The organism is Defluviimonas salinarum (assembly GCF_026013545.1).
GTDB classification, from domain to species: domain Bacteria; phylum Pseudomonadota; class Alphaproteobacteria; order Rhodobacterales; family Rhodobacteraceae; genus Albidovulum; species Albidovulum salinarum.
Genome location: NZ_JAPDOG010000031.1, coordinates 1 through 40,684 on the forward strand (window position 1 = coordinate 1; position 40,684 = coordinate 40,684).

Consider the following 40,684-nt stretch of genomic DNA (forward strand, 5'->3'; position numbering starts at 1 on the left):
GCGCGCACGCCGTAGGAGACGACGTTGAACCACTTGCCCGACATGTTGACCGGCGAGCCGTGGGTGAGGTGGCCGCCCGAGTTGAGGTCGAGCCCCATGAAGGTGTCTCCGGGCTTCAGGAGCGCCAGGAACACCGCCTGGTTCATCTGGCTTCCCGAGTTCGGCTGGACGTTGGCGTAGTTGCAGTTGAAGAGCGCCTTGGCGCGCTCGATCGCCAGCGTCTCGGCGACGTCGACATACTGGCAGCCGCCGTAGTAGCGCTTGCCCGGATAGCCCTCGGCATACTTGTTGGTCAGCACCGAGCCCTGCGCTTCGAGCACGGCGAGCGAGACGATGTTCTCCGAGGCGATCAGCTCGATCTCGTCGCGCTGACGGCCAAGCTCGTCGCGGATCGAGCCGAAAAGCTCGGGATCGCGGGAGGAAAGCGGTTCAGTGAAAAATCCGGTGTCGCGGATTGCGGTGTCCATAAGCGTCTCCTGAGGCCAGCGGGATGGCGGGGTTGTAGCGGAGGAAGTGGGAGGTCGGAAGCGCGGAATCCGACCTGTTTTGATACGCAGGCGAAACGAATTCCACTATAGGAAACTTTTCGCCCGCCGCGTCAGACCACGGTGAACTGGCCCATCATGCCGGCATCCTCGTGTTCGAGGATGTGGCAGTGGTACATGTAGGGAAGCTCGGGATCGGCGTAGTCCTGGAACGACATCCCGAGCGCGACGGTTTCCTCCGGCCGGATCAGCACGGTGTCCTTCAGCCCCGCCTCATGCGCCGCCGGCGGCTGGCCGTTGCGGGAGAGGATTCGGAACTGGACGTCGTGAATATGGATCGGATGCAGCATCGGCGTCCGGTTCGTCCAGGTCCAGGTCTCGGTTGCGCCGAGCGGCACGGAAAAGTCGATGCGCCCGTGGTCGTAGCGCCGCCCGTTGATGGTGAAATCGCCCATCATGCCCATGCCCGTCATCGCCAGCTCGAAGTCGCGCGCCGCACCGGTCGCCTTGGGCGGCGCCGGAAGCTCGGCGAGACGGTCGGGCAGGGGGGGCGCCGCGCGGGCCCTGCGCGGCCGGATCTCCAACACGTCATGCGTACCGGTGATGCCCATCATCGTAACTTCGGCGCCGAAGGTTTCGGCGCGAAGCATCACCGCCGCGCCGTCGGAGAGGTCGACAAGGTATTCGCCGCGCTCGCCGGGGCTGAGGATCGCGCCGCGCATGGCGACCGGCGCGGCGAGAAGCCCGCCATCCGAGGCGATCTGGTGGAAGGTCAGCTCGTCGGAGAAGCTGAGACCGTAGAAGCTGCCATTGGCGCCGTTGAGGATTCGGAGCCGGATCAGCGGCGCGTCGAGTTCGAGCACCGGGCCGACCTGGCCGTTCACCAGCATCACGTCACCCTGCATCCCGGCCATGCGGTCGTGCATGTTGAGTTCGTAGGGCATCTGGCCGTCGGCATCGAAGCGACGGTCCTGAAGGATCAGGGTGAAGTCGTCCTCGCCGTGGCTGCGAGGCAGGGGCAGCGCGTCCTCCTCGTCATCGGCGACCCGGATCACGCCTGCCATGCCGGCCCAGACATGCGCACCGGTCCTTTCATGCTGATGGCCGTGGAACCAGAAGGTTCCGGCCTTCTGGGCAAGGTTGAACTCCGGCTGCCAGACCGCGCCCGGCGCGATCGACTGATGCGGTCCGCCATCGGCGGCGGCGGGCAGGTGCAGCCCGTGCCAGTGCAGCGTCATCGGCTCGGCAAGGCCGTTGGCCACGTCCATGCGCAGCGTCTCGCCGGCGCGGGCCGCAAGGATCGGGCCGAGGAATGGGGCGTTGATGCCGATGGTGCGGGTCTCCACCCCGGCACGGAACTCGTGCGCGCCGGGCGCGACCGAGAGGTCGAAGACGCGCTTTCCGTCCAGCGCCTGGCCCTCGCTCAGGGGCGGCTGCACGAAGGGACGTCCCTCGGCGGCCCAGGCGGCGCGCGCGCGGATCAGGGACGGGGCGGCGAGGGCGGTCAGGCCGGCCAGCACGCTGCGACGGGAAAGCGGGGGACGGATCGGCATCGGGGCGACTTTCCTAAGGCGGCGCGGCGTGGCGCCGCCGGATGGGGTTGTCTTCGTGGTCCTGTCGGTGGATCAATGCACGAGGAACGCAAGCGGGGCCAGTGGTGTCGGAGCGGACGAAGATCACATTTCTGGCAAGCGAGGCCGAGGTCGCGCAGGCCGCGCTCGCCCGGCTCGCGGCGGCCTATGGGTCGACCCCGATCGAGAAGGCCGAGGTGATCGTCGCGCTCGGCGGCGACGGTTTCATGCTGCAGACGCTGCACGCGACCCAGGCGATGGACGTGCCGGTCTACGGCATGAATTGCGGCACGATCGGCTTTCTCATGAACGAATACGACGAGGAAGGGCTCACTGCCCGGCTCGCCGAGGCCGAGGAAGAGGTCATCAACCCCTTGGTCATGCGCGCCGTCGGCGTCGACGGCACCTTGCACGAGGCGCTTGCGATCAACGAGGTCTCGCTCTTGCGCGCCGGTCCACAGGCAGCGAAGCTCCGGATCACCATCGACGGCAAGGTCAGGATGGAGGAGCTGGTCTGCGACGGCGCGCTCGTCTGCACCCCGGCCGGATCGACCGCCTACAACTACTCCGCCCACGGGCCGATCCTGCCCATTGGCGCCGAGGTGCTGGCGCTGACCGCGATGGCCGCGTTCCGGCCCCGGCGCTGGCGTGGCGCGCTCCTGCCCAAGACCGCGAAGGTGCGTTTCGACGTGCTCGACGCCGCCAAGCGCCCGGTCATGGCCGATGCCGATGGCCGCTCGGCGCCTAACGTGGTCTCGGTCGAGGTCCGTTCGGAGCCGGCGATCCGCCACCGCATCCTCTTCGATCCCGGCCACGGGCTCGAGGAGCGGCTGACCCGCGAGCAGTTCGTCTGATCCGCTAGTCCGCGGCCTTCCAGGCCTCGATCTTGCGGTAGAGCGTCGAGGGCGAGACGTCGAGCACCCGCGCGGCTTTCGGAATCGAGCCGCCGTGGCGCGAGATCGTCTCCTCGATCACCATTCGCTCGACCTCGGCAAGGGTCCGCCCGATCAGCCCTTCGAGCGTGACATGCGGGCGCGGTGTCTCTGGCGTCTCGTCCTCGCGGTGTTCAAGCTCGTGATGCAGCTCGATCGGCAGCATCGCCCGGGTCACGGCCGGCCCGTCGTTCAGCACCACCGCGTGGCGCAAGACGTTCAGAAGCTGGCGGACATTGCCCGGCCAGTCGAGGCGCTGAAAGAGCGTGGCCACCTCGGGGTCGATGCCGTTGAACTTGCGGCCTTCCTCCTGCGCGAACCGGGTCAGCCCGGCCTCGGCGATCGCGACGACATCGGCGCCGCGCTCGCGAAGCGGCGGCATGTGGATCGGCACGACATGGAGCCGGTAGTACAGGTCCTCGCGGAACCGGCCGCGGCGAACCTCCTGCAGCGGATTGCGGTTGGTCGCGCAGATGATCCGGACATTGACCTTGCGCGCACGGGCGGCGCCGACCGGCTGGATCGTCGAGGTCTGAAGAAACCGCAGCAGCTTGGTCTGCAGGTTGAGGTCAAGCTCGCAGATCTCGTCGAGAAAGAGCGTGCCGCCATCGGCCGCCGCGGCCGCGCCCTGCTTGTCGGCGATTGCGCCGGTGAAGGAGCCCTTCACATGGCCGAAAACCTCCGATTCCAGGAGCTCCGGCGGGATCGCTCCGCAGTTCAGGGGGACGAAGGGACCGTGGGCGCGGTTCGAATGGTCATGCACCGCCTGCGCGCAGAGCTCCTTGCCGGTGCCGCTCTCGCCGGTGATGAAGACCGTGGCCATCGATCGCGCGACCGAGCGGATCTTGGCATAGACGCGCTGCATCGGCTCGGAGGTTCCGGTAAACTCGCCCGGCGGCGCGGTGACGGACCCGGAGGGCTTGGCGGCCGGTCCCGGCCCGGCATCGGCGAGGGCGTTTCCGATCGCGCTCAGGAACCTCTGCTCGTCGAAGGGCTTGACGAGGAAGTCATGCGCGCCCGCCCGCATCGCCGCGACCGCCTTGTTGATGGAGCCGTGCGCGGTGATCACGATGATCCGCGTGTCGGGCTTGATCGCGAGCAATTCGCTCAGGAGATCGAGGCCGTCCCGGTCGGGCAGCATCAGGTCGAGCAACACCACGGGCGGTTGCAGCGTCCGAAACAGCGCCAGGCCCGAGGCGGCGTCGTCGGCGCAGCGGACCGCGTGTCCGGCCGTCTTCAACACCGATTCGTAGACCAGTTGCAGCGACGGCGTGTCTTCGACAAGCAGCAGCGGCCGGCGTGTCATGCAGTGTCGCCCATTCGTGTCCGCTCCTGCGAGACGAAACGGATGAGCCAGTCGAGCTGGGTAAGCGCGTCGTGGCCGAGTGTCGACAGGTCGATCGCTTCGCGCCGATGCGCGGTCGTGTTCAGTACCTGCGCGAGGGCCTGAAGCCGTGCGGCGCCGACGGCGCCCGCGAGCGCGATCAGCACATGCGTCTCGGCCCGGATCGCGGCGCGGTCGCCATCGGCGAGGGCCGCCACGAGTCCGCGCTCGGTCTTGCGCAGATCGGCGTTCAACCGTTCCATCAGCTCGCACGACGCCGCCGGGCCGGCGATGTCGATGAGCCGGTCGAAGCATTCGCGGTCGAACTCGGCGGTCTCCTCTGTCGCGAGGAACTGCTCCTGCGGTTCCGCGGTGCGGCCGAGCACCTGGGCGATCGTCTGGCCGAACGTATCGATCCCGGCAAGCGGCTTGGCGAGGATCGCGTCAGCGCCCGCGGCATAGATCGCGTCGCGGTTGGCACGCAGCACATAGGCGGTGACCGCGATGATCGGCATGTCCGAATGGATGCGGCCATTGGCACGCAGGGTCCGCATCACCTCGATCCCGCCGAGCCGGGGCATTTCGATGTCGATCAGCGCGAGATCGAAATCCTCGCGCTCGAGCCAGTGCAGCGCCTCGACGCCGTCGTGGGCGATCTCGAACTCGGCGCCCATCTTCGACAGCATGTGGGCGATGATCGTCTGGTTGGTGGGGTTGTCTTCTGCGACCAGTACCTTGGTGCGGCTCAGATCGGGCAGTTCCGCCATCGCTTCCGTTGCGGCAATGGTCCAAGTGTCGGGCGGCAGTTCCAGCGTGACGAGCGCCCCCCCGTCGGGACGGTTCTCGACGGCGATCCTGCCCCCGAGCCGGCCGGTCATGTGCTTGGAGATGTGCATGCCGAGCCCGTGGCCCGGCTTCGCGGTCCCGTCGGGCCGGCCCTCGTACTCGAACAGCCGGGTCAGCGCCGCATCGGAGAAGCCCGGCCCCTGATCCGCAACCGACAGAAGCAGCGCACCGGACGGCGCCATCCGCACGTCAAGGCTGACGGTGCCGTCGTCGGTGTACTTCATCGCGTTCGACAGAAGGTTCGACAGCACCCGCTCGAGCGCGATCCGGTCGAGCGTCAGCACATGCGGCACATCCTCGGCGCGGGTGACACGGAACTCGAGCCCCTTCTCGCTGGCGCGGCCGGACCAGCGCATCTCGATATCGTAGAGAAAGCGGGCGATCTGCAGGTTGGCGGGGTGGGTGGCGGCGAAATCGTCCTCGCCGAGCACCATCGCCAAACCTTCCTCGAGCAGGCGGGCGAGGGTCTCGCTTGAGGCGCGCACCCGCTCAAGTTGCAGGCGCGTCGCGTCGGTCAGGCTGTCGTGATCGACCAGGCGCAGGCCGCCGATAATGTCAGATACGGCCGCGCGCAAGTCGTGCCCCAAAAGGGTCATACGGCCGGGATCGCTCGCCTCATTAGTTGACGTAACGGAAACCGGATCGCTGTCGTGCATCGCGCGGCCTCGCCCGCCCCTGGATTGGCGGAAAATGGATTGATACAAGTAACGGTTGCATGTTGGAATGTTTGTACGCGATGAAAACTCGTGCGCCAACCTGTCTGAAACGTCAGGTAAACGGCCGCGTCCGGAAGGTCCGGACGCGGCAGGTTTTCCAAGCCTCAGCCTCGGTCTGCCGGATAGCCGAGCCCGCCGAGCGCCACGGTGATCTCGTCGAGGATCGCCGGATCGTCGATGGTCGCGGGCATCTTGTAGTCCTCGCCATCGGCGATCTTGACCATCGTGCCACGCAGGATCTTGCCCGAGCGGGTCTTCGGCAGCCGGTCGACGACGGTGGCGAGCTTGAAGGCCGCGACCGGGCCGATCTGGTCACGCACGAGCTTCACGCATTCCTTGACGACATCGGCATGGTCGCGCTTGGAACCCTTGTTGAGGCAGAGGAAGCCCACCGGCATCTGGCCCTTGAGCTGGTCGGCGACCCCGATCACCGCGCATTCGGCGACATCGGGATGGGAGGCCAGCACCTCCTCCATCGCGCCGGTCGAGAGCCGGTGGCCCGCGACGTTGATGACGTCATCGGTGCGCGCCATGATGTAGAGATAGCCGTCCTCGTCGACATAACCGGCGTCGCCGGTCTCGTAATAGCCCGGGAAGTGGTTGAGGTATGACTTGCGGAACCGCTCCTCGGCGTTCCACAGCGTCGGCAGCGTGCCCGGCGGCAGCGGCAGCTTGACCGCGATCGCGCCGAGCGTGCCCGGCTTCACCGGGTGGCCGCCCTCGTCGAGCACCTGCACGTCGTAGCCCGGCATCGCCACCGAGGGGGAGCCGATCTTGACCGGCAGTTCCTCGATGCCGATCGGATTGGCGGCGATGGCCCAGCCGGTCTCGGTCTGCCACCAGTGGTCGATGACCGGCACCTTGAGATGGGTCTGCGCCCAGGTGATGGTGTCGGGATCGGCGCGCTCGCCGGCGAGGAACAGCGCCTGCATCGACGAGATGTCGTACTTCTTGATGAACTCGCCCTCGCGGTCGTCGCGCTTGATGGCGCGGAGCGCGGTTGGCGCGGTGAAGAAGCTCTTGACCTTGTGGTCCTCGATGACGCGCCAGAAGGTGCCGGCATCGGGGGTGCCCACCGGCTTGCCCTCGAAGACGATGGTCGTCGCGCCGGCGATCAGCGGCGCGTAGCAGATGTAGCTGTGGCCCACGACCCAGCCCACGTCCGAGGCCGCCCAGAACACGTCGCCCGCCTCGACGTTGTAGATGTTCTTCATCGTCCAGTTGAGCGCGACGAGATGGCCCGCGGTGGCGCGGACGACGCCCTTCGGCGCGCCGGTCGTGCCGGAGGTGTAGAGGATATAGGCCGGATGGTTGCCCTCGACCGCTACGCAGTCGGCCGGCTCGACCCCCGCCTGGGCCTCGTGCCAGTCGAAGTCGCGGCCGGGGACCAGCTTTGCGGTCTCCTGCTCACGCTGGAAGATCAGCGTGAAGTCGGGCTTGTGCTTGGCTTGCTCGATCGCGGCGTCGACGAGGGGCTTGTAATGCACGACGCGGCCCGGCTCCAACCCGCAGGAGGCGGCGATGATCGCCTTCGGCTTGGCGTCGTCGATGCGCACCGCGAGCTCGTGCGCGGCGAAGCCGCCGAACACGACCGAATGGATCGCACCGAGACGGGCACACGCGAGCATGGCCTCGAGCGCCTCGGGCACCATCGGCATGTAGATGATCACGCGATCGCCCTTTGCCACGCCCTTGGCCTTCAGCGCGCCGGCGAGGCCCGCCACGCGGTCCTTCAGCTCGGCGTAGGTGATCTCGCGCGCCGAATGGGTGATCGGGCTGTCATGGATGATCGCCACCTGGTTGCCGCGTCCGGCCGCGACATGGCGGTCGACCGCGTTCCAGCAGGTGTTGACCTCGGCATCCGTGAACCATTCGTAGAGCGGTGCCTTTTCGGCGAAGAGCGCTTTCGATGGGGCTTTGACCCAGTCGATCGCCCCGGCCGCCTGCATCCAGAAGCCTTCCGGGTCCGCCTTCCAGCCAGAATAGATCTCGGAATATCCCATTGTCGTGCCTCCTCCAAAGCCTGAGGCAAGTTATGCGGGGCTGTCCGCGCCACGCAATGGTGTTACCGGTCACAAGCGGGGCGGGACGCAAAAAATTTGCAGAAAGTTGATGGTGCGGTCCGCAAATTTTTGCAAACCTTCCTGAATTACGCGTCTTGGAGCTAATTAGATCGGGGTTTGCAAATTTCTTCGGCGGGCCGCTGAAAACTCGGCCGCACCGATTCTTTTCTGTCCCGGCGGGTCAGCTGTAGTAGGCGACCGGGGTTCCCGCGATGGCCGAGACGTTCAGGAGCCCGCGCGCGGTGATCGAGGGCGTGACGATGTGCGCCTTGTTGCCCATGCCCATCAGGATCGGCCCCACCTCGAGCCCGTTCGCGCGCATCTTGAGCATGTTGCGCGCGGTGTTGGCGGCGTCCGTATAGGCGAAGACGAGGATGTTGGCCGGGCCCTCGATCCGGCTGCCGGGGAAGATCCGTTCGCGCAACTCGGGGTCGAGCGCCGCATCGGCTGACATCTCGCCCTCATAGGCGAAATCGACGCCCTTCGCGTCGAGGATCTCCATCGCCGCGCGCATCCGCCGGCCCGAGTCGGTGTCGAGATTGCCGAAGTTGGAATGCGAGCAGAGCGCGACCTTCGGCGTGACGCCGAAGCGGCGGGCATGGCGCGCCGCGCCGCAGATCGTGGTGGCGATCTCCTGCGGGGTCGGCACCGCGTTGACATGGGTGTCGGCGATGAAGAGCGGCCCGTCCTCCTGGATCATCAGGCTCAGTGCGCCGTGCGGCGTGAGCCCGTCGCGCCCCAGGACCTGGCGGATGTAGTTCAGGTGCCATAGATACTGGCCGAAGGTGCCGCAGATCATGCTGTCGGCATCGCCCCGGTGGACCGCGATCGCCGCGATCGCGGTGGTGTTGGTGCGCATGATCGCGCGGGCGAGATCCGGCGTGACTCCCTGGCGTGCCATCAGATCGTGGTAGCTGGCCCAGTAGTCGCGGTAACGCGGATCGTTTTCCGGGTTGACCAGTTCGAAATCACTACCGGGCCGGATCGGCAGGCCGGCGCGTTCGCAGCGCCGCTCGATAACCTCCGGTCGCCCGATCAGGATCGGCCGGTCGGTCATCTCCTCCAGCATCGCGTTGGCGGCGCGCAGGACGCGCTCGTCCTCGCCCTCGGCGAAGACGATGCGGCGGCTCGCGGAGCGGGCGGCCTCGAACACCGGGCGCATGATCAGCGCGGATTTGAAGACCGACCCTTGGAGCTTTTGCTTGTAGGCCTCGAGATCGTCGATCGGGCGGGTGGCGACGCCGGTCTCCATCGCCGCCGCCGCCACGGCCGAGGCGACCGTGCCGATGAGCCGCGGATCGAAGGGTTTCGGGATCAGGTAATCCGCCCCGAAGGTCAGCTTCTCGCCGCGATAGGCGGCTGCGGCCTCGGCGCTCGTCGTCGCGCGGGCAAGTGCTGCGATGCCATCGATGCAGGCCAGCTGCATCGCGTCGTTGATCTCGGTCGCGCCGACGTCGAGCGCGCCGCGGAAGATGAACGGGAAGCAGAGGACGTTGTTGACCTGGTTGGGGAAGTCCGAGCGCCCGGTGGCGATGATCGCATCCGGTGCGACCGAGCGGACCTCGTCGGGCAGGATCTCGGGCGTCGGGTTGGCAAGCGCGAAGACGATCGGCCGCGCGGCCATTTTCCCGACCATCTCCGGCTTCAGCACGCCCGGCCCGGAGAGGCCGAGGAAGAGATCCGCCCCCTCGATCACCTCGTCGAGCGTCGCGGGCGTCTTGCCCTGCGCATAGGCGGCCTTCTGCGGCGTCATCTGCGCCTCGCGCCCCTCGTAGACGAGCCCTTCAAGATCGCAAAGCCAGACGTTCTCGCGGCGGACGCCGAGCTTCAGCAGCATGTCGAGGCAGGCGATCCCGGCCGCGCCGCCGCCGGTGGAGACCACCTTGATCTTGTCGAACGCCTTGCCCGCGACGTGGAGGGCGTTCGTTGCTGCCGCGCCGACGACGATCGCGGTGCCGTGCTGGTCGTCGTGGAACACCGGGATATTCATCCGCTCGCGGCAGATCTTCTCGACGATGAAGCAGTCGGGCGCCTTGATGTCCTCAAGGTTGATCGCGCCGAAGGTCGGCTCCAGCGCGCAGACGATCTCGGCGAGCTTGACCGGGTCGGGCTCGTTCAGTTCGATGTCGAAACAGTCGATCGAGGCGAATTTCTTGAAGAGGACCGCCTTGCCCTCCATCACCGGCTTCGAGGCCATCGCGCCAATGTTGCCGAGGCCGAGGACGGCGGTGCCGTTCGTCACCACCGCGACGAGGTTGCCGCGTGCGGTGTAGCGCGAGGCGGTAGCGGGATCGGCCTTGATTTCGAGGCAGGCCTCGGCGACGCCGGGCGAGTAGGCGCGGGAAAGGTCGCGGCCGTTGGCCATCGGCTTCGTTGCCCGGATCTCGAGCTTTCCGGGCTTGGGGAATTCGTGGTATTCGAGCGCGGCCTGCCGCGCGTTTTCCTGCCGGGCGTCGTCCATGCCTCATCCTCCCCGTGAAAACTCGTTTAGCATTAAACTATATTGCGGCGTCGCGAAAGTCCCTTTGCACAGCCGAGGCGCCGGTTTGCTGATCGTCATATCACGCCCGGAGCTCCGGGCACGCGGAAATTCGCAAGGCGCCAGGTTTCGCCGTCGAAACGGCCGAGCGACCTTGCATCGGCGCGGCTGCGGACGCAGTCTCGGAGCGGTAACAAGGAGGGTGTGATGTCGCTCACGGATGCTGCGCGCGCGGTCAGGGAAAACGCCTATGCGCCCTATTCCCATTTCAAGGTCGGCGCGGCGGTACGCGGCCGCTCCGGCCGGGTCTATGCCGGCTGCAACGTCGAGAACGTGGCCTCCCCCGAAGGTACCTGCGCCGAGGCAGGTGCGATCGCGGCGATGGTCGCGGCCGGCGAGACCGAGTTGACCGAGGTCGCCGTCGTTGCCGACAGCCCTTTGCCGATCTCGCCCTGCGGCGGTTGCCGCCAGAAGCTGGCCGAGTTCGGCCGCCACGACGTCGCCGTGACGCTCTCGACGCTGGACGGCAAGATCATGGAGACCACGATCGGCGACCTCCTGCCCGGCCGCTTCGGGGTCGAGCACATGGGCCGCGGCTGAGATGGATGCACGCTCGATCATCGCGGGCGTCCGGAATCGACGGGGGCTGGAGGACGAAGCCGCGACCTGGTTCGCGGACGGGCTCGCCTCGGGCGAGGTGACCGACGCGCAGGCCGGCGCCTTCGCGATGGCGGTGCTCCTGAACGGGCTTGGCGCGGACGGCCGGGTCGCGCTCACGCGGGCGATGCGCGACAGCGGACGGGTGCTCGAGTGGAAGCTGCCGGGGCCGGTGGTCGACAAGCATTCGACCGGCGGGATTGGTGACTGCACCTCGCTCCTCATCGCCCCGGCGCTCGCGGCCTGCGGCGCCTGCGTGCCGATGATCTCAGGGCGCGGCCTCGGCCACACGGGCGGTACGCTCGACAAGCTTGAGGCGATCCCCGGCTACCGCTGTGACGTCTCGGTGGAAGAACTGCACCGGCTCGTGGCCGAGATCGGTTGCGCCATCGTCAGCGCCTCCGCCGATATCGCGCCGGCCGACCGGAGGCTCTATGCGATCCGCGACGTGACCGGCACGGTGGAGTCGATCGACCTGATCACCGCCTCGATCCTCTCGAAGAAGCTCGCCGCCGGGCTCGAGGCGCTGATCCTCGACGTCAAGGTCGGCTCCGGTGCCTTCATGAAGACGCTGCCGGAGGCAGAGGCGTTGGCGCAGTCGCTGGTCTCGACCGCGAACGGCGCGGGCTGCATGACGGTGGCGCTGATCACCGACATGGACCAGCCGCTAGCGGCCTCGGCCGGCAACGCACTTGAGGTGATCGAGGTGATGGAGACGCTGACCGGGGTCGAGGTCAACCAGGCCCTGTGGGACGTGACCGTGGCGCTTGGCGGCGAGGCGCTGGCGCTTGCCGGGCTCGCAGACAACGCGGGCGAGGGGGCGGACCAGATCGAGGAGGCGCTGGAATCGGGCCGCGCGGCCGAGACCTTCGGGCGCATGGTCGCGGCGCTCGGCGGGCCGTCGGATTTCGTCGAGCGCTATCCCGACCGGTTGCCGGCCGCGCCGGTGGTCGTGGATTTCGTGACCCCGCGCGACGGGTTCGTCGCCCATATCGACGGCGAGATGCTCGGCCAGGCGGTGGTTCATCTCGGCGGCGGGCGGCTCCGGGACGGCGACCGGATCAACCCCTCGGTCGGCTTGTCGCAGATCATGGGGGTCGGCGAGCCGGTCGAGAAGGGCGAGGCGCTGGTCCGGATCCACGCCGCCACGCCTGCCGCCGCCGAGGCGGCGGTGGCGTCGGTGAGAGCGGCGATCCGGATCGAGGACGACGAGCCGGACGAGCCGGTGCTGATCCACAAGAGGATCGGCTGATGGCGCGCGCGTTCCTGATCGTGATGGACAGCGTCGGCGCTGGCGGCGCGCCGGATGCCGGCGCCTTCTTCAACGGCGACCGTCCCGATACAGGTGCCAATACGCTCGGCCATATCGCCGAAGCCTGCGCGGCGGGCAAAGCGGAGGAGGGGCGGTCCGGCCCCCTGCGGATGCCCCATCTCGAAGCGCTCGGGCTCGGCGCGGCGGTGCGGCTTGCGTCCGGCGCGGCGATGAAGGGGTTCGATGCCGAGCCTGAGGGCCTCTGGGGCGCGGCGACCGAGGTTTCGAAGGGCAAGGACACACCCTCGGGTCACTGGGAACTGGCCGGCGTGCCGGTGCCCTGGGACTGGCACTATTTCCCCGACTCCGAGCCCGCCTTTCCGGCTGACCTGATGGAAAAGGTCGCGCGGCTTGCCGGGATCGGGGGGACGCTTGGCAATTGCCATGCCTCGGGGATTCCGATCATCGAGGCCCATTGCGAGGAGCATCTGCGGACCGGCTGGCCGATCTGCTATACCTCGGCCGACAGCGTGTTCCAGATCGCCGCGCATGAGGAGGCGTTCGGGCTCGACCGGCTTTTGAAGCTCTGCGAGGAGCTTGCGCCGACGCTGCATGCGATGAAGGTCGGCCGCGTCATCGCGCGGCCCTTCACCGGCGAATGCGGCAACTTCCGCCGCACCGCGAACCGCCACGACTATGCGATCGCGCCGCCGTCGCCGACGCTCTGCGACTGGGTGCAGGAAGCCGGCGGCAAGGTCCATGCGATCGGAAAGATCGGCGACATCTTCTCGCGCCGGGGCATTGACGATGTGAAGAAGGGTCCGGACGCTGTACTTTTCGAACATTTACTCGCTACTACCGATACATCTGAGCCCGGCTCCTTGACCTTTGCGAACTTTGTCGAGTTCGACACGCTTTTTGGCCACCAGCGCGACGTGTCGGGCTATGCGCGCGCGCTCGAATGGTTCGACGGGCAGGTCGGCCTGTTCCTCGCGAAGCTCCGGCCCGGCGATCTCGCCGTCTTCACCGCCGATCACGGCAACGATCCGACCTGGAGCGGCACCGATCACACCCGCGAACGGGTGCCGGTCGTCGCGTATGGAGCGGGGGCTCGCGGCTTAGGCCATGTCGGCTTCACCGATGTCGGGGCCTCGATCGCGGCCCATCTCGGGGTGCCGTCGCAGGGGCCGGGAAGGAGCTTCCTGTGAGACCGTTTGGCTTTGAACGTCCCGTCGTCCCGGCGTGCAGCGCGCGTACAGCCGCCGTACAGACGTCTTACCGAAACGGGGCGCGCGTATGAGTGGCCTGCTGCCCAAGGTCGAACTGCACCTGCATCTCGAAGGCGCCGCCCCGCCCGGCTTTATCCGCGGCCTCGCCGCCGAGAAGAAGGTCGATATCGCGCGCATCTTCGACGAACGCGGCAACTATGCCTATGACGACTTCTGGCACTTCCTGAAGGTCTACGAGGCGGCAACCGAGCCCCTGAAGACGCCGGAGGATTACCACCGGCTGACGCTCGCGGTGCTCGAGGAAAGCGCGGCGGCGGGCGTGATCTATTCGGAAACCTTCCTCAGCCCCGACTTCTGCGGCGGCCGCGATCTCTCGGCCTGGCGGGAATTCCTCCACGCGATCCGCGAAGCTGCGGACCTCGCGGAACGGCGTGACGGGATCGTGCTCAGGGGCATCGTCACGCCGATCCGGCATCTCGGCCCGGAGAAGGCCAAGGAGGTGGCTCTCTGCGCCGCCGAGACGGCGGGCGACTGGGTTGTCGGCTTCGGGCTAGCCGGTGACGAAAAATCAGGCAAACCCAAGGACTTCTCTTGGGCTTTTGATGCGGCGCGCGAAGCCGGTTTGCGGCTTACCGCCCATGCCGGCGAATGGGGCGGGCCGGAGAGCGTCCGAGACGCGCTGCGTGACTTGCGGGTGGAGCGGATCGGCCACGGCGTCCGCGCCATCGAGGATCTGGCGCTCGTCGACGAGCTGGCCGAGCGGGGCATCGTGCTCGAGGTCTGCCCGGGGTCGAACATCGCGCTCGGTCTCTATCAGGACTGGCGGTCCCATCCGATCCACGAGTTGCGCGAGCGGGGCGTCAAGGTGACGGTCTCGACCGATGACCCGCCCTTTTTCCACACCACGATGGCGCGCGAATACGACCGTCTGGCCACGGCTTTCGACTGGGACGAGGGCGTCTTCGACGAGATCGCGAAAACCTCGGCCAAGGCCGCGTTCTGCGATGAGAAAACGCGCGAAAACATACTGAAGAAACTGGAGAAAGCGCATGCTTGAGCATCTGACCGTCGTCACCCATCCGCTCGTCCAGCACAAGCTGACGATCATGCGCGAAAAGGAGACCTCGACCAATTCCTTCCGCCGGCTCCTGCGCGAGATCAGCCAGCTCCTGGCCTACGAGATCACCCGCGAGATGGAGATGGGGACGAAGCGGATCGAGACGCCGCTCTGCGCGATGGACGCGCCGGTGATCACCGGCAAGAAGCTCGCGCTGATCTCGATCCTCAGGGCCGGGAACGGACTTCTCGACGGGGTGCTTGAGCTCATCCCGGCAGCGCGGGTGGGGTTCGTCGGGCTTTACCGCGACGAGAAGACGCTGCAGCCGGTGCAGTATTACTACAAGGTGCCGGCCGAGCTGGAGGACCGGCTGGTGATCGTGCTCGACCCGATGCTCGCGACCGGCAATTCCTCGGCGGCGGCGGTGGATCTGTTGAAGAAATCGGGGGCGAACAATATCCGTTTCATGTGTCTTCTGGCGGCACCCGAGGGCATCGCCCGGATGAAGGAGGCGCATCCGGATGTGCCGATCGTGACGGCGGCGGTGGATGAGCGGCTGAACGAACACGGCTATATCGTGCCCGGGCTAGGGGATGCGGGAGACCGCATGTTCGGCACCAGATAGGGCTTTCTCCTTTACGTTTCCGGTGGCCTTTGGCATCCTGCCGGGACCAAGAACCGAGGCGGGCAATGCAGGTAAAAAGGCAGGTCTTGGCGACCGCTCTTGTGACGTTCTTCACGGCGGGCGGCGCCATTGCGCAATCGGGCACGGAGCCGTACGCTCCGTCGGAGGAGCCGCCGGCGGGCTTTGAAGGGCACCGCTACGTCGACACGGCGGGCTGCGTCTTCCTGCGGGAAGACGCCGGCGGGACGGTGGCATGGAAGCCCCGGCTCGCGCGCGACCGCACGCCGATCTGCGGCGATGAGCCGACCTTTCCCGATGGTCCCCCGGCGGAGCTGCTGACGGCGAAAACGCCTGAGGCCGTGGCGCCCGAGATCGAGGCGCCGGAGGCCGAGACGCCCGAGCCGCAGGTTGCCGAGCCGCAGGTTGCCGAGCCGGCTGAGGCCCCGCCGCCCGCTGTGGCGGAGCCGGTCGAGCCGGAACCGGCCGCCGTCGCCGAGCCGGAACCGGCCGCTGTCGCAGAGCCGGAGGTCCGGGTTGGGGAGGTCGCATCGCTCTCGCGCGCGGAGGCGGCGGGCGGACGCTACATTCAGGTGGGCGCCTTCGTCGGAATGCCGCGGGTCGATCGCGCGGCGGCCAAGCTTTTCGAGCTCGGCTTTGGTGCGGCCGTGGTCGAGGAGCGCGCGAGGGGACGGAAGATAAATACCGTGCTTGCCGGGCCGTTCGATGACCCCGGCGCGCTGGCCGCTGCGCTGCAAGCGGTGCGCAGGGCGGGTTTCAGCGACGCCTTCCCGCGCCCCTAGTTGGCGCAGATTCCCTGAAGCGCGACCCAGTCGCTGTCCGACAGGATCGGGCCGGGCGGGGCGATCTTGCGGAACGGATCGGCCTCGATGAGGCCGAGCACGCTCTCGCCGCTCGGGTCGAGCATGTAGGCATAGGGCGTGGCGGGCAGGCCCGCCGCCGCGAAGCGCTTCAGGAGCCCCTGGTCCGTGACCGGCGCGGGCACGCGGGCCAGCAGGCGTTCGCCGTAGCCCGCGAGCGCGCCCGCGGGCAGGTCGCCCGTGGTGAGCAGCGCCAGCGTCGCCCGCAGCCCGGCGTGGTCAAGAAGGTCGATCATCGGGTCGTCGGCGAGGAGGCGCTGGCTTTCCGCGAGAATCGCGCCGGCGGCGGGTTCGGGTGTGTCCTGCGCCTCGATCAGCGGCCGGGCTATGAGAATCAGGCCGCCGGGCAGGTGCGCCGCGCGGCCGAGCGCGTCGGGCACGACGATCACGTCGCCCGAGGCGCCGACGAGGTGGTTGCGCAGCCGCTGGAGCGCGGCGCGCCCCTCGGGCGCGGCGCAGGCCGGGCCGGTGAGCCGCGTGAGGTCGGCGAGAGCCGCGCGGCCGATCTCCTGGCGCTTGGAAAAGGGGAGCGCCTCGGCGGTGTGGCGAATCAGCGCCTGCGGCATCCAGGCGAGGCCGAGCGCGAGGACCGCGACGAGGAGCGCGCCAAGGAGGATGCCGCGAAGTCTTCCGGGATGCGGGCGGCGCGCCGCGATCAGGCGGTGGACCTTGGAGATCGCGGCGATCATCGCCTCGTCATCGATCTCGAGCTCTTCTCCGGCGTCGGGGCCGGGGCTGTAGATCGCGGGGCGGCGGCCTGGATTGCGGCGGTGGGTGGCGGGCAGCGACCAGTGGGTGAGCGCGCGGGCGCTGCGGGTCTCGGAGATCACCAGCGTCGCGTCGCCGAAGGACACGATGACCTCGCGCCTTTGCCCGTCGGCGGCGTCGCGCCACAGGCCGGTGCATTCCAGCCGCTGATATTCCTTGAGCGCCGTCATGGGCGGGGCGGGCCTGCTCGCTGCCTCGTTCGGGGCGAGGATAACCGATCGGCGGGGGGCGAACAATTGGGGAGCGGGCGCGCGGGTGTTCGGCGGCGGGGGGCTGTCTGCCCCCCCCGCGCCCCCCGAGGATATTTCGGGCAAGATGAAGTGTGGTGCGCGGTCAGAGGTCTTTCGCGCGGGCGCGGAGTTCGAACTTCTGGACCTTGCCGGTCGAGGTCTTGGGCAGGTCGCAGAAGACGATCTTCTTCGGGGTCTTGAAGCCGGCGAGCCGGGTGCGGACGAAGGCGATGAGGTCGGCCTCGGTCGCCTCGCGCCCCTCCTTCAGCTCGACGAAGGCGCAAGGCACCTCGCCCCATTTGTCGTCCGGTTTCGCCACCACGGCGCAGAGCGACACCGCGGGATGGTGCATCAGCGCGCCCTCGACCTCGACCGAGGAGACATTCTCGCCGCCCGAGATGATGATGTCCTTGGCGCGGTCGGTGATCTTGATATAGCCGTCCTCGTGCTGGAAGGCGATGTCGCCGGAGCGGAAGAAGCCGCCCTTGAACGCCTCCGCCGTGGCCTTGGGGTTGCGGTAGTAGCCCTTCATCACGGCGTTGCCGCGGATCGCGATCTCGCCCACGGTCTGGCCGTCGCGCGGCACCGGATGGCCCTTCTCGTCGTGGACGGTGATGTCCTCCATCATCGGCATCAGGACCCCGGTGCGGGCCTTGATCGCCGCGCGCTCCTCCTGCGGCAGCGCGTCCCAGTCGTCGCGCCAGATGCATTCGGTGACATGGCCGTAGGTTTCGGTCAGGCCATAGACCTGGGTGACGCGGAAGCCCAAGGGCTCGATCGCGGCGAGGGTCGCGGCGGGAGGGGGCGCGCCGGCGGTGTAGACCTCGACCACGTGGTCGAAGTTGCGGCGGTCGCCGTCCTTCGCGTTGATGATCGAGTTGAGCACGATCGGCGCGCCGCCGAAATGGGTGACGCCCTCGTCGGCGATCGCGTCGTAGATGTTCTTCGCGGTGATGTCGCGGCAGCAGACCACCGTGCCGCCGACGGTCGGCATCATCCAGGTGTGGCACCAGCCGTTGCAGTGAAAGAGCGGCACGATGGTGAGGTAGACCGGATGGATGCCGACCTTCCAGCTCACCGCCGTGCCCATCGAGAGCAGGTAGGCGCCGCGGTGGTGGTAGACCACACCCTTCGGCCGCCCGGTCGTGCCGGAGGTGTAGTTGAGCGCGAGGCTCTCCCATTCGTCCTCGGGCATCTTCCACGGCGCCGAGGCGTCGCCCGTGGCGAGGAGCGCCTCGTACTCGGTGTAGCGGCCGCTTGCCGGATGGCCGGCGTGCGGATCGGGAACCTCGATGATCTCGGGCGCCGGCCCCTCCATCAGCGCGACCGCCTCCTCGGCGAGCGGCAGGAAAGCGGTGTCGACGAGCGCGAGCTTCGCCTGGCCGTGGCCGAAGATGTAGCCGACCGTGTCGGCATCGAGCCGGGTGTTGATCGTGTTGAGGACGGCGCCCGCGGCGGGCACGCCGAAATGCGCCTCGGCCTGCGCGGGCACGTTCGGCAGAAACGTGGCGACAACGTCGCCCGGCGCGATGCCGCGCCTGGCGAGCGCCGAGGCGAGCCGGCTCACCCGGTCATGGTACTCGGCGTAGCTGCGGCGGGTGGTCCCATAGACCAGCGCGGTATGGCCCGCGAAGACATCCGCCGCCCGCTCGAGGAAGGAGAGCGGCGTCAGCGGCACGAAATTCGCCGCATTGCGTTCCAGCCCGGTTTCGTCCGCCATCCAGCCCATTTGGTCCTCCCCGACCGGTCCCGTGTCGCTAACGGACGCGATTATTGCCGATGGCTGAGATTGTTGGGAAGCATGAACCGACATCCGGAGAGACCATGGCGACCGCGACGATAATGCCCGAGACCAACCGCACATTGCTCGCCGCGGTCGCGATCCTCGGCTATGCGCTGGCGATCGGGTACACCGACAATTACGTCCAGGTGATCGCGCGCGAGGCCGGGCTCTGGCAGTTCCACGCGACCCGCACCGTGATGGCCTTCGCGATCGTGGCGCTGGTGGCGGTGCCGCTTGGCCTGAGGCTCCGGCCTCGGAAACCGGGGGCGGTCGCCTTGCGCAGCGCGATCCACGGGGTCGCGATGTTCATCTATTTCGGCTGCCTCGCCTTCCTGCCGGTGGCGACGGTGGCGGCGGGGCTCTTCACCGCGCCGATCTTCACGCTCCTGATCTCGCGCTTCGCCTTCGGCATCCCGATCGGCCCGTTCCGGGTCGCCGGCGTCGTGCTCGGCTTCGCCGGGGCGATTCTCGTGCTCGGGCCGGGGCAGGGCGGTGCGATCGGCCTGGCGACGGTGCTGCCGATCGCGGCGGGTGCGCTCTATGCGCTTGGCAATATCGCGACGCGGCAATGGTGCGAGGGCGAGAGTGCGGAGACGCTGCTTCTGGGCTTCTTCGCGATGCTCGGCCTCCTCGGCCTCGTCGGCTGTGCGGTGCTGGCGCTCTGGCAGCCCGCGGTGCCGGAGGGCGCGGACGGGTTCATCCTGCGCGGGCTGGTCTGGCCCTCGCCGGATTTCCTCTTCTGGACCTTCGTGCAGGCGGCCGGATCGCTGATCGGCGTCGGGCTGATGATCAAGGCCTACCAGATCGCCGAGGCGAGCCGGGTGGCGATCTTCGAATATGTGATCCTGCCGGCCTCTGCCTTCTGGGCCTTCGTGCTCTGGGGCGATGTCCTCGACCTGCGGGCGGTGGCCGGGATCGGCCTGATCTTCGCGGCGGGCCTTATCATCGCGCTCCGGGGGCGCTAACCTCCGGCGCCATGATCCTGTCGCGCGGCCGCCGCTACATCTTCATCCACATCCCGAAGACCGGCGGCACGGCGCTGGCGCTCGCGCTCGAGAGCCGGGCGATGAAGGACGACGTGCTCGTGGGCGATACGCCGAAGGCGAAGCAGCGCCGGCGCCGGCTGAAGGGCGTCGAGACCGCCGGGCGGCTCTGGAAGCACGCGACGCTCGCCGATATCGAGGGGCTGGCGCGCCCGGAGGAGATCGCCGCGTTCTTCGTCGTCACCCTCGTGCGCAATCCCTGGGACCGGGTCGTGAGCTATTACCACTGGCTGAAGGCCCAGAGCTTCGACCATCCCGCCGTGACGCTCGCGCGACGGCGCGACTTCAGCGGCTTCCTGAACGCTCCCGAAACGCGCGCGGCGCTCGCCGGCCACCCCTATGCGCGCTATGTCACGACCGGGGCGGGCCGCGAACGCTGCGACCTTTTCCTCCGGCTCGAACATCTCGACGAGGACATCCGCCCGTTCGAGGCGCATCTCGGCTTCCGCCTCGCGCCGCTGGCCGTCGCCAATTTGTCGGACCGCGCCCGGGACTGGCGCCGCTACTACAGCGACGCGGATGCCGGAACGGTCGCGGAGGTCTGCGCCGCCGACATCAGCCGCTTCGGCTACGCCTTCGACCCGGCCTGATCGTCTTCATTGCGGAATTACCCCACGGGGGTCCGGGGGTGTGAAACCCCCGGCTTCGCCCCCTCAGGCCGCCTTGGCCTCTGAGCCGAAGCGCCCGTAGAAGCCCTCGCCCTTCGCTGCCAATTCCCGCAGGAGCTTCGGGGCGGCGAACCGTGCGCCATGCGCCGCCTCGAGCCCCTCGCAGATCGCGACCGCCCGTTCCGCCCCGATCATGTCGAGCCAGGAGAACGGCCCGCCAGACCAGGGCGCGAAGCCCCAGCCGAGGATCGCGCCGACATCGCCCTCGCGGATGTCCTCGAGCACGCCTTCCTCCAGCGCCCGGACCGCCTCCAGCACCTGCGCCATCATCAGCCGGTGCTGGACCGCGCTCAGGTCGGGCTGGTCCCCGGACACCGGCCAGCTCTCGGCGAGACCCTCCCAGAGCCCGGTGCGGCCGCCCTTGTCGTCATAGGCATAGAACCCGGCACCCGCCTTGCGGCCGAGGCGCCCCTTGTCGGCCATCGCGAAGAGAACCTCGTCGACGGCGCTGTCCGGGTAGGCCGCGCCCATCGCCGCCTTTGTCGCCTTGGCGATCTTCACGCCAAGGTCGATCGAGGTCTCGTCGACAAGCTGCAAGGGTCCGAGCGGGAAGCCGAGGAGCTTCGCCGCGTTCTCCACCAGCGCCGGCTCCACCCCCTCGGCCACCATGCGGATGCCCTCGTTGATGTAAGGAATGATGCAGCGGTTGGCGTAGAAGAAGCGCGCGTCGTTGACGACGATCGGGGTCTTGCGGATCTGGCGCACGAAATCGAGGGCCTTCGCCACCGCGACGTCGCCGGTCTCCTTGCCCTTGATGATCTCCACCAGCATCATCTTGTCGACCGGAGAGAAGAAGTGGATGCCGATGAACTGCTCCGGCCGCTTCGAGGCCTTCGCGAGGTCCGTGATCGGCAGGGTCGAGGTGTTGGTGGCGAAGACCGCGCCTTCGGGGATCACCGCCTCGGCCTTCGCCGTCACCTCGGCCTTCACGCCCATGTCCTCGAACACCGCCTCGACGATGAGGTCGCAGCCGGCAAGCGCGGCATAGTCGGTGGTGGCGGTGATCCGGCCGAGCACCTCTGCCTTCTTCTCCGCCGTGACCTTGCCCCGCTTCATGCCCTTGTCGAGAAGCCCGTCGGAATAGGCCTTGCCCCTGTCGGCGGATTCCTGGCTCGCGTCGATCAGCACCACCTCGATGCCGGCATTGGCCGAGACATAGGCGATGCCCGCGCCCATCATGCCGGCGCCGAGCACGCCGACCTTCGCCACCTTCTGGTCCGCGACGGCGGGCCGGTTCGCGCCCTTCTCCAAGGCCTCCTTGTTGAGGAACAGCGACCGGATCATGGCCGACGACGAGGGGTTCATCAGGATTTGCGTGAACCAGCGCGCCTCGATCTTCAGCGCGGTGTCGAAGGGCACCATCGCGCCCTCGTAGACCGCCGACAGAAGCGCCTTGGCCGCGGGGTAGACGCCTTGCGTCTTGCCGAGCACCATCGCGCTCGCGCCGACGAAGGTCATGAAGCCCGCCGGGTGGTAGGGGGCACCCCCCGGCATCTTCCAGCCCTTCTGGTCCCAGGGCTTGACGATCTCGGCATCGGTCGCCGCGAGCACCCATTCCTTCGCGCGTGCGAGCAGGTCTTCCGGCGCGACGACCTCGTCGATCAGCCCGGAGGCCTTGGCCTTCTTCGGATCGAGCATCTTGCCTTCCAGGAGCACCGGTGCCGCCGCCATCGCGCCGACCATGCGGGAAAAGCGGGTGGTGCCGCCGCCGCCGGGGAAGAGGCCGACGAGGATCTCGGGCAGGCCGATCTTCGCCTTCGGATTGTCCGCCATGATCCGGCGGTGACAGGCGAGCGCCACCTCGGTGCCGATCCCCGCGCAGGTGCCGGGGATGGCGCAGACCACGGGCTTGCCGCCCTTCAGGGTCTTGGGATCCATGCCCGCGCGTTCGAGCTTTCGCAGGATATGGTGGCCCGACATGGTGAAGTCGAAAAGCGCCTGCGCGGGGTCGTCGCCCGACTCTTCGCGGATCTTCGCGAGCACGTTAAGGTCCATGCCGCCGGCGAAGTCCTTCTTTCCGGAGGTGACGATGATGCCCCTGACCTTGTCGTCGGAGAGCGCACGGTCGACCATCTCGTCGACCAGCCCGAAGGCCTCGCGGGTCATCACGTTCATCGACTTGCCGGGCACGTCCCAGGTGAGGGTGGCGACGCCGTCGGCGTCCACGGAATAGGTGAAGTCGCTCATGTTCTGTCTCCCTGGTAGGGCGTGCCATCCTTGTGGGTGAAGGTCGCCTTGCCGTCCTTCAACTCCACTTCCAGATCGACATCGGAGTAGGTGGCTTTTTCGGGGTTCATGCGGGAGCCGATCACGAGGAACCGTGCCTCTGCCCCGCTTCTGTTAATGAAATGATGCCCGTTCGGATCGCCGGCCGGGAAGGCCGCGCAGTCGCCCACGCGCATCACGGTTTCGCCCGCGTCCTGCACAAGCGTGCATTCGCCTTCTGTCACCATCACGAACTCGTCCTCGCGGTGGTGCCAGTGGCGCAAAGACGAGAGGGCGCCGGGCGCGAGGATCACCTCGTTCGCGCCGAACTGCGTCAGCCCGCCGGCGTCACCGAGGCGGAGCGAGGAGCGCCCAGCCATCTGGCTGGCATAGGGCTCGGGGTAGATGGAGCCGGTCTTGACCGGAACCGTCGTCTTGTCGATCACCGGCATCGGTCAGACCCGCTCGATGATGGTGGCCGCGCCCATGCCGGAAGCGATGCAGAGCGTGGCAAGCCCGGTGCCTTTGCCTGTGCGTTCGAGTTCGTCGAGGAGCGTGCCGATGATGATCGCGCCGGTGGCGCCGAGGGGGTGGCCCATCGCGATCGAGCCGCCGTTGACGTTGACCTTGCCCGCATCCACGTCGAAGGCCTGCATGAAGCGCAGGACGACCGACGCGAAGGCCTCGTTCACCTCGAAAAGGTCGATGTCGGAGACCTTCATGCCCGAGTCCTTCAGGATCTTTTCCGTCACCGGCACCGGACCCGTGAGCATGATCGTCGGATCGGTGCCGATCTTCGCGGTGGCCCGGATCCGGGCGCGGGGTTTCAGCCCGTGCGCCGCGCCGAATTCCCTGTTGCCGATGAGGAGGGCCGCCGCGCCGTCGACGATGCCGGAGGAGTTGCCGGCGTGGTGGATGTGGTTGATCCGCTCCAGATGGGGATATTTCATCAGAGCGATCTTGTCGAAGCCGGGCATGACCTCGCCCATGTCCCGGAAGCTGGCCTTGAGGGCGCCGAGGGTCTGCATGTCGGTGCCGGGGCGCATGTATTCGTCATGGTCGAGAATGGGCAGGCCGTTCTGGTCGCGGATCGTCACGATGGACTTCGCGAAACGCTTCTCCTCCCAGGCCTTCGCGGCGCGGTTCTGGGATTCCACGGCCAAGGCGTCAGCCTCGTCGCGGGTGAAGCCGTATTCGGTCGCGATGATGTCGGCCGAGATGCCCTGCGGCACGAAATAGGTCTTCATCGCGAGGCTCGGATCGACGGCGATCGCCGCCCCGTCCGAGCCCATCGCGACGCGGCCCATCATCTCGACCCCACCGGCGATATAGGCAGACCCGGCGCCGCCCTTCACCTGGTTGGCGGCGAGGTTCACCGCCTCCATGCCGGAGGCGCAGAAGCGGTTGATGGCGAGGCCGGGAATGCGCTCGTCGAGATCGGAGAGCAGGACGGCGGAGCGCGCGAGGCAGCCGCCCTGTTCGCCCACCTGCGTGACATTGCCCCAGATCACGTCCTCGACCGCGTGGCCGTCGAGCCCGTTGCGCTCCTTCACCGCGTTCAGGATCCTCGCCGAGAGCGCGACGGAGGTCACCTCGTGCAGGCTGCCATCGGCGCGGCCCTTGCCGCGGGGGCTGCGGACGGCGTCGTAGATAAAGGCTTCGGTCATCAAGTCCTCCGGTCAGTTCGGAGCCCGGTCGGCGGGATTGCCGGGCATCAGGTCATAGGGGTGTTTCCAGCCGGGCAGGGCGGAGATGTTGCCCAGCCAGCGGTCGATTTCGGGCCAGTCCTTGGCGTCAAAGCCGAAGGGCTCGGGGTAATAGAGGTAGCCGCAGGCCGAGATGTCGGCGATGGTCGGGCACGCGCCGACGATCCAGTCGCGGGACTTCAGATGGGTGTCGAGCGTCGCGTAGGCGTTTTTCAGGCGCGCCTGCAGGAAGTCGATGACCTCCTTCGGGCGCTTCGCCTCGGGCAGGAAATTCATCAGGAACCGGGTCGTGCCGGCCTGCGAGGACATCTTGTGATTGTCCCAGAGCACCCAGCGCAGCACTTCTTCGGCCTCGCCTTCGGCGCCGCCGAACCTGCCGGTCCGGGTCACGGCGTGGTACATGATCGCGCCGGATTGGCTGATCACGGTGCCCTCCTCCTCGAAGACCGGCACCTCGCCCATCACGTTGAGCTTGCGGAACTCCGGGCTGCGGGTCGCGCCGTCGAAGAAATCGACGAAGACCGGTTCCCAGTCGTAGCCCGAAAGCTCGAGTGTCAGTGCCGCCTTGTAGGCGTTGCCGCTCTCGCCGAAGCAGTGGAGTTTCGCCGTCATGCCGCGCTCCCTTGGCTGGCGGCGGGAGTGGGGGCTTCGCGCCCCCACACCCCCGCGGGGTATTTCCTCAATGAAGAAGAACGGCTTGTTAACCAGAATCGGGCGACCCTTTCCGTGCGGTACAGGCTGGGGAGCCGATGACCGCCAATGGAGAAGTCGCCCCGGTCTTCCCGAGAAGCACCCGCATCGGTCGGGCCGGCGGGGAAGCCGGGGCGCGCCTGCTGCTTCTTCATTGTCCAAATACCCATTCCACCCTCTCCATCCCGCGCCTCACGCCGTCCGCTCATCAAGCCCGGCCTTGAAGAGCCGCACACGGTGGCCGAGCGTTTCGGGGTCCGTCACGCTGGCGAAATGCTCGAAGACGAAGGTCAGCGCCTCGTCGGTCGTCAGCCCGGTTTCCGCCGCGAAGCGGGTGAGCCTGCGGTAGGCGTCGTTGGTCATCGCGGCGGGGAAGCGGCGGGTCAGGCGCAGGCGTTTCGGCATTCTCGTCTCCGGCGTGGGAGGCGCCCGCCCCCGGCGGGCGCCCGGTCGTGCACGAGGTCTTCCGCGAAAGCTTAGAACGCCTCCGCCGGCAGGCTCATCACAGGTTCGGCACCCGACCGGATCCGCGCGAGGTGGGTCGCGGTCAGCGGCAGCTGGCGCGCCATGTAGTAGCGCCCGGTCGCGAGCTTCGTCTCGTAGAAGGCGCGGTCGGCGGCGGCGTTCGCAAGCGCGGCCTGCGCCGCCTTCGCGGAGCGGGCCCACATCAGGCCGAGGCAGACATGGCCGAAGAGATGCATGAAGTCGTAGGAGCCGGACAGCGCGGCATTGGGGTTCTTCATGCCCTCGGCCATGAAATACATGCCCGCGGCCTGGAGATCCTTGGAGGCGGCCTTCAGGGGTTCGAGGAAGTCGGCGTTCAGCGCCTCGTCGCCCTCGTTCTCCTTGATGAAGCCCTTCACAATCTCGAAGAAGGCCATCACCGGCTTGCCGCCGTCGGCCGCGAGCTTGCGGCCGACGAGATCGAGCGCCTGCACGCCGTTCGCGCCTTCGTAGATCATGGTGATCCGGGCGTCGCGGGCGAACTGCGACATGCCCTGTTCCTCGATATAGCCGTGGCCGCCGAAGATCTGCTGGGCGTTCACCGCGGCCTCGAAGCCCTTGTCGGTCAAAAAGCCCTTGATCACCGGCGTGAGGAGCGAGATCAGCCCCTCGGCTGCCGCGTCGTCGGAGCGGTGGGCGCGGTCGAGAAGCGCTGCGCCCCAGAGGACGAAGGCGCGCGCGCCCTCGAGGAAGCTCTTCTGGTCCATCAGGTTGCGGCGGATGTCGGGATGGACGATCAGCGGGTCGGCCGGACCTGAGGGGTTCTCGGCCCCGGTCACGGCACGGCCTTGGAGCCGCTCCTTGGCATAGGTGACGGCGGCCTGGTAGGCGGGCTCGGCCACCGCGTAGCCCTGGATGCCGACCGCGAGCCGCGCCTCGTTCATCATCGTGAACATCGCGGACATGCCGCGGTGCAGCTCGCCGAGGAGATAGCCCACGGCACCGTCGTAGTTCATCACGCAGGTGGCGTTGCCGTGGATGCCCATCTTCTCCTCGATCTTGCCGACCGAGACGCCGTTGCGCCGCCCGAGCGAGCCGTCCTCGTGCACAAGGAACTTCGGCACGATGAAGAGCGAGATGCCGCGCGTGCCCTCGCCGCCGCCCGGCGCCTTGGCGAGGACGAGATGCACGACGTTCTCGGCCATGTCGTGGTCGCCCGCCGAGATGAAGATCTTCTGGCCGGTGATCCGGTAGCTGCCGTCATCCTGCGGCTCGGCCTTCGTGCGGATCTGGCCGAGATCGGTGCCGCAATGCGGCTCGGTCAGGTTCATAGTGCCGGTCCAGTCGAGGCTGATCATCTTCGGCGCATAGGTCGCCTTCTGCGCCTCGGTCCCGTGGGCGAGGATCGTGCCGACCGCGCCGTGGGTCAGGCCCTGGTACATGTTGAAGGCCATATTGGCGGAGACGAAGATCTCGCCGACGGCCGTGTACATGATCGTTGGCAGGTTCTGCCCGCCATAGGCCTCGGGCAGGTCGAGCCCGTTCCAGCCGCCGGCCTTCATCGCCTCGAACGCCGCCTTGAAGCCCTCGGGCGTGTAGACGACCCCGTTTTCCAGCCGGCAGCCCTCGCGGTCGCCGCTCGCGTTCAGGGGCGCGAGCACGTCGCGGGCGAGCTTGCCCGCCTCTTCGAGGATCGCCGAGGTGAAGTCCGGCTCGAGCTCGCCGTAGCCCGGCACGTCGCTCGACGAGACCTCCAGAACCTCGTTCAGGACGAATTGCATGTCGCGGGTCGGCGCCGTGTAGCTCATGTTGGGTCTCTCTCAGGGTTGTTATTCGGAGGTCTTTGCCTTCTCGGCCATCAGCCGGTCGCCCATATCGATCATCTCGGCGAGTTCGGAGATGAGCGTGTCGAGATCGTCGCGCTGCCGCCGCATCTCGGCGAGCCGCTCGCGGGAGCGGGCGACGACTTCGCGGATCTGGACCTGGTGCTGGTCGTCCATGTCGTAGAGGTCGAGAAGCTGGCGGATGTCCTCGAGGCTGAAGCCGAAACGCTTGCCGCGCAGGATCAGCTTGAGCCGGCCGCGGTCGCGCCGGGTGAAGAGCCGCTTCTGGCCGTCGCGGATCGGGTAGAGAAGCTCCTTCGCCTCGTAGAAGCGAAGCGTCCGCGGGGTCACATCGAAGGTCTCGCACATTTCGCGAATGGTCATCAGTGTATCTGTCATCAGTCGCCGTCCCATGATTGTCGTAGCGTCATGTTACGGGAAATTGGTCAGTTGCCCACACCATACAAGCGAAGCTTACGCGCACGTCACTGTAACGTGGCGTCAGAAAATTCGTGACGTAATGTCGTTAATGATTGACCCAGCGTCAGGGACATTTTCTTAGGCCGCCGAAGGACGTGAAATCAGCGTTTCAGAGAGTCGGCAGTCCTGTCGCGCAGCTCCCGGAGGTCGGCGATGGTGGCGTCGAGCTCGTCGCGCTGGCGTGAGAGTTCGCCGAGCTGGCGGTCCGCCATGTCGATCCAGACCTGGTACTGTTCCTCGGTGCCCTTCGCGTCGTAGAGCAGGAGCCACTGGCGGATTTCTTCGAGGCTGAAGCCGAAGCGGCGGCCGCGCAGGATCAGCGTCATCCGCGCCACCTCGCGCGGGGTGTAGAAGCGCGACCGGCCGTCCTTCTGCGGCGCCAGAAGCTCGATGTATTCGTAGTAACGCAAGGTGCGGGGCGTGACGTCGAAACGCGCGCACATCTCTTTGAAGCTCAAGAGCTCATCCGGCATGGCGGTCCTCCTCGCGCGAAACCTAGCCGCAGGAGAACCGCCAGACAACTCGGATGAGAGGCCCGGTCAGTTGAGGAAGCCGGGTGCGAAGAAGTAAAGGCCGTAGGCCACGATCAGGGCCGGGATCGTCGAGAAGACGGTGGCCATGATCGCCGCGCGGGGCGCGAGCGCGATCGCCGGGAAGAGCGCGTCGCCGTCGTTCGAGATCGCGTTGGCGAGAAGCGCCGAGAACGGGATCGCACCGTTGACGTACAGCGTCGCGACAAGAACCTGCGGCCCGCAGCCGGGGATGAAGCCGATGGCGGCGCCGATCAGCGGCAGCACCGGCGCGATCGACTGGAAGAGCGCCTTGAGGTCGAGCCCGGCATAGGCGGCGGCATAGTCGTAGGCGAGATAGGCGATGATCACCCAGACTGAGATGAACGAGGTTTCCTCGGCCATCCGGGTCACCGGGCGGTCGGCCGGGTTGGTCATCGCGGTCACGGGCGAGATGGTCCAGATCGCGAGGCCGGTGAAGACGCCGGCGAGTGCGAAGACCGCGACCGGCACGCCGAGGATCTGGGTGATCTCGATCTGGCCGATCTGCGCGGCGCCGACGATCAGGCCGGGGATTGCGGCGGCGAGATAGGCGTAGTCGCGCAGGCGGGTCTGGCCGATCCGCGGCGCAATCTCGCAGGCCCCGCCCTGCGGGCGGTAGTCGACGGCGACGTAGCGGTCGATGAGCCAGCCGGTGAGGATGCCGGCCGTGAACTGGATCGGCAGGAGCACCAGCGCCGCTTCGGGCCGGGTCGCGATCAGCAGGAACGCCGCGTCGCCCATCGTCGCCGTCAGCGTCGCCACCACCGCACCGAAGGAGACCTTGCCCGAGGCATAGGCCGCCACTACCACGACCGCGCCGCCGCAGCCGGGCGTCGCGCCGAGGAAGGCGGCGATCGGTACCTGCATCGTCTTGGCCTTGCCCATCGCCACGCCCATGTCGAAGCGGAAGAGCTTCTCGAGCCCGTAGAAGAGGAGAAGCGTCGCCGCGACGAAGGCCGAGACCTGGACGAAGGCATCCTGCATCAGTCCGCGCGTGAGCGCTCCGAGTTCGCCCGGCGCCAGCGCAAGCGCGACGAGCGCGGCCACCAGCAGAAGGCGGCGCGGGCGGAACTGACCGAGGCGCGCGAGGCCGATTTCGGGCAGGGCGGTAGTGTTCACGTCCGGGCTGTGCATGGTATCCTGCGATTGCGAATTATTCTCAATTGCGGAAGATAGCACTTGCGACGGATTTGGCAAGCGCCAATAAATCGGCCGGCGGAACTTTGCGGGGACGACGGCATGAATGAGCAGAAGCAGGCGCTTGCGCGGCAGTTCATCGAGGCGATCCCCTACTCGCGCGCGCTCGGCATGGTGCTCGACGAGATCGGCGACGGGGTGGCGGTGATCTCGATGCCCTATGACGCGCGCATTGTCGGCGACCCGGAGACGGGGGTGATCCACGGCGGCGCGGTGTCCGCGCTGATGGACACCTGCGGCGGGGCGGCGGTGATGAGCCATCCCTCCAATCCCGGCGGCACCGCGACGATCGACCTCAGGATCGACTACATGCGGCCGGCGAAGCCCGGCCAGCGCATCACCGCGCGGGCGGAATGCTACAACATCACCCGCACCGTCGCCTTCGTCCGCGCCACCGCCCATGACGAGGACCTGAGCCGTCCGGTCGCCACCGCGACCGGCGCCTTCACCGTAGAACGCGCGGAGGGCAGGGCATGACCCGGCGGCCGAAACCCGAGCCCGTGCAGGTCGTGAAGGAACGCCGCGACGCGGCCCTGCGGGCGATCGTGCACGGCGTGCCCTTCATCCAGTTTCTCGGCATCGAGTTCGAGCGGCGCGGCGACGAGTTGACCGCGGTGTTGCCCTTCGGCGAGCGGCTGATCGGCAATCCGCTCTTGCCCGCGCTGCATGGCGGGGCGACGGCGGCTTTCCTCGAGGTCGCCTCGATCATTGAACTTTCGTGGTCGCTGATCTGGGAGGAGATGGAGAGCGGCCGGCTCGATCCCAAGACGCTCGATCCCGGCCATCTGCCGCGGCTGCCGAAGACCATCGACTTCACCGTCGACTACCTGCGCACCGGCCTGCCGCGCGACGCCTATGCGCGGGCGCGGGTGAACCGCTCGGGGCGGCGCTATGCCTCGGTCCATGTCGAGGCCTGGCAGGACAACCGCTCGCGGCTCTTCGCGCAGGCGACCGGGCATTTCCTGATGCCGGGCCGCGGGGATGGATGAGATCACCCACCGGCGGGTCCTGAGGATCGCGCTGCCGATCGTCCTGTCGAACGCGACCGTGCCGCTGCTGGGCGCGGTCGATACCGGGGTGGTCGGCCAGATGGGGGAGGCGGCGCCGATCGGCGCGGTCGGCGTGGGCGCCGTGGTGCTCGCGGCGCTCTACTGGATATTCGGATTTCTGAGGATGGGCACCTCGGGCCTCGTCGCGCAGGCGCACGGCGCGCAAGACCCCGCCGAGACCGGGGCGATCCTGATGCGGGCGCTCATGATCGGCCTCATGGGCGGGTTCGCCTTCATGGTGCTGCAGGTGCCGCTCTTCCACGCGGCTTTCCTGCTCGCGCCGGCCTCCGAGGAGGTGGAGCGGCTGACGCGCGCCTATCTCGCGATCCGGATCTGGGGAGCGCCGGCGACGATCGCGCTCTATGCGGTCACCGGCTGGCTGATCGCGGTCGAGCGCACGCGCAGCGTGCTGGTGCTGCAGCTCTGGATGAACGGGCTCAACATCGGGCTCGATTTCCTCTTCGTGCTTGGCTTCGGCTGGGGCGTCGAGGGCGTCGCGGTGGCGACGCTGATCGCGGAATGGACCGGGCTCGGGCTCGGGCTCTGGCTCTGCCGGGGGGCGTTCGCGGGCGGGCAGTGGCGCGACTGGGCCCGGGTATTCGACCGGGTGCGGGTGGCGCGGATGATGCAGGTGAACGGCGACATCATGGTGCGGTCGGTCGTGCTGCAGGGGGCCTTCACCACCTTCGTCTTTCTCGGCGCGGGCTTCGGCGACGTGACGCTGGCGGCGAACCAGGTGCTGCTCCAGTTCCTCGAGATCACCGCCTACGGGCTCGACGGCTTCGCCTTCGCCGCCGAGACGCTGGTGGGCCAGGCGGTGGGCGCGCGGCGCGCGTCCCATGTGCGCCGCGCCGCGGTGGTGACGAGCCAGTGGGGAATCGGTGGAGCGCTGGCGCTCGGCGCGGGCTTCTGGCTCGCGGGGCCGTGGCTCATCGACCTGATGACGACGGAACCCGAGGTGCGGCTTGCCGCGCGCTCGTTCCTGCCGTGGATCGCGCTGGCGCCGGTGATCGGCATCGCGAGCTGGATGTTCGACGGCATCTTCATCGGCGCGACGCTGTCGCGCGAGATGCGCAACGCGATGCTGGTCTCGGTCGCGATCTATGGCGTGGCGCTCGCGGTCCTGCCGGGGGCCTTTGGCAATCACGGGCTCTGGGCGGCGCTGATGGTGCTCAACGTCGCGCGGGGGGCGACGATGGCGCTGCGTTACCCGAGGGCCGAGCAGGTGGCGGCCTGAGCGCCGGAGTGACCCAAGACCGGGATTCCTCCAGCCCCGGCTCTGATGGCGTGACCGCTCTCCCTTGTGGGTCATTGCAGGCCCACCTTGGAACACCGATGGTGTCGGGGGGCGGTGTTACTACACTTGGGCACACCTTCCGCCCCGTTATCGCTGTGAAGACCGCCGCGCCGGGGGGTACTCTGGATTCGGAGAGGGGGTGCTTGGCGCCTGCTTGACCGGGTAGTGCCAAGCAGCGGGGAGGCGAAATTCAGGCGCCGGTTTCCCGCGGGCAGGGGTGCCCGGCCTCATCCCCAAGATTCTGATCGGGCACCCCTGTCAGTTTCTCGCAGCGAACCGGGAACTGCGAGAGGTGCCCGCTCACGCGGGCTTGTCGAACGTCAATGGCGTGGTCGATCCTGTGGTCATCACGATGACTTGCAGTCGATAATTCTGATGTAATGGGCGTTGTTGTAGAACTCGGCGCCGGAAGGATTCACGTTGCGAATCCGGTAGGTTAAGACGTTCGGCATGAACAAGCCCGAACCTGCCCGCTACCGCACGACGAACTGGAAGTCCTACAATGAAGCGCTGAGGCGTCGCGGATTATTGCTGATCTGGCTCGACAAGGACATGGTGTGGCTTGCCGCCAGGGCCGGGTGTTCAGGCCGGCCACCGGTATATTCCGATGCCGCGATACAGTTCTGCCTGATGGTGAAGGTGCTGTTCGGCCTACCGCTTCGGCAGACGACGGGGATGGTGTCCAGCATCCTCCAGATGGCCGGGCTGGATTGGCCGGTCCCCGACTTCTCGACCCTGAGCCGCAGGCAGAAGAACATCACCGTCGGTATCTCGAGCCGCCGGTCGCCGGGTCCGCTGAACCTGTTGGTAGACAGCACAGGGATCAAGTTCCTGGGCGATGGCGAATGGCTGGCCCGCAAGCATGGCACCCATCGCAGACGCCAATACCGCAAGATGGGATGGTTGCCGCCCACCCCTGACGGCATCGCAATGTGCCAAGGTCGTGGTGTCGAGGCCACGTAGCGGAGAGGACGGCAAATGAAGGATACGATGATCGGGGTAGATCTGGCAAAGAATGTGTTCCAGCTCCACGGAGCGTCGATGGCTGGCGAGTTGCGCTTTCGCAAGAAGCTGTCGCGGGCACAGTTCCGCAAGTTCATGGCGGATCATCTCCCGGCCATTGTGGTCATGGAAGCATCCGGCAGCGCCCATTACTGGGCGCGTGAGATGATCGGCCTGGGGCATGAGGTGAAAATGATCGCACCGCAGTATGTGCGCCCCTTCGTGAAGCGCCAAAAGAATGACGCCGCCGATGCCGAAGCGATCGTGATCGCCGCGCAGAGACCGGAAATGCGTTTTGTAGAGCCGAAGTCCGAAGAGCAGCAGGCGATGGCCGTGCTGTTCCGGGCTCGCGAACGCCTGGTCCACCAGCGCACGGATTTGGTGAATGCCATCCGCTCGATCTGCTATGAATACGGCCACGTCATTCCCGTGGGTATCCATCAGGTCAAGCGTATTGCGGCGATCCTGGATGAACCGCATTGCGACCTGCCCGGGCTGGTGCAGGACGAATGCCGGGACCTCCTCGCAGAAATCGCCGCCAAGACAGTTCAGATAGACGCCAAGACCCGGAAGGCCAAGGAACTCATGGCATCTGCCGATGTCGCAAAGCAGCTTCAGACGATGCCGGGTGTCGGACCGATGGTCGCATTGGCGATCACAGCGTTTGTTGCCGACATCAAAAGCTTTCGAAGGGGGCGCGACTTTGCCGCGTGGCTGGGGCTCGTGCCACGGCAACACTCTTCGGGCGGCAAGGTGCGGCTTGGCAGGATCTCAAAGGCAGGCCAAAGCGATATCCGGCGCCTGTTGATCATTGGCGCAATGTCACGTCTGAACTGGATGGGGCGGCAATCCATCCCCGAGGGATCGTGGCTGTCGCGCTTGCAGGCTCGCAAACCGAGGATGCTGGTCGCGATCGCGCTTGCGAACAAGATGGCCCGCGCGATCTGGGCCATGCTGACGAAAGGGGAGAACTATAGGGATCCGGCGCTGGCATCGGTTGCGTGATCATCTCATCGCAAGGAACAGCCACGCGCCGGTGAAGGGGGGTACGAAGTCGACGACCAGAATGGGCAAACGATCGAAGCGATCCGGATCGGGAAAACCAGCAGATGGACCGGAGCCTCAAAGCTCGCGCGCAAGATTTTGGACCTGCTCCGCAGATCACCATCCCGGCCAGCGGCAATGAAGGGCCGCACATACAGGCCTGACAGAAGACCGCACTTCGAGCACCTGCCTACTGGATCAGAAACGTCTTGCACCGCGGGCGGCAACCACAGAAGATCCATCTCGGGATCAACGAGCAGACGTTGGAGGTTCGTGCCGTCGAGATCACCGGGAGCCATGTCGGCGATGCGCCGGTGCTGCCTGACCTGCTCGGCCAGATCCCGGCGGACCAAGAGATCGGTAGCGTCACCGCAGACGGTGCCTACGACACCCGCAAGTGCCACGATGCGATTGCTGACCGCGGCGCTCAGGCCGTCATCCCACCACGGAAGAATGCCAAGCCGTGGAAGACTGTCACCGCCGGGGCGGTCGCAAGAAACGAAGCATTGCGCGCCTCGAAATGCCTCGGCCGCGCGCTCTGGCGACGATGGAGCGGATACCACCGCCGGAGCCGCGTCGAAACGAAGATGCACTGCGTGAAACTGCTGGGCCAGCGGCTCATGGCGCGGGACTTTGACCGCCAGGTTGCGGAGCTCCACGTCCGCATCGCCATCCTGAACCGCTACACTGCGCTCGGCATACCTGTCACTGAAGCCGAGGGATGAGTCTGCCCGGGGATAGGGGAATCTCGGCCATCAGCCGATTTGTGCAACAGAGCCGCTACCGCCCGCCCGCGCCGGAAAGCTTCCTTCCAATGGACCAGAGGCCGATGATGCACCAACAATCAACACGGACCACTCGATGGGGGCAGTCCAACGCAGATCTGCCGAACCGCGTCGCCGATCGTCATTCTTTGCCCCTGCAGCACCTCGACCTGCCGCAGCTTCAACACGATGTCCTCGGGCTTGTCTCGCTTTCCTGCCATCTTTGGTCCTCCTCGACGGGACAAATCTATCCCAGTTGGCGAGCCACTTCGGTGGGGGAGGATCAAGGCCGAGATGATCCTGATGCACTGGCATGAGGCCGAGGGATTTCAGTCAAAAGACGAGCCAGACCCCGGTGCATGATTGCGGCCCCTCGGCCAAACCGCTCCCCATCTCTCGGTAAATCGGATGACCCGCGGCTGGCGACAGGAACGGCGGATTGCGGTCTTTCGCTGCGGAAGCGACGAATGTCCGGTCTGGTCCCGTCCTCGCCAGCCAGACATGGGGGAATACTATGTCTGCTGTGATGCGGAGACCGGCTGTTCTTTACGCAGCACCACGTCGTTTTGCCCGCAAGACAAGTGACGAAAGCGCAATTTGACGGTTGGCAATGGAGCCTCCGAATAGGTAGAAATTTGTGACCTATATCGTTGGGCAGCGGGAGTACTCGGGAAATGTCGATATGTAGAGGCTCTTGAGGAATGAAACCGACTGCCCTCGACGCCGCCGACATTCGTATCCTTTGCGCGTTGCAGCAGAATGGTCAGCTCAGTAAATCGAAGCTGGCGGAGTTGGTAGGGCTTTCCTCTACTCCTTGCTGGGCGCGCTTTGCCCGGCTGAAGAAGGCGGGCCTGATCCGCGGGTACCGTGCGGACCTTGCGCTGGGTAAGATAGTCGATGTCTCCAAGGTCGTCGTAACTGTTTCTCTGAAAAGCCACCGCAAGACGGATTTTGACCGCTTCGAGGCGCATATCCGCAGCCTTAACGCGGTCACCGACTGCGTCGCGACTGGCGGTGGGATGGACTACGTGATGACCGTTGTCACAACCAGCCTTTCGGCCTTCCAGACGCTGATGGAAGACATGCTGTCGGCGGAACTCGGGATAGACCGTTACATGACCTATTTCGTGACACGCGAGGTCAAATCGGTGCAGCCGGACCTTGCCCAGCTGTTGGCCCAACCAGCGAAGTGACCCGAGAACGCGCTCAACGGACGCGCAAAGTCCGAACGGTCTGAGTTGAACATCAATTTGGTCCGTTCAGTCTGCTCGGTATGAATCTTCAGTCCGATCTTGCAAGCTGATTGCCCCTAAAACCACGGCCAGTTCGACAAGATCTCGTGGTCCGTGAGGACCCGCAGGAAAGGGCAATCAGAATGGCAAAATCAGACGATTTCGGTTTCGGAACCCAGATCCGGAAATCCCCGTATTTCGACGCGACGGTCCGATGGGGCGCAAAGGGCTTCTCGGTCTACAACCACATGTACATCCCGCGCGACTTCGGCGATCCGGAACAGAATTTCTGGAACCTGATCAACGACGCGATCCTGTGCGATGTGGCAGTCGAGCGTCAGGTCGAGATCACCGGCCCTGATGCCGCGAGGTTCGTTCAGATGCTGACCCCGCGCGATCTTTCGAAGATGGCGGTCGGGCAATGCAAGTATGTTCTCATCACCAATGCCGAAGGCGGCATCCTGAATGACCCGATCCTGCTGCGCCTGGCGGAGAACCACTTCTGGATCTCGCTTGCGGACAGCGACATCCTGCTCTGGGCACAGGGCGTCGCCGTGCATTCGGGCATGGATGTGACGATCCGCGAACCGGATGTATCGCCGCTCCAGCTTCAAGGGCCGAAATCCGGCGAGGTGATGAAGGCGCTCTTCGGCGACAGCATCATGGACCTCAAGTATTACTGGCTGCGCGAAGTGGAGCTGGACGGCATTCCGCTGATCGTGTCGCGCACCGGCTGGTCGAGCGAACTGGGATATGAGCTTTACCTGCAGGACGGGTCGCGCGGCGACGAGCTATGGGAAAAGATTATGGCGGCGGGCAAGCCTTTCGGCCTGAAACCCGGCCATACCTCGTCGGTCCGCCGCATCGAGGGCGGCATGCTGTCCTATCACGCCGACGCCGACATCAACACCAATCCCTACGAGCTTGGGCTTGGTCGCCTCGTAAGCCTCGACATGGAGGCCGAGTTCATCGGCAAGGCCGCGCTGTGCCGGATTAAGGAAGAGGGCGTCTGCCGCAAGCAGGTCGGGCTGGTCATCGACGGGTCGCCACTCAAAGGGCCGAACACCACCTTCTGGACCGTCAACAAGGGCGGTGCGTTCGTTGGCAAGGTCACCTCGGCCGTCTATTCGCCGCGGCTGGAACAGAACATCGCCCTGGCCATGGTCTCTTTGGATGCTGCGCAGATCGGCGCGGAAGTCGAGGTCGTGACCGCGTCCGGCCCGACGCGTGCGAGGATCGTGGAGCGCCCGTTCTACGATCCGCAAAAAAGCCTTGCCGCTGCCTGATTGTCATCAACCAGACTGGAAAAGTAGCCATGTCCGACCTTTCGATCGAACTGCATTGGCACCGTACCGAAGCGGGCTTCGAGCTGGGCAAGTATTCTGCCGAGCATGTCGTGCGCTACAACAACAGCTATGAAGTGCAAGCGGATGCCGCCCCGGATTGGGGCGGCAAACCGGAAAACACCAACCCCGAACAAGCGCTCGCCTCGGCATTGTCTAGCTGCCACATGATGACCTTCCTGGCACTGGCCGCGAAGGCGAAGTGGCCGGTGGCCAGCTACCACGATCACGCAGTTGCACATCTCGGCAAGAACCCCAAAGGACAGATGTCAGTCACGCGTATCGACCTGCACCCGGTGGTGCGTTTCGATACCGGCTTCGCGGTCGACAACAAGACGTTGGATGAAATGCAGGACCGCGCCCATCGCTACTGCTTCATCGCCAACACGCTCGCCGACAGCGTCGAGATCAACGTCCTTTAGGCACCGGTTAGGGAGAAAACCTGTGCAAGAGAGCGATATCCTGCTGCGCGATCTGGATGACGACGGCATTATGCGCCTGACGCTGAACGACGCGCGGCGCCGCAACGCCCTGTCCGAAGCGATGCTGGGCGAGCTGGGCGCAACCATTGCCGAGGCAGGGGCAAACCCCTCTGTACGGGTCGTCATCCTAGCCGCACACGGAGCAGCCTTTTGCGCGGGGCATGACCTCAAGGAAATGACCGCCGGCCGGTCCGCCCCGGATCGCGGCAAAGCCTACTTCACCAAGGTCATGGCGCTGTGTTCGGGCGTCATGCAATCGATTGTGAATTGCCCGAAACCCGTCATCGCCGAGGTCACGGGGATCGCGACCGCAGCGGGCTGCCAGTTGGTCGCCAGCTGCGATCTCGCCATTGCCGCGGACACCGCGCAATTCAGCACGCCGGGTGTCCATATCGGGTTGTTCTGCTCCACGCCGATGGTGGCGCTGTCGCGGAACGTGGCGGGCAAACACGCGATGGAGATGCTGCTGACGGGGGACATGACATCGGCTGCCCGCGCGGCCGAGATTGGGCTGGTCAACCGGACTGTCGCCCCCGATGCGTTGAGGGAGGCGACCATCGAGATGGCCCGCAAGATCGCGTCCAAATCCAGCATGACGCTCGCCACAGGAAAACGTGCGTTCTACGTTCAACGCGAGCTGCAGCTGGCGCAGGCCTATGACTACGCCTCCGGCGTGATGGTCGAAAATATGCTCGCCCGCGATGCGGAAGAGGGCATCGGAGCGTTCATCGAAAAACGCGCGCCGCAATGGCAGGATAAATGAGGCTTATGGTGGAAAATCCCTACAATACCGGTCTGGATCGCAACCCGGCGAACTACCAGCCGCTTACACCGCTGACCTTTCTCGAACGCGCTGCCAGCGTCTTCCCCGACCACACCGCGATTGTTCACGGCACGCTGCGTCGCAACTATGCGGAGTTCTATGCGCGTTCGCGGCGGCTTGCCTCGGCACTGACCAAGAACGGGGTCCGGCGCGGCGACACGGTGTCGGTGCTGTTGCCCAACACACCGGCGATGCTCGAATGCCATTTTGGCGTTCCGATGTGCGGCGCGGTCCTGCATTCAATCAACACCCGGCTGGACGCGGCAATCATCGCGTTCCAGCTCGATCACGCCATGTCCAAGCTCGTGATCGTGGACCGCGAGTTCATGCCGCTGATGCAGGACGCTCTTGCACTTGCCACGGTGAAGCCTGTCCTGATCCAATACGACGATCCGGAATACGACGGTGCACGGACACAGTTCGAGGCCGCCGACTACGAGGTGTTCCTGACCCGTGGCAACCCGGATTTCGCCTGGCTGATGCCCGAGGACGAGTGGGACGCCATCTCGATCAACTACACCTCCGGAACCACCGGCGACCCCAAGGGCGTGGTGTCGCATCACCGGGGCGCCTACCTGCTGGCGCAGGGCAATGCGCTGACGACTTCGATGCAGAAACATGCGGTGTATCTGTGGACTCTGCCGATGTTTCACTGCAACGGCTGGTGCTTCCCCTGGACGATGTCGGCCATCATCGGCACCCATGTCTGCCTGCGGCAGGTGCGTGCTGAGCCGATCTGGAATGCCCTCGCCGATGAAGGCGTGACCCACCTCTGCGGCGCCCCCATCGTGATGTCGCTGCTGATCTCGGCGCCGGATACGGTCAAACGCAGTCTTGACCGTACCGTGCAATTCTTCACGGCCGCCGCGCCCCCCCCTGAAAAGCTTCTTGCCGACATGCGGGATGCGGGCTTTGACGTGACCCATCTTTACGGGCTAACGGAAACCTATGGCCCGGCGGTCGTCAACGACTGGCACGAAAACTGGTCCGGGCTGCCCCGCGCCGAGCAGGCCACGCTGAAATCCCGTCAGGGCGTGCGCTATCTGGCGCTGGAACAGCTGGACGTTCTAGACCCCGAGACGATGTGCCCCGTGCCGCGCGATGGCAAGACCATGGGAGAGGTCATGTTCCGCGGCAATGTCGTCATGAAGGGCTATTTCCGCAATCCCAAGGCGACGCAGGAGGCCTTCGCCAGCGGCTGGTTCCATTCGGGCGATCTGGGGGTCATGCATCCCGACGGCTACATCCAGCTCAAGGACAGGTCAAAGGACGTCATCATCTCGGGCGGTGAGAATATTTCCTCGATCGAAGTCGAAGAGGCACTGTACCGGCATCCTGCCGTCGCGGTCGCGGCCGTCGTTGCAATGCCCGATGAAAAATGGGGCGAAACGCCCTGTGCATTTGTCGAACTTGCAGCAGGTCAGAAGGCGGATGAGACAATGCTTCGCGCGTGGTGCCGCGAGCACCTTGCACCCTACAAGGTTCCCGGAAAGTTCGTGTTCGTGCCTGTTCCAAGAACGTCCACCGGAAAGATCCAGAAGTTCATCCTGCGCGAGCAAGCAAGGGCTATCGCCACCTAACATCGGAGCGGACACGCGGCTTCACTCTTTGTTCGCCTTCCGACCCTTTGATCCACTCGACACTCTGCGCTCGCTGCGAATGACCGCATTCTCGAACTCCGCCGCACGATTCCGACTCTCAATCGAAGGTCTGCAAAGGTGAAGAACCTCCAACGCGGGCCGACCCGGCACCAGGCTGCACCCTCGCGCCGCGGCCCGCATCAGAAATCCTTCACCATCCTATCTAATCTCGCGGAGTGCGCGAATGGCGTGAGAACGGCGGAGCAATAGTCGGCCACGGTAGCGGCGGGATGATCCGGCTGCGGGCGGCGTAAAAGTCGGCCACTTTTTGCCCTTTCTGGCGACAGGGAGGGTGGGAGGATTTTC

General features: G+C 66.4%; 36 protein-coding genes and 1 pseudogene. 20 read left to right on the forward strand and 17 right to left on the reverse strand.

The window, feature by feature from the left end:
* Together OM960_RS21400 and OM960_RS21405 are read right to left on the reverse strand one after the other, a co-directional pair.
* The coding region (locus tag OM960_RS21400) for a PLP-dependent aminotransferase family protein (protein ID WP_490372116.1) at positions 1-467 on the reverse strand (467 nt) is incomplete at its 3' end.
* A gap of 131 nt (positions 468-598) precedes the next feature.
* On the reverse strand, positions 599-2,038 hold the full coding sequence (locus OM960_RS21405) for a multicopper oxidase family protein (RefSeq protein ID WP_264773392.1): 1,440 nt from the start codon (positions 2,036-2,038) through the stop codon (positions 599-601).
* A gap of 104 nt (positions 2,039-2,142) precedes the next feature.
* Between OM960_RS21405 and OM960_RS21410 the strand changes: the two genes are divergently transcribed.
* Positions 2,143-2,910 carry an NAD kinase gene (locus OM960_RS21410; RefSeq protein WP_263340223.1) on the forward strand — a complete coding sequence of 256 codons (768 nt, stop codon included), beginning with the start codon at positions 2,143-2,145 and terminating at the stop codon, positions 2,908-2,910.
* A 4-nt stretch (positions 2,911-2,914) separates the two neighbouring features.
* Here OM960_RS21410 and OM960_RS21415 read toward each other — a convergent pair whose 3' ends face one another.
* The 4 genes from OM960_RS21415 to OM960_RS21430 form a co-directional block, all read right to left on the reverse strand.
* The gene (locus OM960_RS21415) at positions 2,915-4,294 is read right to left on the reverse strand and encodes a sigma-54-dependent transcriptional regulator (protein WP_263340226.1); all 1,380 of its coding nucleotides are present in this window, start codon (positions 4,292-4,294) and stop codon (positions 2,915-2,917) included.
* Complete coding sequence (locus OM960_RS21420) at positions 4,291-5,733, reverse strand: response regulator (RefSeq protein WP_264773393.1); 1,443 nt, start codon at positions 5,731-5,733, stop codon at positions 4,291-4,293. The genes OM960_RS21415 and OM960_RS21420 overlap by 4 nt, the downstream gene beginning before the upstream one ends.
* Before the next feature lie 245 nt (positions 5,734-5,978).
* On the reverse strand, positions 5,979-7,877 hold the full coding sequence (gene prpE, locus OM960_RS21425; RefSeq protein ID WP_263340232.1) for a propionate-CoA ligase PrpE: 1,899 nt from the start codon (positions 7,875-7,877) through the stop codon (positions 5,979-5,981).
* A 241-nt stretch (positions 7,878-8,118) separates the two neighbouring features.
* The gene (locus OM960_RS21430; RefSeq protein ID WP_263340234.1) at positions 8,119-10,398 is read right to left on the reverse strand and encodes an NADP-dependent malic enzyme; all 2,280 of its coding nucleotides are present in this window, start codon (positions 10,396-10,398) and stop codon (positions 8,119-8,121) included.
* A 186-nt stretch (positions 10,399-10,584) separates the two neighbouring features.
* On the opposite strand from OM960_RS21430, the gene OM960_RS21435 reads away from it, so the two are divergent.
* The 6 genes from OM960_RS21435 (at position 10,585) to OM960_RS21460 (ending at position 16,036) form a co-directional block, all read left to right on the forward strand.
* The gene (locus OM960_RS21435; RefSeq protein WP_263340291.1) at positions 10,585-11,016 is read left to right on the forward strand and encodes a cytidine deaminase; all 432 of its coding nucleotides are present in this window, start codon (positions 10,585-10,587) and stop codon (positions 11,014-11,016) included.
* Between the two features lies 1 nt (position 11,017).
* Positions 11,018-12,325 carry a thymidine phosphorylase gene (locus OM960_RS21440; protein ID WP_264773394.1) on the forward strand — a complete coding sequence of 436 codons (1,308 nt, stop codon included), beginning with the start codon at positions 11,018-11,020 and terminating at the stop codon, positions 12,323-12,325.
* Positions 12,325-13,533 (forward strand): phosphopentomutase, encoded by a 1,209-nt coding sequence (locus OM960_RS21445; protein ID WP_264773395.1) that lies wholly within the window; start codon positions 12,325-12,327, stop codon positions 13,531-13,533. The genes OM960_RS21440 and OM960_RS21445 overlap by 1 nt, the downstream gene beginning before the upstream one ends.
* Before the next feature lie 88 nt (positions 13,534-13,621).
* Positions 13,622-14,611 carry an adenosine deaminase gene (locus tag OM960_RS21450; protein WP_264773396.1) on the forward strand — a complete coding sequence of 330 codons (990 nt, stop codon included), beginning with the start codon at positions 13,622-13,624 and terminating at the stop codon, positions 14,609-14,611.
* Complete coding sequence (gene upp / locus OM960_RS21455) at positions 14,604-15,236, forward strand: uracil phosphoribosyltransferase (RefSeq protein WP_263340245.1); 633 nt, start codon at positions 14,604-14,606, stop codon at positions 15,234-15,236. The genes OM960_RS21450 and upp overlap by 8 nt, the downstream gene beginning before the upstream one ends.
* Before the next feature lie 86 nt (positions 15,237-15,322).
* Positions 15,323-16,036 carry an SPOR domain-containing protein gene (locus tag OM960_RS21460; protein WP_264773397.1) on the forward strand — a complete coding sequence of 238 codons (714 nt, stop codon included), beginning with the start codon at positions 15,323-15,325 and terminating at the stop codon, positions 16,034-16,036.
* Here the strand turns inward: OM960_RS21460 and OM960_RS21465 are convergent.
* Together OM960_RS21465 and OM960_RS21470 are read right to left on the reverse strand one after the other, a co-directional pair.
* Complete coding sequence (locus tag OM960_RS21465; RefSeq protein ID WP_264773399.1) at positions 16,033-17,052, reverse strand: hypothetical protein; 1,020 nt, start codon at positions 17,050-17,052, stop codon at positions 16,033-16,035. The genes OM960_RS21460 and OM960_RS21465 overlap by 4 nt on opposite strands.
* Before the next feature lie 163 nt (positions 17,053-17,215).
* Positions 17,216-18,841 carry an AMP-binding protein gene (locus OM960_RS21470; protein WP_264773400.1) on the reverse strand — a complete coding sequence of 542 codons (1,626 nt, stop codon included), beginning with the start codon at positions 18,839-18,841 and terminating at the stop codon, positions 17,216-17,218.
* A 95-nt stretch (positions 18,842-18,936) separates the two neighbouring features.
* Between OM960_RS21470 and OM960_RS21475 the strand changes: the two genes are divergently transcribed.
* Positions 18,937-19,860, forward strand: a complete 924-nt coding sequence (locus tag OM960_RS21475; RefSeq protein WP_264773401.1) for a DMT family transporter — start codon at positions 18,937-18,939, stop codon at positions 19,858-19,860.
* Between the two features lie 11 nt (positions 19,861-19,871).
* The gene (locus tag OM960_RS21480; protein ID WP_264773402.1) at positions 19,872-20,528 is read left to right on the forward strand and encodes a sulfotransferase family protein; all 657 of its coding nucleotides are present in this window, start codon (positions 19,872-19,874) and stop codon (positions 20,526-20,528) included.
* Between the two features lie 63 nt (positions 20,529-20,591).
* On the opposite strand, the gene OM960_RS21485 is transcribed toward OM960_RS21480, so the two are convergent.
* From OM960_RS21485 to OM960_RS21525, 9 genes are all read right to left on the reverse strand, one after another.
* The gene (locus tag OM960_RS21485; RefSeq protein WP_264773403.1) at positions 20,592-22,793 is read right to left on the reverse strand and encodes a 3-hydroxyacyl-CoA dehydrogenase NAD-binding domain-containing protein; all 2,202 of its coding nucleotides are present in this window, start codon (positions 22,791-22,793) and stop codon (positions 20,592-20,594) included.
* Positions 22,790-23,263, reverse strand: a complete 474-nt coding sequence (locus OM960_RS21490) for a cupin domain-containing protein (RefSeq protein ID WP_263340263.1) — start codon at positions 23,261-23,263, stop codon at positions 22,790-22,792. Before OM960_RS21490 ends, OM960_RS21485 begins: the two co-directional genes overlap by 4 nt.
* 3 nt (positions 23,264-23,266) lie before the next feature.
* Positions 23,267-24,478: an acetyl-CoA C-acetyltransferase gene (locus OM960_RS21495; protein ID WP_264773404.1), complete on the reverse strand. Its 1,212-nt coding sequence runs from the start codon at positions 24,476-24,478 to the stop codon at positions 23,267-23,269.
* Between the two features lie 12 nt (positions 24,479-24,490).
* Positions 24,491-25,129, reverse strand: a complete 639-nt coding sequence (locus OM960_RS21500; protein WP_264773405.1) for a glutathione S-transferase family protein — start codon at positions 25,127-25,129, stop codon at positions 24,491-24,493.
* Between the two features lie 270 nt (positions 25,130-25,399).
* Complete coding sequence (locus OM960_RS21505; RefSeq protein ID WP_264773406.1) at positions 25,400-25,612, reverse strand: hypothetical protein; 213 nt, start codon at positions 25,610-25,612, stop codon at positions 25,400-25,402.
* 71 nt (positions 25,613-25,683) lie between these two features.
* On the reverse strand, positions 25,684-27,459 hold the full coding sequence (locus tag OM960_RS21510; RefSeq protein WP_264773407.1) for an acyl-CoA dehydrogenase C-terminal domain-containing protein: 1,776 nt from the start codon (positions 27,457-27,459) through the stop codon (positions 25,684-25,686).
* Positions 27,460-27,480: 21 nt separating this feature from the next.
* Complete coding sequence (locus OM960_RS21515; protein WP_263340276.1) at positions 27,481-27,873, reverse strand: MerR family transcriptional regulator; 393 nt, start codon at positions 27,871-27,873, stop codon at positions 27,481-27,483.
* A 182-nt stretch (positions 27,874-28,055) separates the two neighbouring features.
* Positions 28,056-28,427, reverse strand: coding sequence for a MerR family transcriptional regulator (locus OM960_RS21520; protein WP_263340278.1), 372 nt, complete (start codon positions 28,425-28,427; stop codon positions 28,056-28,058).
* Positions 28,428-28,493: 66 nt separating this feature from the next.
* Positions 28,494-29,639, reverse strand: a complete 1,146-nt coding sequence (locus OM960_RS21525; RefSeq protein WP_264773409.1) for a putative manganese transporter — start codon at positions 29,637-29,639, stop codon at positions 28,494-28,496.
* Positions 29,640-29,744: 105 nt separating this feature from the next.
* On the opposite strand from OM960_RS21525, the gene OM960_RS21530 reads away from it, so the two are divergent.
* The 11 genes and pseudogenes from OM960_RS21530 (at position 29,745) to OM960_RS21580 (ending at position 40,318) form a co-directional block, all read left to right on the forward strand.
* On the forward strand, positions 29,745-30,179 hold the full coding sequence (locus tag OM960_RS21530) for a PaaI family thioesterase (RefSeq protein ID WP_264773410.1): 435 nt from the start codon (positions 29,745-29,747) through the stop codon (positions 30,177-30,179).
* On the forward strand, positions 30,176-30,691 hold the full coding sequence (locus OM960_RS21535) for a PaaI family thioesterase (protein ID WP_263340286.1): 516 nt from the start codon (positions 30,176-30,178) through the stop codon (positions 30,689-30,691). The genes OM960_RS21530 and OM960_RS21535 overlap by 4 nt, the downstream gene beginning before the upstream one ends.
* Positions 30,684-31,988: an MATE family efflux transporter gene (locus tag OM960_RS21540; protein WP_263340289.1), complete on the forward strand. Its 1,305-nt coding sequence runs from the start codon at positions 30,684-30,686 to the stop codon at positions 31,986-31,988. The genes OM960_RS21535 and OM960_RS21540 overlap by 8 nt, the downstream gene beginning before the upstream one ends.
* A 510-nt stretch (positions 31,989-32,498) precedes the next feature.
* Positions 32,499-32,945, forward strand: a pseudogene (locus OM960_RS21545) (IS5 family transposase); the annotation flags it as partial.
* Between the two features lie 81 nt (positions 32,946-33,026).
* Positions 33,027-34,055, forward strand: coding sequence for an IS110 family RNA-guided transposase (locus tag OM960_RS21550; protein ID WP_264773412.1), 1,029 nt, complete (start codon positions 33,027-33,029; stop codon positions 34,053-34,055).
* A 236-nt stretch (positions 34,056-34,291) separates the two neighbouring features.
* Positions 34,292-34,819: an IS5 family transposase gene (locus OM960_RS21555; protein WP_264773416.1), complete on the forward strand. Its 528-nt coding sequence runs from the start codon at positions 34,292-34,294 to the stop codon at positions 34,817-34,819.
* Between the two features lie 740 nt (positions 34,820-35,559).
* Positions 35,560-36,051, forward strand: a complete 492-nt coding sequence (locus OM960_RS21560) for an Lrp/AsnC family transcriptional regulator (protein WP_263340658.1) — start codon at positions 35,560-35,562, stop codon at positions 36,049-36,051.
* A gap of 182 nt (positions 36,052-36,233) precedes the next feature.
* Positions 36,234-37,376 (forward strand): glycine cleavage T C-terminal barrel domain-containing protein, encoded by a 1,143-nt coding sequence (locus tag OM960_RS21565; RefSeq protein ID WP_264773414.1) that lies wholly within the window; start codon positions 36,234-36,236, stop codon positions 37,374-37,376.
* 29 nt (positions 37,377-37,405) lie between these two features.
* Complete coding sequence (locus tag OM960_RS21570; protein ID WP_263340661.1) at positions 37,406-37,855, forward strand: OsmC family protein; 450 nt, start codon at positions 37,406-37,408, stop codon at positions 37,853-37,855.
* A 22-nt stretch (positions 37,856-37,877) separates the two neighbouring features.
* On the forward strand, positions 37,878-38,678 hold the full coding sequence (locus OM960_RS21575) for an enoyl-CoA hydratase (RefSeq protein WP_264773415.1): 801 nt from the start codon (positions 37,878-37,880) through the stop codon (positions 38,676-38,678).
* Between the two features lie 5 nt (positions 38,679-38,683).
* The gene (locus OM960_RS21580; RefSeq protein ID WP_264773417.1) at positions 38,684-40,318 is read left to right on the forward strand and encodes an acyl-CoA synthetase; all 1,635 of its coding nucleotides are present in this window, start codon (positions 38,684-38,686) and stop codon (positions 40,316-40,318) included.
* Positions 40,319-40,684 lie beyond the last annotated feature (366 nt).

What these genes read in the sequence shown, in the direction of transcription:
- OM960_RS21405 (WP_264773392.1), bottom strand. Translation starts at nt 2,038, where the DNA reads ATGCCGATCCGTCCCCCGCTTTCCCGTCGCAGCGTGCTGGCCGGCCTG.
- OM960_RS21415 (WP_263340226.1), bottom strand. Translation starts at nt 4,294, where the DNA reads ATGACACGCCGGCCGCTGCTGCTTGTCGAAGACACGCCGTCGCTGCAA.
- prpE (WP_263340232.1), bottom strand. Translation starts at nt 7,877, where the DNA reads ATGGGATATTCCGAGATCTATTCTGGCTGGAAGGCGGACCCGGAAGGC.
- OM960_RS21430 (WP_263340234.1), bottom strand. Translation starts at nt 10,398, where the DNA reads ATGGACGACGCCCGGCAGGAAAACGCGCGGCAGGCCGCGCTCGAATAC.
- OM960_RS21440 (WP_264773394.1), top strand. Translation starts at nt 11,018, where the DNA reads ATGGATGCACGCTCGATCATCGCGGGCGTCCGGAATCGACGGGGGCTG.
- OM960_RS21445 (WP_264773395.1), top strand. Translation starts at nt 12,325, where the DNA reads ATGGCGCGCGCGTTCCTGATCGTGATGGACAGCGTCGGCGCTGGCGGC.
- OM960_RS21450 (WP_264773396.1), top strand. Translation starts at nt 13,622, where the DNA reads ATGAGTGGCCTGCTGCCCAAGGTCGAACTGCACCTGCATCTCGAAGGC.
- upp (WP_263340245.1), top strand. Translation starts at nt 14,604, where the DNA reads ATGCTTGAGCATCTGACCGTCGTCACCCATCCGCTCGTCCAGCACAAG.
- OM960_RS21465 (WP_264773399.1), bottom strand. Translation starts at nt 17,052, where the DNA reads ATGACGGCGCTCAAGGAATATCAGCGGCTGGAATGCACCGGCCTGTGG.
- OM960_RS21470 (WP_264773400.1), bottom strand. Translation starts at nt 18,841, where the DNA reads ATGGGCTGGATGGCGGACGAAACCGGGCTGGAACGCAATGCGGCGAAT.
- OM960_RS21475 (WP_264773401.1), top strand. Translation starts at nt 18,937, where the DNA reads ATGGCGACCGCGACGATAATGCCCGAGACCAACCGCACATTGCTCGCC.
- OM960_RS21480 (WP_264773402.1), top strand. Translation starts at nt 19,872, where the DNA reads ATGATCCTGTCGCGCGGCCGCCGCTACATCTTCATCCACATCCCGAAG.
- OM960_RS21485 (WP_264773403.1), bottom strand. Translation starts at nt 22,793, where the DNA reads ATGAGCGACTTCACCTATTCCGTGGACGCCGACGGCGTCGCCACCCTC.
- OM960_RS21490 (WP_263340263.1), bottom strand. Translation starts at nt 23,263, where the DNA reads ATGCCGGTGATCGACAAGACGACGGTTCCGGTCAAGACCGGCTCCATC.
- OM960_RS21495 (WP_264773404.1), bottom strand. Translation starts at nt 24,478, where the DNA reads ATGACCGAAGCCTTTATCTACGACGCCGTCCGCAGCCCCCGCGGCAAG.
- OM960_RS21500 (WP_264773405.1), bottom strand. Translation starts at nt 25,129, where the DNA reads ATGACGGCGAAACTCCACTGCTTCGGCGAGAGCGGCAACGCCTACAAG.
- OM960_RS21505 (WP_264773406.1), bottom strand. Translation starts at nt 25,612, where the DNA reads ATGCCGAAACGCCTGCGCCTGACCCGCCGCTTCCCCGCCGCGATGACC.
- OM960_RS21510 (WP_264773407.1), bottom strand. Translation starts at nt 27,459, where the DNA reads ATGAGCTACACGGCGCCGACCCGCGACATGCAATTCGTCCTGAACGAG.
- OM960_RS21515 (WP_263340276.1), bottom strand. Translation starts at nt 27,873, where the DNA reads ATGACAGATACACTGATGACCATTCGCGAAATGTGCGAGACCTTCGAT.
- OM960_RS21520 (WP_263340278.1), bottom strand. Translation starts at nt 28,427, where the DNA reads ATGCCGGATGAGCTCTTGAGCTTCAAAGAGATGTGCGCGCGTTTCGAC.
- OM960_RS21525 (WP_264773409.1), bottom strand. Translation starts at nt 29,639, where the DNA reads ATGCACAGCCCGGACGTGAACACTACCGCCCTGCCCGAAATCGGCCTC.
- OM960_RS21530 (WP_264773410.1), top strand. Translation starts at nt 29,745, where the DNA reads ATGAATGAGCAGAAGCAGGCGCTTGCGCGGCAGTTCATCGAGGCGATC.
- OM960_RS21535 (WP_263340286.1), top strand. Translation starts at nt 30,176, where the DNA reads ATGACCCGGCGGCCGAAACCCGAGCCCGTGCAGGTCGTGAAGGAACGC.
- OM960_RS21540 (WP_263340289.1), top strand. Translation starts at nt 30,684, where the DNA reads ATGGATGAGATCACCCACCGGCGGGTCCTGAGGATCGCGCTGCCGATC.
- OM960_RS21550 (WP_264773412.1), top strand. Translation starts at nt 33,027, where the DNA reads ATGAAGGATACGATGATCGGGGTAGATCTGGCAAAGAATGTGTTCCAG.
- OM960_RS21560 (WP_263340658.1), top strand. Translation starts at nt 35,560, where the DNA reads ATGAAACCGACTGCCCTCGACGCCGCCGACATTCGTATCCTTTGCGCG.
- OM960_RS21565 (WP_264773414.1), top strand. Translation starts at nt 36,234, where the DNA reads ATGGCAAAATCAGACGATTTCGGTTTCGGAACCCAGATCCGGAAATCC.
- OM960_RS21570 (WP_263340661.1), top strand. Translation starts at nt 37,406, where the DNA reads ATGTCCGACCTTTCGATCGAACTGCATTGGCACCGTACCGAAGCGGGC.
- OM960_RS21580 (WP_264773417.1), top strand. Translation starts at nt 38,684, where the DNA reads ATGGTGGAAAATCCCTACAATACCGGTCTGGATCGCAACCCGGCGAAC.